General features: G+C 59.0%; 35 protein-coding genes and 2 pseudogenes (1 of these 37 running past the window's edge). 17 read left to right on the top strand and 20 right to left on the bottom strand.

Going from position 1 to position 57,671, the window contains the following annotated elements; translation table 11 throughout:
- Window positions 1-150 (top strand): annotated as a pseudogene (locus MUU54_RS20355) (dihydrodipicolinate synthase family protein); the annotation flags it as partial.
- A gap of 345 nt (window positions 151-495) precedes the next feature.
- Here the strand turns inward: MUU54_RS20355 and MUU54_RS20360 are convergent.
- Both MUU54_RS20360 and MUU54_RS20365 read right to left on the bottom strand, forming a co-directional pair.
- On the bottom strand, window positions 496-2,058 hold the full coding sequence (locus MUU54_RS20360; protein WP_247245796.1) for a hydantoinase/oxoprolinase N-terminal domain-containing protein: 1,563 nt from the start codon (window positions 2,056-2,058) through the stop codon (window positions 496-498).
- On the bottom strand, window positions 2,055-3,134 hold the full coding sequence (locus tag MUU54_RS20365) for an S-methyl thiohydantoin desulfurase family protein (RefSeq protein WP_247245797.1): 1,080 nt from the start codon (window positions 3,132-3,134) through the stop codon (window positions 2,055-2,057). Before MUU54_RS20365 ends, MUU54_RS20360 begins: the two co-directional genes overlap by 4 nt.
- Before the next feature lie 198 nt (window positions 3,135-3,332).
- Between MUU54_RS20365 and MUU54_RS20370 the strand changes: the two genes are divergently transcribed.
- The 6 genes from MUU54_RS20370 (at window position 3,333) to MUU54_RS20395 (ending at window position 10,365) form a co-directional block, all read left to right on the top strand.
- Window positions 3,333-4,223, top strand: a complete 891-nt coding sequence (locus tag MUU54_RS20370) for an AroM family protein (RefSeq protein WP_247245798.1) — start codon at window positions 3,333-3,335, stop codon at window positions 4,221-4,223.
- A 186-nt stretch (window positions 4,224-4,409) separates the two neighbouring features.
- Complete coding sequence (locus MUU54_RS20375) at window positions 4,410-5,090, top strand: AroM family protein (RefSeq protein WP_247245843.1); 681 nt, start codon at window positions 4,410-4,412, stop codon at window positions 5,088-5,090.
- 36 nt (window positions 5,091-5,126) lie between these two features.
- Complete coding sequence (locus tag MUU54_RS20380) at window positions 5,127-6,716, top strand: ABC transporter substrate-binding protein (protein WP_247245799.1); 1,590 nt, start codon at window positions 5,127-5,129, stop codon at window positions 6,714-6,716.
- Between the two features lie 78 nt (window positions 6,717-6,794).
- Window positions 6,795-7,802 (top strand): ABC transporter permease, encoded by a 1,008-nt coding sequence (locus MUU54_RS20385; protein WP_247245800.1) that lies wholly within the window; start codon window positions 6,795-6,797, stop codon window positions 7,800-7,802.
- Window positions 7,802-8,716, top strand: a complete 915-nt coding sequence (locus MUU54_RS20390) for an ABC transporter permease (protein WP_247245801.1) — start codon at window positions 7,802-7,804, stop codon at window positions 8,714-8,716. The genes MUU54_RS20385 and MUU54_RS20390 overlap by 1 nt, the downstream gene beginning before the upstream one ends.
- Window positions 8,713-10,365: an ABC transporter ATP-binding protein gene (locus tag MUU54_RS20395; protein ID WP_247245802.1), complete on the top strand. Its 1,653-nt coding sequence runs from the start codon at window positions 8,713-8,715 to the stop codon at window positions 10,363-10,365. Before MUU54_RS20390 ends, MUU54_RS20395 begins: the two co-directional genes overlap by 4 nt.
- 353 nt (window positions 10,366-10,718) lie before the next feature.
- Here the strand turns inward: MUU54_RS20395 and MUU54_RS20400 are convergent.
- The 5 genes and pseudogenes from MUU54_RS20400 to MUU54_RS20420 all read right to left on the bottom strand — a co-directional run.
- A pseudogene (locus MUU54_RS20400) lies at window positions 10,719-10,886 on the bottom strand (helix-turn-helix domain-containing protein); the annotation flags it as partial.
- Between the two features lie 337 nt (window positions 10,887-11,223).
- Complete coding sequence (locus tag MUU54_RS20405) at window positions 11,224-11,745, bottom strand: winged helix DNA-binding protein (protein ID WP_247245803.1); 522 nt, start codon at window positions 11,743-11,745, stop codon at window positions 11,224-11,226.
- Between the two features lie 56 nt (window positions 11,746-11,801).
- Complete coding sequence (locus MUU54_RS20410) at window positions 11,802-12,791, bottom strand: TRAP transporter substrate-binding protein (protein ID WP_247245804.1); 990 nt, start codon at window positions 12,789-12,791, stop codon at window positions 11,802-11,804.
- A gap of 19 nt (window positions 12,792-12,810) precedes the next feature.
- Window positions 12,811-14,127, bottom strand: coding sequence for a TRAP transporter large permease (locus MUU54_RS20415; RefSeq protein ID WP_247245805.1), 1,317 nt, complete (start codon window positions 14,125-14,127; stop codon window positions 12,811-12,813).
- 2 nt (window positions 14,128-14,129) lie between these two features.
- A complete protein-coding gene (locus tag MUU54_RS20420; protein ID WP_247245806.1) occupies window positions 14,130-14,714 on the bottom strand; it encodes a TRAP transporter small permease in 585 nt (194 codons plus the stop codon).
- 198 nt (window positions 14,715-14,912) lie between these two features.
- On the opposite strand from MUU54_RS20420, the gene MUU54_RS20425 reads away from it, so the two are divergent.
- The gene (locus MUU54_RS20425; RefSeq protein WP_247245807.1) at window positions 14,913-18,521 is read left to right on the top strand and encodes a hydantoinase B/oxoprolinase family protein; all 3,609 of its coding nucleotides are present in this window, start codon (window positions 14,913-14,915) and stop codon (window positions 18,519-18,521) included.
- Window positions 18,522-18,783: 262 nt separating this feature from the next.
- Here MUU54_RS20425 and MUU54_RS20430 read toward each other — a convergent pair whose 3' ends face one another.
- From MUU54_RS20430 to MUU54_RS20440, 3 genes are read right to left on the bottom strand one after another with little or no spacing between them, the layout of a single operon-like run.
- Window positions 18,784-19,710 carry an amino acid ABC transporter substrate-binding protein gene (locus MUU54_RS20430; protein ID WP_247245808.1) on the bottom strand — a complete coding sequence of 309 codons (927 nt, stop codon included), beginning with the start codon at window positions 19,708-19,710 and terminating at the stop codon, window positions 18,784-18,786.
- Between the two features lie 11 nt (window positions 19,711-19,721).
- Complete coding sequence (locus MUU54_RS20435; protein ID WP_247245809.1) at window positions 19,722-20,597, bottom strand: amino acid ABC transporter substrate-binding protein; 876 nt, start codon at window positions 20,595-20,597, stop codon at window positions 19,722-19,724.
- A gap of 38 nt (window positions 20,598-20,635) precedes the next feature.
- Window positions 20,636-22,849, bottom strand: coding sequence for a putative bifunctional diguanylate cyclase/phosphodiesterase (locus MUU54_RS20440; protein WP_247245810.1), 2,214 nt, complete (start codon window positions 22,847-22,849; stop codon window positions 20,636-20,638).
- Between the two features lie 283 nt (window positions 22,850-23,132).
- On the opposite strand from MUU54_RS20440, the gene MUU54_RS20445 reads away from it, so the two are divergent.
- The 4 genes from MUU54_RS20445 to MUU54_RS20460 all read left to right on the top strand — a co-directional run bounded on the left by MUU54_RS20445 (window position 23,133) and on the right by MUU54_RS20460 (window position 28,006).
- Window positions 23,133-23,942 (top strand): metallophosphoesterase, encoded by an 810-nt coding sequence (locus MUU54_RS20445; protein WP_247245811.1) that lies wholly within the window; start codon window positions 23,133-23,135, stop codon window positions 23,940-23,942.
- A gap of 696 nt (window positions 23,943-24,638) precedes the next feature.
- On the top strand, window positions 24,639-25,301 hold the full coding sequence (locus tag MUU54_RS20450) for a DUF6030 family protein (RefSeq protein WP_247245812.1): 663 nt from the start codon (window positions 24,639-24,641) through the stop codon (window positions 25,299-25,301).
- A gap of 603 nt (window positions 25,302-25,904) precedes the next feature.
- Entirely contained in the window at window positions 25,905-26,645 is a 741-nt protein-coding gene (locus MUU54_RS20455) for a winged helix-turn-helix transcriptional regulator (protein ID WP_247245813.1), read from the top strand.
- Window positions 26,642-28,006 (top strand): amidohydrolase family protein, encoded by a 1,365-nt coding sequence (locus MUU54_RS20460; RefSeq protein WP_247245814.1) that lies wholly within the window; start codon window positions 26,642-26,644, stop codon window positions 28,004-28,006. Before MUU54_RS20455 ends, MUU54_RS20460 begins: the two co-directional genes overlap by 4 nt.
- 196 nt (window positions 28,007-28,202) lie before the next feature.
- On the opposite strand, the gene MUU54_RS20465 is transcribed toward MUU54_RS20460, so the two are convergent.
- The 10 genes from MUU54_RS20465 to MUU54_RS20510 all read right to left on the bottom strand — a co-directional run bounded on the left by MUU54_RS20465 (window position 28,203) and on the right by MUU54_RS20510 (window position 37,729).
- A complete protein-coding gene (locus tag MUU54_RS20465; protein WP_247245815.1) occupies window positions 28,203-29,414 on the bottom strand; it encodes an MmgE/PrpD family protein in 1,212 nt (403 codons plus the stop codon).
- Window positions 29,415-29,416: 2 nt separating this feature from the next.
- Window positions 29,417-30,484, bottom strand: coding sequence for an ornithine cyclodeaminase (locus MUU54_RS20470; RefSeq protein WP_247245816.1), 1,068 nt, complete (start codon window positions 30,482-30,484; stop codon window positions 29,417-29,419).
- A 228-nt stretch (window positions 30,485-30,712) separates the two neighbouring features.
- Window positions 30,713-31,582 carry a carbon-nitrogen hydrolase family protein gene (locus MUU54_RS20475; protein ID WP_247245817.1) on the bottom strand — a complete coding sequence of 290 codons (870 nt, stop codon included), beginning with the start codon at window positions 31,580-31,582 and terminating at the stop codon, window positions 30,713-30,715.
- Entirely contained in the window at window positions 31,579-32,229 is a 651-nt protein-coding gene (locus MUU54_RS20480; RefSeq protein WP_247245818.1) for an RraA family protein, read from the bottom strand. Before MUU54_RS20480 ends, MUU54_RS20475 begins: the two co-directional genes overlap by 4 nt.
- 22 nt (window positions 32,230-32,251) lie before the next feature.
- The gene (locus tag MUU54_RS20485) at window positions 32,252-33,118 is read right to left on the bottom strand and encodes a TauD/TfdA dioxygenase family protein (RefSeq protein WP_247245819.1); all 867 of its coding nucleotides are present in this window, start codon (window positions 33,116-33,118) and stop codon (window positions 32,252-32,254) included.
- Window positions 33,119-33,225: 107 nt separating this feature from the next.
- Window positions 33,226-34,311: an ABC transporter ATP-binding protein gene (locus MUU54_RS20490; protein WP_247245820.1), complete on the bottom strand. Its 1,086-nt coding sequence runs from the start codon at window positions 34,309-34,311 to the stop codon at window positions 33,226-33,228.
- Window positions 34,308-35,111: an ABC transporter permease gene (locus tag MUU54_RS20495; RefSeq protein WP_247245821.1), complete on the bottom strand. Its 804-nt coding sequence runs from the start codon at window positions 35,109-35,111 to the stop codon at window positions 34,308-34,310. The genes MUU54_RS20490 and MUU54_RS20495 overlap by 4 nt, the downstream gene beginning before the upstream one ends.
- 9 nt (window positions 35,112-35,120) lie before the next feature.
- On the bottom strand, window positions 35,121-36,005 hold the full coding sequence (locus tag MUU54_RS20500) for an ABC transporter permease (protein WP_247245822.1): 885 nt from the start codon (window positions 36,003-36,005) through the stop codon (window positions 35,121-35,123).
- 7 nt (window positions 36,006-36,012) lie between these two features.
- A complete protein-coding gene (locus MUU54_RS20505; protein WP_247245823.1) occupies window positions 36,013-37,056 on the bottom strand; it encodes an extracellular solute-binding protein in 1,044 nt (347 codons plus the stop codon).
- 451 nt (window positions 37,057-37,507) lie between these two features.
- Window positions 37,508-37,729 carry a helix-turn-helix domain-containing protein gene (locus MUU54_RS20510; RefSeq protein ID WP_247245824.1) on the bottom strand — a complete coding sequence of 74 codons (222 nt, stop codon included), beginning with the start codon at window positions 37,727-37,729 and terminating at the stop codon, window positions 37,508-37,510.
- Between the two features lie 91 nt (window positions 37,730-37,820).
- Here MUU54_RS20510 and MUU54_RS20515 point away from each other — a divergent pair, with 91 nt between their 5' ends.
- The 5 genes from MUU54_RS20515 to MUU54_RS20535 all read left to right on the top strand — a co-directional run.
- Window positions 37,821-38,729, top strand: coding sequence for a LysR family transcriptional regulator (locus MUU54_RS20515; RefSeq protein WP_247245825.1), 909 nt, complete (start codon window positions 37,821-37,823; stop codon window positions 38,727-38,729).
- A 52-nt stretch (window positions 38,730-38,781) separates the two neighbouring features.
- A complete protein-coding gene (locus MUU54_RS20520; RefSeq protein ID WP_247245826.1) occupies window positions 38,782-39,033 on the top strand; it encodes a Y4lK-related protein in 252 nt (83 codons plus the stop codon).
- A gap of 438 nt (window positions 39,034-39,471) precedes the next feature.
- Complete coding sequence (locus tag MUU54_RS20525) at window positions 39,472-40,137, top strand: helix-turn-helix transcriptional regulator (RefSeq protein ID WP_247245827.1); 666 nt, start codon at window positions 39,472-39,474, stop codon at window positions 40,135-40,137.
- Between the two features lie 484 nt (window positions 40,138-40,621).
- On the top strand, window positions 40,622-56,182 hold the full coding sequence (locus MUU54_RS20530; RefSeq protein WP_247245828.1) for a carbohydrate-binding protein: 15,561 nt from the start codon (window positions 40,622-40,624) through the stop codon (window positions 56,180-56,182).
- 77 nt (window positions 56,183-56,259) lie between these two features.
- Window positions 56,260-57,671, top strand: the 5' portion of a protein-coding gene (locus MUU54_RS20535) for a type I secretion system permease/ATPase (protein ID WP_247245829.1). Its footprint extends 316 nt past the window's final position; only the first 1,412 of its 1,728 coding nucleotides appear in the window; its start codon is at window positions 56,260-56,262; its stop codon lies off the right edge, out of view.

The following is a 57,671-nucleotide window of genomic DNA, read 5'->3' on the forward strand; positions in this document are numbered from 1 at the left end:
GCCGTACGTAAGCATGTCCTGAAGCGCCGCGGCATCATCACTTCGGATGCGCAGCGCAAGCCGGGACTGGCGCTTTCCGAGACTGCCCGCGCCGAAGTAGATTACCTGCTCGAGCGGCTGGCCCGGCGCGACAAGCGGTCAGCGCTATGACGATGCCGGAAGTGTCCCCTAGAAGGCGCCCGCCTGTCTGCCCGCAGATCGTGGATCCGCCCGCTATCCAATTAGGTCGAAACGGCTACCTCGGCGACGAATGCGGTGATCGGCTTCGCTGAAGAAAAGCTCCGTGCGTTCGTAGCCTTTGCGTAGGCCTATTGCGCGCTGGCGCCAATCCTGGGACTTGTATCCAGATGGCTGTAGGGCACGTCGATCGCAGCACACACAGATGGCAAAGGTTGTGCACGCACGGTATTAACCCGCCAAGGGCGTTGGCGGGATTGCCAGCAGCTCATGGTCAAAGAAGCACAAGGGCTTGGCTGATCGTACCCTGCGGGTGCGTCAGGACGCGCGCCTTTGCACAGGTCTCATAGAAGCGATGTCTCCGACCACGCGCACTCGAACACGCCGCGCATCACCCGGCAGATAAGCGATCGGGATATCCTCGGTATCGAGGGTGACGATCGAACCGGGATCTGCACCGGCTTCCTCCGCGCGCTGGCGAGCGAGACGGTCTGCCTCGGCAATTGCGTTGTCGCGAGACATGTCGGAGAAGACTTGGTCAACCTCGCCTGAGATCTGTGCCATCGCAGCCCCGAGCGCGTTGGCAACGCCGGCATGTTCGACGCGCAGCACTTCACTTGCACCCTTCAGCTCTTCGGGGATCAGGAACGCGCCTCCGCCGACAGCAATCAGCTGAACGCCATCCGCCGACGTCTTCATTCTGTCCACACCGTCTTCTACCATGACCTGGATGCGCTTCAAGAGATCGGCGACGAGATCCTTGTCGAGATGTTTCACGCGGTCGCGGTCCCCGATCTCGACCAGGCCGGCTGCAACGGCAACATCTGTTGTGGTCAAGGTGTCTCCGCCGAAGACGAGGGCCTTCTCCGTGATGCGGTAGCCGACTGAACGTGGGCCAATCTTGCGGGTTTGCGGATCAATGATGGTGCCTCCACCCAACGCCATCGGCAACAGGTCTGGCATTCGGAAAAGTGTCCGCACGCCCCCCACTTCAACGACGTTGTTGGCTTCGCGTGGAAAACCGCCAACCAGACAGCCGATGTCTGAGGTGGTGCCGCCGACATCGATGACCATGGCCTCTTTGAGACCTGTCAGGAAGGCTGCACCGCGCATGGAATTGGTCGGTCCAGAGGCAAAGCTGTAGACGGGATTGGCCGCGGCCACGTCTGCCAGCACAACCGTGCCGTCATTCTGGGTCAAGTAGAACGGCGCGTTGATACCAGCTCGCAAGAGAGCTTCCTTGAAAGCGCCGATGGTCGTTTGGCCGAGGCTCTGCAGCGCCGCATTGAGGAGCGTTACGTTTTCGCGTTCTAGAAGACCTATGCGGCCGAGCGTATGCGAGAGCGTGATGCGCGCGCTCGGGATGATCGAACGGACGATCTCGGCAGCTTCGACTTCGCATTCTGCCGTCAGCGGCGAAAAGAGCGCAGTGATGCCAACAGTGTCAATACCCGCGTCGCGGATCTTCATTGCGGCATCGCGGATCTCATCGCGAGCAAGCGGCACCAGTTCGCGGCCGTCATATTCATGGCCGCCTCGGACCATGAATGAAAGCGGGTTCACTTGCGTGCGCAAATCTTCTGGCCAGTCGACCATTGGCGGCAGCGAAGCACCGGCAGGCATGGCGATTCGAATTGCCGCGACCCGCTGCAATCGGGCACGCTCGACCACCGCATTTGTGAAATGGGTGGTCCCGATCATCACAGCGTCGACTGGGCTTGCACCCGATGTCTGGTCCTTCACGACATGCGTGATGGCGTTTACAACCCCCTGCATCACGTCTGAGGTGGTGGGAAACTTGATGCCCGAGACAACGTCTTCGCCATCAATCAGGACGGCATCTGTGTTCGTACCGCCTACGTCAATTCCGATCCGCTTCATGCTGCAAACACCGATTTGAAATCCAAGTCATATCCGAAGGCGCGAGGTCCGACATGCTCCAGCCCCTTCGGCGTCGTCAAAACGCCAGGCGCGGGCAGGGCGACGACGGTCACGCGCTGGCCGTAGCGCACGGTTTCCGTTCCGATAGCCTCCCCCGAGACGCTGTCGAGCAGACAGATCAAGTCCGGCGTCATGGCAATTGCTTCACCATTGCGGAAAGCAACGGCCCACTCGTTTTGGAAGGCAAGCTCGACCTTGGTGCCGCGGTCGTCATCCAAGCCTTCGACATAGGCGGCGCCCCGCAGGAAGCCGCCGGTCGTGGTCCGGTCGACATCGGTGATCTTGCCCTTAAAAAGAACCTTCCCACCTTCATGTTTGAGTACCGCTTCAACAGGATCGGCGTGGGCTGTTCGGGCTTCGAGCACAGCGCGGCCGAGACTGATCGCCTTGGTGACCGTGTTCAGCACACCCCATTCCTTGACTTCCTTGCCGGTGCGAGGCGCCTTGCAGGTGGCAGAGGTCGATCCGACTTCGGTGCAGATCTTTCGCGAAATCCGCTCCATCCATTTCCAGGAGGCAGCTTTGGCGACGATCGCCTCGTTGTCGCGGCAGTCAACCAGGGTCAGCGGATACATCGGAAGGTCGCCGATGGCAAAGCTCGTCATTTGAGCTTCGGGATATGCGCGACCCATGGCATCAGCATCTACAACTGGAATGTCTAGCATGGCGGCCGCGAGAAAGGGTGAGAGCGCGTTGCCGCCCCCGATCTCGACGCTCATGACGGCCCTGAACTTGCGCCCCGTATAGCCTTCCATCAGCTCCATGGCGCGTGCAAGGTGGGCTGGATCGACGAGACGTTCTTGACCGACGAGTGGGGCGCCCATCTTGGAGACGACGGCGATGGCATCGTTGTCGTCGAGTGCCATTGGATCGATCAGCTTGACACGCTTGCCGTCCTTGTAGAGCTTTTTCAGGTTGAGCTGCGCCAGATAGGGGCTTCCACCGCCACCGGTTCCGAGGATCCAGGCCCCCACTGCGAGAGGATCAATTTCGCTCTCATCGAAATCACGGATCATGTTTACCTCCGAAGAATGTGGTAGAAACTATCCATGGGCTGTGACCTCTGCCTATAGGGGACTGCCCCTATGTTAGCCTTGCCTTGTTTTTGGGCATCGCTAGAAAGGGTGCTGCAAGACATTCGAAAGGACGTTGACCTGAACGCGAATTCCCTCCCCCTGAGCGACGCGACCATCGCACTCCAGCGGTACAAGGTGATGTTCTTAAGCGTTGGACAGTCCCCACGCGCTGATATCATCGACGAGATGCTCGATAGCCTGGATCTGCCAATCCAGGCCATGGAGATTGGAGCACTAGATGGACTCTCGCAGGCGCAAGTCCATGATTTGCGTGTGCGGCCTGGCGAACTCAGCATCATCACGCGCATGGCCGATGGCAGCGACGTTGTTGTATCCAAGCCGCGGATCGCCGAACGCATGGCCGAGATCGCCGCTGGCTTTCAGCCTGGCCAGTACGATCTTGTCGTCATTCTCTCGACTGGGCTGTTTCGAGATTTCGAGAGCACCTGCCCAACCGTAAACGCTCAGCGTGCGATGGAATCGACGGTGATTTCGCTTGCTGCGGCAGGATCGCGCGTTGGTCTCATTCAGCCGCTCGTACAGCAGGTCGATGAACTCGATATTCCTGCGCTTTCATCCTACAGGATTACGGCAAGCCACGCTGCCGACGGGGACAAGGCACTGCTTGCGAGTGCCATTCTCGATCTGGCCGACTGCGAGATCATCGTGCTCAATTCTGTGAGCTTTACGGAATCAGACCGCCAGATGGTCGCCAAGGCGAGCGGCAAGCCTGTCATCCTCGCGCGCCGCATCATCGCCAGCGCCATTCGCCTTCTGCTGCATGGTACGCATCCCGCGACGGCGCCGGGGGTCGCGCCCGAATTTTCGGAGAAGCTTCAGCGCTTAACCCCGCGCGAACGTCAGGTTCTTTCTCTTGTGGCGGAAGGGCTGTCGAACAAAGCGATCGCACGCCAGCTCGGCATCAGCCCGAAGACGGTGGAGATTCACCGTTCCAATGTCATGAGCAAGATGGAAGTCAGCACGTCCAACACGCTTATTCGCATGGTTGTGGCAGCTGGCCATCCGTAGATATTCTCGGCCGCTGACGAAATTTTTATCACGCGCGGTCGGTCATTGACGAAATTTGCCTCTCAAGGCGGCATCTTTTTGTGACAGATTCTGATCGAACTAGGGGCATTACCCTATAGAGGACGCGCGGTCGCGAACGGTAGGCTCTCATCAGTAACGTGAGCCAGCAGGGAACGACAGACGGTGATGGTATCCCCCTTCAAGATCGCATTTGTCACTATTGGACAGGCTCCGCGTGTCGACTTGGTGCCGGAAATGATGTTCGACATCACGCTTGGCTTGCCGGAAGGAAAGATTGATTACAGAGAGTTCGGTGTTCTCGATGGGATGAACGCCGATGAGCTCGACAGAATGCGCGCCGTTGAGGGCGAGCATTCCTTCGCGACCCGTCTTGCCAACGGCGAGGAAATCGTCACTTCGAAATCACGCACCGAAGAAAAGCTAAATGCTCTTTTGCAGCGTATCGACGCAGAGGGCTTTGACCTGATCGTTCTTCTGTGCACGGGCACGAAGATCGCGCCCCTGGAAAAGACGCTCGTGGTCGAGGCTCAGCGCATTGTTGATTCCACGGTCGAGGCGCTGGCGGCATCCGCAAGCCGCCTAGGAGTGATCCTGCCGCTGGAACGCCAGATCAGCGACTTTCACGAGCGACACGTGTTTACGGGCAGGCCGAGCCTCGTTGCCGCTTCACCCTATACTGGCGAAGACATGGCCGTCGCCGCTGCAGGCCTCAAGACCTGCGATCTAATCGTCATGCACTGCATGGGCTATTCGAAAGCGATGCTCGACACTGTCCGCAATCAGGTCAGTGCCCCCGTTCTTCTGTCGCGTCGCCTTGTAGCCGGCGTCGTTCGCCAGATGATCTGACCAAACATGCTGTATCACAAAAAGAGAGGGAACCTGATGTTCGGTAGTATTTGCAAGAAAATCGTGTTGGCGGGGCTGGTGGCCTCATCGGCTCTTGTTGTCCCCGCTCAGGCATTCGAGCGCACAGATGCCGGCAATGTCATCGTCTTCGGCGGCCGCCAGGCGATCCCAGTCCTGGATCCACACATCCGTTACGACTGGTCAACCCGAATGATCCAGCAGGGCGTCTATGATGCCTTGGTGAAATACGAGGGTGATCCGGCAGAAGTAAAGCCTTGGCTTGCCGAGCGCTGGGAGACCAGTGACGACGGCAAAACGTGGACCTTCCATCTGGTCGAAAACGCAAAGTTCCACAACGGTGATCCGGTGACGGCCGAAGCCGTAAGGTATTCCTTCGAGCGCGGCCTGAAGCTCAACAAAGGCGTGGCTTGGATGCTGAAGGACTTCCTCTCTCCGGAAGGCATCACTGTCGTCGATGACTACACGGTGAAGTTCGAGCTTAAGGCGCCTTATGCTCCCTTCCTGTCTTTCCTGCCCTGGTGGTTCGTAGTGAATCCACAACAGGTCAAAGCCAATGAGGTCGACGGGGACTACGGCCAGAAGTGGCTGACCGACCATGCGGCCGGCTCTGGCCCATTCAAGCTGGGGCGTTGGGAGCCGAACGTCCTTTATGAAGTCATTTCAGTCGAAGACTATTGGAAAGGATGGCCACAGGGGGACAATCGTCCTGCCGGTGTGATCTACCGTATGATCCGTGAACCGGCCGCACAAAAGGCCGCGCTTCAGCGCGGCGAAGCAGATATCGTCGAAGGCCTCACATCAGATGACTATGTCCAGATCGCGAGGGTGCCGAACATCGTCATCGAAGACCACAAGGGGATGACCACCTTCGGGATCAAGTTCAACACCCAAAAGGGTCCGACAGCCGACATCAACCTGCGCAAGGCAATCGCGTATGCGATGGACTATGATGCCATGATTGGCATTTATAATGGAGCCGCCTCGCTGGAGACCAGCCCACTCCCCGACGCGATGAAGGGCCATATCGAGGTCGAAGGTATTCCCCGGCAGGATCTAGCGACGGCAAAGGAGTACCTTGCGAAGTCCGCCTATCCGGATGGAGGTATCACACTCGACTATGTCCATGTCGCCGGACTCGAAGAAGCGCGTCGCATCGGTCTCGTCCTACTCGACAATCTCAAGGCGCTGAACATCGATGTCAACATAAAGCCGGAACAGTGGCCCAACATGGTGGCAGCCGGCGCGAGTGTGGATACCGCACCGAACATGACGTCGATTTTTGCCACCCCGATCTCAACCGATCCTGATGCCGTTGCCTATCAATACCACAAGAACAGCTGGGGTCAGTATTACGGCATCGCCTACTACGACAATCCCGACGTCTCCAGGATGATCGACGAAGCACGTGCGGCCACCGACTGGGAAACGCGCGCCGAGCTCTATGCCAAGATTCAGAAGCAGATTGTAGCGGATCAACCGGAAGTCTTCGGCATGTTGCAGAACCGTCGCTGGGCACGCCAGGATTACCTGCAGGGCTTTACCTTCAGCCCTGTACGCTTTACCGGCGAGGTTGACCTCTATCCGCTCTGGATCAAGGAGAACTGATCCTTTCGAGACCGTGCGCGTGAACAGTGAAGAAGGAGGCGGCGCTGCCGCCTCCTTCTCTAACTCCCTGGAATGAAGATGCTGTCCTTTACCCTGCGAAAGCTCCTGACGGTGGCTGGGACGATGCTCGGCATCGCAGTCCTGACCTTTGTTATTACCAATATCGCGCCGGGCGATCCTGCACGTCTCGTTGCCGGCCCAAATGCAACCGAAGACATGGTTGACACTATCCGCGTCGAATACGGGCTCGATCGCCCGATGATCGAGCAGTTCGGTATCTACATGAAGGATTTAATCACAGGCGATTTTGGCACTTCAATCGTTACGACTCGACCTGTGCTCGATGAGCTCCTCCGTTACGCTCCGGCAACGATCGAGTTGGTTGTCGTCGCCATGATACTGGGCGTCGCGCTGGGCGTTCCGCTGGGAATGCTATCAGCGGTCTACAAGGATGGTCCGATCGACCACGTAACCCGCATCCTGTCTATTTCGGGCGTGGCGCTGCCAGCCTTCTGGTTCGGCATTTTGATGCAACTGTATTTCTCGGTTGATCTCGGCTGGCTCCCGGTTTCCGGCCGCCTGCCGCTCGTCACGCGGCCTCCGGACATGGTGACGGGCTCGCTTTTGCTCGACGCGCTGATTGCAGGCAACTTGGAAACCTTCAGAACTGCGCTGTCGCACATCATTTTGCCTGCGGTGGTGCTGAGCTTCCCGTGCCTTGCGTCTATCTTGCGGGTTAACCGCTCCGAGATGATCGAAGTGCTGCAGTCGGACTATATCACCGCAGCCCGGGCACATGGAATTTCCGCTGGCCGCATCATCGCAGTCTATTCCCTGAAAAACGCGTTGTTGCCGACGCTTGCCATGATTGGCCTGCGCTTCGGCTGGATGCTTGGCTCGACGGTCCTTGTAGAGACTGTTTTTGACTGGCCGGGCATCGGCCTCTATGCCGTCTCCTCCGCCCTTGCCTCCGATTTCAAGCCTGTTATTGGCGTGACGCTGCTGATCGGCTTCCTCTTCATCATCGCAAATACGCTTGTCGACCTAGCTTATGCCTGGATCGATCCACGTCTCCGGAGGGCCTGATGAGCAAGCTTGATCAAACGGCGACGATCCCCGCGTCCTTTAGCGAGCGCCATGCAGGTCGGATCCGCCAGATGCGACTCTATGGTCACATGTTCCGCGGTAGTTTCTCCTCCATGCTGGGGCTGACGCTTGTGGGGATCTTCCTGATCCTGGCCGCTGTTGGTCCCTGGATCGTACCCTTTCCGGAGGATACCCTGGGTGCTGTCCATATGGGATCACGCCTCTTGCCGCCAAGCACGGAGCACTGGTTCGGAACTGACGAGATGGGCGCTGACATCTTTTCGCGCGTCATCGTCGGTGCGCGCACATCTTTGTGGATCGGCATCGTTATCACGGGCCTTGGTGCTCTGATTGGCGTGCCGCTCGGCATTATCGCTGGTTACAAAGGCGGCTTCGTTCGCGCCTGCATTATGCGGCTGACAGAGCTCTTTCTGGCAGTGCCGGGTCTTGCTCTGGCGTTGGCGATTGTCGCATCGCTTGGCCCCGGCCTCACCAACTGCATGGTTGCGCTCGCCATTGTCTGGTGGCCTGGTTACGTGCGCCTCGTCGAAGCCAAGACCCTCGCCGTCAAAGAAGAGCTTTTTGTCGAGTCCGCCCGCTCAATTGGCGCAAAGACGCCATGGATCCTGTGGCACCACATTTTGCCGAACTGCATGTCACCGATCATCGTCAAGATGAGCATGGACATGGGCATGGCGATACTGGCGGCCGCAGGGCTGGGCTTCATTGGTCTGGGCGCGCCGCCGCCGGCCCCCGAATGGGGGGCCATGGTTTCCGTCGCACGCTCGTACATGCCCGATTGGTGGTGGTACTCCTTCTTCCCCGGAGCTGCGATCTTCTTGACCGTTCTTGGATTCAATCTGTTGGGCGATGGTTTGCGAGACATTCTTGATCCTCGGAGCCGCGCGCGATGAACAGCACCCTCCTCGACATCAACGCCTACAGCCTGGGCATCGGCACTTTTGATGGACCGATCCACGTGCTGAAGGACATTAACATCACCGTCAAACGCGGCGAAACGCTCGGCATTGTTGGCGAAAGCGGTTCAGGAAAGACGGTTCTGGTTCGGTCGGTTATGGGAATCGGCCCGAGCAATTCGAGGGTGCAGGCCGGTCACATCACCTTTGACGGCCAGGATATCACCCGCATGAACGATAAGGGGTGGGCTAAAATCCGCGGCATCCGGATTTCGATGATTTTCCAGGATCCGATGACGTACCTGAACCCGCTTTTTTCGATCGGGCGTCAGATCTCTGATGTGATTGCCGCCCATGAGCGGGCGGCAGGGCAGGGTATTTCATCCAAGGCGATGCGTCGCAGCCGTACGCAAGAGCTGCTCGAACAGGTTGGCCTGCCCGCTCCCGCACAACTTTTCGACCAGTATCCGCATCAGCTGTCTGGGGGGATGCGCCAGCGTGTGCTCATTGCGATGGCGCTTGCGGGCAAGCCAGATCTTCTGATCGCCGATGAGCCAACCACCGCACTCGACGTGACGGTCCAGGCTCAGGTTCTTGACCTCATCAAGTCGCTGGTGAAGAAGCTCAATCTCACGGTCATCATGATCAGCCATGACATAGGGGCGATTGCAACTGTCGCCTCGAAATGTGCTGTCATGTATAAGGGTGAAATTGTCGAACAGGGTGATACGGCAGCTGTCCTCAGCAACCCCCAACATGACTATACCCGCCAGCTTTTGGCTGCCGTGCCCGATATCGAGGTCACGCCTGCCAGATTGTTGGCCAAGCAAGCTGTGCAGGATGTGATACCCGCGCCGCAGAAGCTTCTCGAGGCTGTGAACCTGCGAAAGGTCTACAAGACGCAGGCGGGTGGTGAATTCGCGGCCGTCGACAATATCAGCCTTTCTGTCAATGTCGGCGAGATCTTCGGCGTGGTCGGAGAAAGTGGCTCGGGCAAGTCCACGCTGGCGCGCATGCTGCTGCGGCTGATCGAGCCGACGAGCGGCGACATCTTCTTTGAAGGACAAGACATCTCGAGGCTGAGGGGTGAGCCACTGCGCCAGATACGCCAGCACATGCAGTTCGTGTTCCAGAACCCGCATTCGGCGCTCAATGGCCGCCACACGATTGGTGATGCGATAGGGGAGCCGTTGCGAATCCAAACGACTATGAGCCGACGCGATATCGACGTCCGCACAGAGGCGCTTCTCGATATCGTGCAACTGCCGAAGAGCTTCAGGTATCGCTATCCGCATGAACTGTCGGGGGGGCAAAAGCAGCGTGTCTGCATTGCGCGAGCCATCGCGCTCAATCCCCGGCTGCTGATCCTTGATGAGCCTACCTCGGCCCTGGACATCTCGGTCCAGGCGCAGGTCCTCAACTTCCTTCAGCAGGTCCGCAAGGAATTGAACCTGACCTACGTCTTCATTTCGCACGACCTCGCGGTCATCCGCCAGATCTGTGACCGAACGATCGTGATGAAGCGGGGCAAAATCGTAGAGCAGGGGGATACTGAGCAGATCTTCCTGCACCCGGCCGAGGAGTACACGCGTGCGTTGATCGAGAGTGGCCGGGTTACCTCGCGTGCAGCTAGGTTGCGGGCTTAGCGCTCGATCCTCTGCCGCGCGAAGCTAAGATTAGCTTCGACTGAAGGAGATTGCTGTGGTCAAGAAGCGTCAAGAAAACTCGAGGGGTACACAGAACCGGACAGAGTTGCCGAACCGGTTTTGGATCAGGTCGCCGGCGGTGCATCCCTACGTGTAATCCACCGACGGGCATGGACCAGAACCAGGCTGTACGCACGAAGTATGACGAATATTGCCCAAGTCGTTCCGGCGCGAGAATCTTTGGATAGGGAGATGGACAAGAGGGTCGTTGATACATCAAGATTGCAGGGCCTATCCTGCGTGAGTCGCCCGACAATGCGCCCGTCCCACCAGACGTTTAAGAACCCTGACCGTCATTTTCTAAGTTCACTAGGAGCCAGAACGTCGATCGAACAGCCGAGCGTTTGCAGAACCTGTAACACTTTTGCTATCTGGGCTGTCGGCTTGCCAGCTTCGAGGTCGACAATGAACCGGAGGCCAACACCGGCAGGCTCATCTTGTCGCAAGTTTTGCTCCTTGCGTGAACTTAAAGGTCGGTTTGTCCGGCCGTTTCATCGGCGAGGTGGTCAGGCGACAGTTGTAAAAAGCGATCCAATCCAGCGCACTCGGGCTTGCCTCGTGCGATGGCCAACCGCCCGGAAAGGCATAAGCCGGTCTGCCGATTTGCGCTCGACGAGCCCCCATTTGCTGCGGCCCGCGAGTCGGCGTGACGTTTCGCGCGGATCACCTGAACCGGTTCTATGAATAGGGGATCCGGCAGCAAGCTTGAAGCTGTATTAAAGGTCGATTTGCCGAATCTCCTCAGGACTTGGCCGGTTCAGGCGACCTATTCGCCAAGGTTTTCAGCAGGACAGAGGGTCACAGCGATGCAGCGGCTCTCGCCGCGTGATCATAGTGGCCGGAGAGAGCACGTAGACGCGACGCAATGCCGGACAGGGTTTCTGGAGACACTTCGGTCGCGAGCACGGACGGCACGAGGAGGTTTTCTCGCATCGCCTTGTAGCGTACGCAGGCATCTGCACCCGCACTCGTCACCATAACCAGTTTTTCCTTGCCGCGCCGGCCCGACTTAATGAGCTTCATGCGTTCCAGCTTCTTAAGAGCATAGGTTACGACATGGGTATCTTCGATGTTCAGCACGAGACAGATGTCGGCGAGCGTTTTTGGCTTGTTGCGGCTGTTTATGTTGTGCAGCACGAGGATATCGACCGGTGACAGGTCCGGAATACCAGCGGCGGCCATGCATCGAACCATCCATCGGTTGAATGCGTGGTTCAGCATGATCAACCCGAATTCGATCTCTGAAAGTGCCGGCAGCGCGCCGCTTGCGAGATGGCCAGAGGAGACGATGGGTCCGAGTTCATCCTTCTTTGCGGACATGTTGTTTGCCTTCCGAGCAAAAAGCGCCGCCGAAAATTAGGCGGCGCTTTTCTTCTTTACATCTTCTTATAGGCGTCGATGATTGCCTTGCCTTCGTCTCCGGCCTTGGACAGCCAATCTTCGGTGAGTTGGGCACCGACTTCGGTCAGTCCGCTTTTGAGCTCCTCGCTAGGCGCAAGAACCTGCATGCCGTTCTGCTTGAGGGTCTCCATGTAGGCGGCCGTCTTCTCGGCAGCGAGTGCCCAGCCACGCTCCTCGGCTTCGGCAGCTGCCGTGGTGACAGCCTCCCGCACGGCCGGATCCAGCGCCTCGAAGGCTTCCTTGTTGACGAATACGACATTCTTCGGGATCCACGCCTGGGTGTCGTAGTAATGCGTCAGAGACTCCCAGATCTTGGAGTCGACACCGGTGGCGCTCGATGTCATCAGGCCGTCAACCACGCCGGTCGCGAGAGCCTGGGGTAGTTCCGCCGCCTGCACCGTCACGGGCTGCGCGCCGACCAGCTCCGCAATACGCGACGTGCCGACGTTATAAGCCCGCCACTTAAGGCCCTTCAGGTCGGCAACGCTGTTGACGTCCTTCTTGGTGTAGATGCCCTGCGGCGGCCATGGCGTCGTGTAGAGGAGCTTCAGGCCCTGCTCATCGAGCGCCTTTTCCACCGTCGGCTTGGATGCCTCCCACAGCTTTTTCGACTCCTCGAAGCTGGTGGCGAGGAACGGCACCACATCGATGCCGAACACCGGGTTCTCGTTTTCGTGCAGCGAGATCAGGACCTCACCTGCCTGTGCTTGCCCCGTCTGCACCGCGCGCTTGATTTCAGGCGCCTTGAACAGTGTGGCACCCGGATGAACGGTGATCTTCAGCGCCCCATCCGTCGCGGCCTCTACATCGGAAGCAAACTGCATCAGGTTTTCGGTGTGGTAGTTCGCCGGCGGATAGGCGGACGGCAGAACCCAGGCTGTCTGAGCAAGAGCTGCGCCTGCTCCAAGCGCAAGCGCTGCTGCAGTCATGCCCCAGCGGGCAATTGGTCGCATGTAAAAGTTCATTGTCATTCCCCTTTTTGCGTTACCCCGGAAATGCCATTTTCGGCAGAACCATCACGATGTCCGGGAAGACCGTGATGATGGCGACGGTCGCCACAAGCAGTAAGAAGAAAGGCAGGGCTGCGCGGGCAACCGTCAGGCTGTCGCGACCGCTCATGGTCTGCAGCACGAAAAGGTTGAAGCCGACCGGCGGCGTGATCTGCGCCATCTCGACCATCAGCACCAGAAATACCCCGAACCAGATCAGATCGAAGCCTGCCTGCTGGATCATCGGCAGCACCACGACCGTCGTCAGAACGATCATCGACAATCCGTCGACGGCGCAACCGAGCAGGATGTACATCACCGTCAGCACTGCAATGAGCGCGTAGGGACTGAGGCCGAAGCCTTCTACCCAGCTCGCCAGTGCGGCCGGTATGCCGGTGTAGCCCATGGCGATGGACATATATCCGGCTCCTGTGAGGATCAGCATGATCATCGCCGTCATCCGCGTCGCGCCCATGACACTTTCCTTGAAGCTCTTCCAGGTAAGCGCTCGTTGCCAGGCGGCAATCACCAAAGAGCCGAGAACGCCCCATGCTGCGCATTCGGTGGCCGTTGCCCAGCCGAGAAGCAGGGCAGAGAACACTGTAGCGATCAGGAGCGCCAGCGGGATGAGGTTGAGGCTCTCCTTCAGCTTGTTCGCCAGACTCGTCTTTGGCGCCGGCTGCGGGCTCTTATCCGGGTTCATCAATGACCAGACGACGATGGCCGCCATGTAGAGCACCATGACAATGGCAGCCGGAATAAGGCCAGCGATGAACATCTGGATGATCGAGACGTTCGCTGCCACCGCGTAGACGATCATGGTGATCGACGGCGGAACAAGGAAGCCGAGGGTGCCGGCGCCGGCCAGCGAACCGAGGCTGATCATGTCGTCATAGCCGCGCTTCTTGAGCTCCGGCAGCGTGATCTTGGCAACCATGGCCGTTGTTGCCGCGGACGAGCCGGAGACTGCGCCGAACAGGCCGCAGCCGAGGACGTTCACGTGGACGAGGCGGCCTGGAAGCCAGTTCAACCAGGGCGATAGGCCTCGGAACATCTCGTCCGACAAGCGGGTGCGAAAAAGAATCTCGCCCATCCAGACGAAAAGCGGAAGGGCCGAAAGGCTCCAGGAAGCCGAGCCGCTCCAGGCATTTGTGGCGAGTGCTGCCCCAATCTGGATGCCGGCCGGTGCGAATTGCATGGCCACGAAGCCGCAGACGAGCAGCGCGATCCCGATCCATACCCCACCGACAAGGAGGAAAAGGAGGGCTCCGAGGATCAGGCCCGAAACTTCGATCAGAGATAGCGCGTCCATCGTCAGACCCCGCTTTCCATGACACGCTGGACGATCTCGTCCGGGCTTTCCACTTTCGGCTTTTGATAGCGGGGTACTCCTCCGAACAGGAGGTGGAGAAGTTCATCGACGAAGGCGATGGCGAGGATGGCAAGGCCCGCTGACATGCCGATCTGCGGGATCCAAAGCGGCACCGCGATCACGCCCATGGAAACGTCGTTGAACTTCCACGAGACCCAGGTCATGTCGATTGCATACCAGGCAAAATAGATGACGGCGACGGCACCGATTGTGGTGCAGGCGATCTCAATCAGCCTGCGAAGTGTGCCGCTGAACCGATCGATCAACAGGCCCATCCGGATAAGTTCTGCCGAACGAAATGTATGAGCGAGCGCGAGGAAGGCAGTCGCTGCCATGCACCAGGACGCGAAGTCGTCACCGGCCGGTACGTCGATCCCAAGGGGACGGCCTGCCGACAGCGACAGCATGATGACAAAGATCATGATGAGGAAAACGCCGGCCAGCCAACCGGCGCCAAGATAGAGCCCATCCAGCAGCTTTCGCAGCCGTTCAGGGAAAAGACTGTGACGAGGATCAATGGAGGACACAGGTGGTCCTCCCGCAGGTCATACGGCATTCAGACATCGTCGGCTCCCCTCGGTTGCCGTGGCCGGGCGACGCTCTGACGGCTTCTTTGCCCGTTGTGCAGGCATCATGCAGCAGTGCCAGTTTTACTGTCAACTAATCATTGACGTTTTATCGATGAAATGTATTCGTTACTGAAAAGCAAGTAACCGAGGGCGATCATGAGCAGCGAAAGATGGGACTTCTGGATTGATCGCGGCGGCACATTTACCGACATCGTCGGCCGCAAGCCGGACGGTTCGCTCATTGCGCACAAGCTCCTGTCAGAAAATCCGGAAGCCTATCGCGATGCTGCTGTACAGGGCATTCGTGAGCTCCTTCAATTGAAGGATGGCGAGCCGGTCCGAGCCGGCGTGATTGGCGCGGTCAAGATGGGTACCACGGTCGCCACCAACGCTCTCCTCGAGCGCAAAGGCGAACGAACGCTGCTCGTGACGACGCGCGGGTTCCGCGATGCACTCGCAATAGGCTACCAGGCCCGTGCTGATATCTTCGCCAAGAAGATCGTCAAGCCGGAGCTTCTTTACAGCGCCGTGGTGGAAGTCGATGAGCGCGTTCGTGCAGACGGTCAGGTCGAGGCAGCTCCAGTCGAAGACGTCGTCCGGCGGGATCTGCAGGGGCAGTTCCATGCCGGCTACCGCGCCGTCGCCATCGTCTTCATGCATGCCTACCGCTATCCGGAGCACGAGCAGCAAGCCGCGAGGATTGCCCGCGAAATCGGCTTTACCCAAGTCTCCGTCAGTCACGAGGTGTCGCCGCTAATCAAGCTGGTCGGGCGCGGCGATACCACGGTCGTGGATGCCTATCTTTCGCCGATCCTGCGCCGCTATGTCGAGCAGGTGGGCTCTGAGCTTGGTGCCGATGCCGAAGATGGTGCACGGCTGATGTTCATGCAATCCTCTGGAGGGCTGACAGCCGCACACCTCTTCCAGGGCAAGGACGCGATCCTTTCTGGACCGGCCGGCGGGGTCGTTGGCGCGGTGGAAACATCTAGGCTCGCCGGCTTTGATCGGATGATCGGCTTCGACATGGGCGGCACCTCGACGGATGTTTCGCATTATGATGGTGAGCTTGAGCGCTCGTTCGAAACGGAAGTCGCGGGCGTGCGCATGCGCGCCCCGATGATGTCGATTCATACGGTAGCGGCCGGCGGTGGCTCCATCCTGCACTTCGAGAACGGCCGCTTTCGTGTCGGTCCGGATTCTGCCGGCGCCAATCCTGGGCCAAAGGCTTACCGCCGCGGCGGTCCGTTGACGGTAACGGACGCCAATGTGATGCTCGGCAAGCTCTCGCCGGAGCTCTTTCCGCGGATCTTTGGCCCCGACCGAAACGAACCGCTGGATGCCGATGCGGTGCGCCTGGGCTTCGAGGACATGGCAGCGGTCATTGGCGATGGTCGCACACCGGAGGAGGTCGCTGACGGCTTCCTCGCCATCGCCGTCGAAAACATGGCGAACGCTGTCAAGAAGATCAGCGTCCAGCGCGGCTATGACGTCACCAACTACGTCCTCACCTGTTTTGGCGGTGCTGGCGGGCAGCATGCCTGCCTCACGGCGGATGCGCTTGGCATCACCACCGTGATGATCCACCCCTTCTCCGGCATCTTGTCTGCTTATGGAATGGGCCTTGCAGACATCCGCGCCACACGCCAGAAAACCGTATCCCTTCCACTTGGTGAAGCACTCCTTGCGCTACCGACCGTCCGTGACGAGCTGACGGCGAGCGTCCTGCAGGAAATGTCTGCTCAAGGGGTGAGCGAAGTCGGTACCGATGTCATCCATCGAGCCCATCTGCGCTATCAGGGGACCGACACAACCCTTCCCGTCTCCTTGTCTTCCGCTTCGGAAATGGTGAAGGCCTTCGAGGTGCTTCATCGCAAGCAATTCGGCTTCATCTTCGACAACCGCGAAATTATCTTCGAATCTTTCGAGGTCGAGGCCATCGGCGGCGGAGCGGAATCGGGGGAACCCGTACATGAAGTTGACGCGGCTGCACCCGTCGCAGCCGAGGATACCCGTTTCTTCTCCGGCGGTGAATGGCGCCAGGCGCCGGTCTACCGCCGCGCGGACATCCGGCCTGGCGCCAGGGCCGCAGGTCCATGTCTCATCGTCGAGCCGCACCAGACGATTGTGGTTGAAGACGGCTGGGGCTTCGAGATCACCGCGCTCGACCATGTCGTCCTGAAGCGGATCAAGGTGCTTTCGCGCAGCAAGGCGGTTGGCACCGAAGCAGATCCGGTGCTGCTCGAGGTCTTCAACAACCTCTTCATGTCGATTGCCGAGCAGATGGGCGTGACGCTGCAAAACACTGCCTCTTCGGTCAATATCAAGGAGCGACTGGACTTCTCTTGCGCCGTCTTCGATGAGACAGGTGCTCTTGTCGCCAATGCCCCGCACATGCCGGTGCATCTTGGCTCCATGGATCGCTCTGTGGAATCGATCATCGCCCAGAACAAGGGCAGGATCCGGCCGGGTGACGTCTTCGCCCTGAACGCACCTTATAATGGCGGCACCCACCTTCCAGACATCACGGTCGTGACCCCCGTTTTCGATGAAGAAGGAGGGAGCATCCTCTTCTATGTCGCGTCCCGCGGACATCATGCCGATGTGGGTGGCACGGCCCCGGGCTCGATGACGCCGCTCGCGACTACGGTGGACGAGGAAGGTGTCCTGTTCGACAACGTCCTTTTGGTCGACCGCGGCCGCTTCGACGAGGAGGGAATTACCCGCCTCTTGTCCGACCACCCTTATCCCGCCCGCAACGTTGCGCAGAATGTCGGCGACCTGCGTGCGCAGATCGCCGCCAATGAGAAGGGCGTGCACGAGATGCGCAAGATGATTGTGCAGTTCGGGCTTCCCGTCGTGCAGGCCTACATGGGCCATGTGCAGGACAATGCGGAGGAAAGCGTGCGTCGCGTTGTCGAGAAGCTGGAGGATTCGGAATTCTCCTACGACACCGACCAGGGAAGCACCATCAAGGTGAAGATCTCGGTGGACAAGGCAAAGCGGGAGGCGACCGTAGACTTTACCGGCACGAGCCCGCAGAGGCCGAACAACTTCAACGCGCCTGAGCCTGTCACCCGCGCCGCGGTGCTCTACGTTTTCCGCGTCATGGTGGAGAGTTCGATCCCAATGAATGCCGGCTGCCTGCGGCCTATCCGTATCATCGTGCCAGACGGCTCGATGCTAAAGCCGCAATATCCAGCCGCCGTTGTCGCCGGCAATGTCGAAACGAGCCAGCACGTGACGAATGCGCTTTTTGGCGCGCTCGGCGCCATGGCTGCGAGCCAAGGCACGATGAATAACCTTACCTTCGGCAACGCGACATACCAGTATTACGAGACCCTCTGCTCCGGCTCCCCCGCAGGCGTCTTCAACGACGGCACGGGGTTTGATGGCACCGATGCAGTCCATGTCCACATGACCAATTCCCGTCTTACTGATCCGGAAATTCTGGAGACGCGCTACCCGGTGCTGCTTGAGGATTTCCACATCTGCGAAAACTCCGGCGGCAAGGGAAAGTGGTCGGCTGGCAACGGCACGAAGCGGACCATCCGGTTCCTGGAGAAGATGGACTGCGCCATCTTGTCGTCGCACCGGACGATCCGGCCGCACGGCCTCCAAGGCGGCGAGGCGGGAGAGCTCGGCCAGACGATTGTCCGGCGCCTGAATGGCGATCTTGAAGACCTTGGCGGTTGCGGTCAAACGATTCTGGAGTCAGGCGAAGCGGTGAGCGTCGTCACACCAACCGGCGGCGGATACGGGCGATGAGAACCAGCACTCTCGATAGTTGGCGTAGGTTGCGATCCTAGCAAAGCATTCCGCAGGCATTTGAACGGATCAGAGATGAACACCTCTGAACCTCCGTTCAATCCGCTGGATGCGAGGGGAAGCGAGGTACCGTTGCTGGTGGATAAGTATGGGCTACTGGCTCAGGCGGTCCGGTATGGCGACCGAGAGGGCCTTTTAGACTATTCGGAACATCACCGGACTCTAAGCGGACATCCTTGGCATCATCATAGAGTAAGATTTTTTATCGGTTGGGTTCTTCGGCGGGGCTAGCCAGTGCGGCCCTGAGCTGCTCGCTCATGGGAAGCTGAAGGCTCCTGTTGTAACCAGGAATGATGCCCTCGAACCAGCGTTGATAGATACCTGCCATTTCGGGATCAGCGTAGACTTTGGTGAGGGCGTCGTTGACTGCCGTCCTGAATCCTTCATCGCTGAGCCGCACCATGAACCCATAAGGCTGTGGCTGGGCCACCAACTCCTCAGACAGAACAAAATCATCTGGTCGTTCGCTGCCGGCGATCATCGCACTTAAGAGCACATCATCCATGGCAAATGCGGAAGCTTGGCCGTTACTCACCATATCAAAAGCGGCCTGTAAACCGTCAGCGGGGAGCACGGAAAGGTTCAGCTTTAGCTCGCGGTTCACATCGCTAATCTGGCTGATATTAATGGTTCCGAGCGCGACGCTCACGGTGCGCCCACGCAAGTCCTCGAGCCGCTTAAAACCATGCTTGGCAAGGGCGACAAAGCGCGTTGCCGCATAAAAGTGGCTATAGGTGAAGGCCGCGCTTTTGCGTCGGTCTTCTGTATTCGTGCTAGCGTTACACTCAATGTCGATGACACCGTCATTGAGGAGCTGGATGCGGTTGCGTGGCGTACGGTAAATATACTCGATTTGGAGCTGCTTCAGCCCAAGGTCGTCCCGCAGAACCTCGACCATACGGTGACAAATTTCGATCGAGTAGCCGACGATCTCACCTTCATCGGTGCGGTAGGAGAAGGGAGGGGTGTCGCCATAGCCGATGCGGATGGTGGCGGACTCCCGGAGTCGTTCCAAGGTCGATGCAGGCGCCTGCGCCACGGCCGGCCTCGAGGTGACGAAGGCTGCCACAACAAGTGCCACGGAGACGGCCAGAAGGCAGTTGAACCTTTGGAAGAATGAGAGCAACATCTCCGCGATCCTCATTGATCTAAGCCCTGTGGGTTACGAAAGACCTCGTGAAGCTGTGGTGAGACGGGAAGATTGAGATTCCTGCCGTCCGGCGGGATCGGCGACATAAACCACCTGTTATAGATGTCTAGCACATCGCCGCGGACGTAGAGGTCATGCAAGGTGCTATTGACGACCTCACGGAAGGCAGTGTCGCCCTTTGGCATCAAGATCCCGTAGGGTTCAGGCGGCCCGAGCGTTTCCAGCGAGATCTGGTACATCAACGGATCTGCCGATGTGGCGACAAGAGCTGCAAGCAAGATGCCATCCATTACGAAAGCGGAAGCCTTGCCGCTTTCCACCAAGGCGAAAGCGTCGCTATGGGTCTTGGCTAGCATCACCGAGATGTTGAGATTGCGCTCTCGATTGAGTGCTTGCAGCTGCTCGATATTGACTGTTCCGGTCGTCGATGCGACCGAACGACCGGCCAGCGAGTTGAGGTCTGTCAAGCCGTCCCGCTTCTTTGACACGAACCGGGTGGCGGTGATGAAATGGGGGTAGGAGAAGTCGACCTGCTGACGTCGCTCGGCCGTGTTGGTTGTCGTGGTGCATTCCAGGTCTGCCTTGCCACTCTTGATGAGGACGAAACGCGTCGCGGCGGTTGCCGGCGTGTATTCGATGGTCAGTTCATCGAGTCCAAGATGGCGCTTGATCCCGTCCGCGATTCTTTCGCAGAGTTCGGTTGAATAGCCGATGATGCGTCCGTCAGGACCCCGGTATGAGAAGGGAACTGCGTCTTCGCGATGCCCTATGGTGATTGTCTTGCGCTCAGCAATCTTATCAAGCGTTCCCTCCCATGCGGAAGCCTTGCCAGATCCGATACCGCTGGCAGCCAAAAACGCTGCCAAGATAGTGATCGATCGTATTCCAACAACGATGTGACGCATTAGCGAGTTCCGTTTGCAGTCTGCAGGGGATGGCCTGGAGGCGAACTGACGAGGACGAGTGGAAGCGGACGTGGGCGGCCATAGTTAAACCCTTGGGCAAAGCCGCAGCCTAACCGGACAAGCTCAAGGTGTTGTGCGAGGCTCTCCACGCCTTCGGCAGTGACGCAGAGATCCAGCATTGCCGCGCTCTCGACCATGCCTTGGACTATCGCCTGTTTGCGCCAGTCATTCTGGATGTCACGAACGAAGCGTCGGTCGATCTTTATCCTGTCAACTGGCAACTCCAACAGGTTGGCGAGCGTCGAATGGCCGGTACCGAAGTCGTCGAGAGAGATACCCACACCAAGCGCCTTGAGGTGGTGTACTGCTTGGTTGATCTGAGGGTCAGAAAGCGATTGACTCTCCGTCAGCTCGATTTCAATGCGAGCGGGGGCGAGTGTGTTCTCCTGCAGCTCCTCTTTGAGGAAGTCGATGAAGTTCGCCTGGTGCAGCTGGTGGGCCGAGACGTTGATTGACACGTATAGGTCGGAGGGCAGCGAGGCTGCATCGCGACAGGCACGTTCAAAGACCCACCGGCCGATGCGGATGATTTGGCCGGTTTCTTCGGCCATGGGAATGAAATCAGCGGGGCCGACAAGGCCAAGACCGGGATGGTTCCAGCGGATCAGAGCTTCGAAGCCAACCACACCTTCGTCCTTGCATCGGACGATCGGCTGATAATGCAGTTCAAGCTCGTCTTGTTCGATGGCCTTTTCAATATCCCGTTCCAGGGCATAGCGGTTGGCCCCGGCCATGACCATGCCGTCCTTGTAGAAGCGATAGGTTCCTTTTCCAGCTGCTTTTGCATCATAAAGCGCCACATCTGCCAATCTCAGAAGGTCGCTTTCGGAAATTTCGCTGTCTATTTTGGCGATGCCAATGGACGCTCCGATGCGCACATCATGGCCAAGGATTGTGAAGGGGGTGGAAAGTGCCTCGATCAGTGCCTTCGAGAGCCTGCTTGCCTCGGGCAAAGAGCCGGTCTTGATGGGTTGGATGATGGCGAACTCGTCGCCACCTAATCGGGCGACAAAGTCCTCCGTTTCAAGAAGCAAGGAGATCCGTTCTGCGACCGAAACCAGGAGCGCGTCGCCAACGGCATGGCCGAAGCTGTCATTGGCTGCCTTGAACTTGTCGAGATCGATGAGAAGCAGATTAAATCTTTGTCCCTGCGCGGTACTGGCGACGACGGATTGCTTGAGCCTTTTGTTGAAGTAGGCCCGATTGGGCAGACCGGTGAGCGCATCGTGATGCGCAAGATGCTCGAGCTGTTTGCTGGTTTCCTTCATCTGGCGAAGGGATTCTCGCTCCACCACTGCGGCTCTGAGAGTTTCAATTGCCGTCGCGAGGCGCCCGATTTCATCGCGGCGTTTTTGGAACGGGACGGTTCCACTTGTGTCGCCATGGGCAATGCGCGTCAAAGACGCCATGAGCCAGGGCAGGGGGCGGAGCGCCTTTCGCAATAGGAGCGCGACTGCCCCTGCCGTGACAATCAAGATTGCGACCAAGGCGCCGATGGTCCGCCAGAGCAGCTGCCGCTGCGTTTCGAGAAGCTCCTCGGCCTGGCCGATGCTGGTAACGATTAATCCCTGAACATCTCCATCGGCCTTGGTGACGGGGAGGGCGGCAACATAATGCCGCTCTTCTCCGATAGAGGCGAAGCCTTGATAGATCCCGCTCCAAAGTTCGGGCTCCTCGTCAAAACGGATCAAGTCACCTGTCTCGTTGGTTCTCGCTGTCGCAAGACTGATGCGCTCACCGGCGGGGGAGTTTCCGAAAAGCCAGATCTCGTGTCTGGTTTGAGCTGCGGCGAGAGCCAGCACGTCTGATGGAATAAAGCCGGTCTCGAGAACAGACTGATCGTCGCCGATCGGACGCTCGCTGATGATGCGTTGTATCTGGCCCAGCGGATCAGTCTCGACCGCCACGAAAGTATAGATAGAGCGGATGGTCGAGGTCGCAATTTGAGCATTCATTGCAGCCTGACGGCGCCATTGCTCGTGGGCGTCGCGCTGCAGCATGAACCAACCGGCGGAGGCTCCGATACAATACGCAAGGACGATAGCGAGCATGAGGAAGGCAGCGGTCTTGCCAAAAAGGGATTGATGCCAGGGAAGCGGTACAGAAGACGCCTCCTTTGCCTCCATCTCCTCGTCGCCCTCGAAAGCTGTCATCTTGAAGCCCTTGTTGCTGATCAGGAGCTTATTGAGGGGGCCTTAATGTACCGTTTCAAGAGAAATGAAATATTGCGGAAAAGAGACCGGATTTGAACTGCCGCGGAAGGTGAACCTTTTCTAAAGCTCAACTAACCGAACAAGACGTCCCAGGGGATGCTCGGAAAGACAAAGCAGTGGCCACAAGGGTTGGCAACCTTTTGATACCAAGATCGATGTGATAAAGCCCCGGCGGTTGGCAGATACCGTGGAAAGATGGCTCAAGCTTGCCACAAGATGGAAAATGCGCAAATTCATAAAGAAGCTCTTCGGCGAAGCAGGCACCTTGGAGGTTCGACGGCGCAGGCTTGAGTTCCCAGGCAACTCCACACGCTATCCCATCTATGCAATCGGTGACGTCCACGGCTGCCTTGATGAACTAAAGTGGGCGGAGGAGGCGATTGCACGTGACATTCGGAAAAACGAACGACCAGGCCTGGTCGTGTTGCTCGGCGACTATGTTGACCGAGGGCCCTTCTCGGCTCAGGTGCTAGAGCATCTGTGTCGACCAAGCGAGCTTGGCTTGAAGCGCGTTCCTCTATGCGGCAATCATGATGATCTGTTTGCGAAGTTTTTGGAAGATCCCAACCAGTACTGGGATTGGGTCATGCTGGGGGGCGAGCAAACTCTGATGTCGTATGGGATCGACATCCACCATCTCGCACTTCGGCAAAGACGTAAGCGGTCCAAGCTGAAGGAAGTGCTGGATGAGGCGATCCCGGACTCTCACCGTGGTTTTCTCCGTGATCTTCCTGTTTCGTTGAAGATCGATTCCACCTTGTTCGTTCATGCCGGCATTCAGCCCGGAATTACAATCGACCAGCAGACTGACGAGGATCTGATGTGGATCCGTGAGCCCTTTCTCTCAAAAGGCCCCGGCCTTGCGTCCCTGCTCGTCGTCCATGGCCATACAGCCCGTCCGCTTCCTGACATCGGCGTCAATCGGATTGGCATCGATACCGGTGCCTTTACCACTGGAAAGCTCTGTGTCCTCAAGCTAGACGGAGAGAGAAGCGAGATCCTGCCTCAGCTGCGCCCTAACAAGGGGTGGTAGCGATCTTGCTGCCTGCAACGAGGGCCTCGCACAAAGGCCTGGCTCGCTCGTTCGTTGGCCGAATGCACGCCACCACTCATGAAAGCCTTTCGAGGCAAAGCCCCTAGGAACCGTCCCCTTCGTATCAGGACCGGCAGTTGCGTACGTGCCAATGGCTAGAAGATGAGCGGATGGCACACCCGCACCAGTTCCGCAGCTGGCGGCTTGCGATAAGTAATCAACAAGTCCTCGCACTCAAGCTGATTGTAGACGGTAACATCTGTGCGATAGACGGTCTGCGCGGCGGGTCTTTGAGGCCATTCCACCATGTCAGCAGCGTTCGAGTGCGTGGCGGCAAGTGAACATAGGAGTGCGGCTGCAGCAGCAATGTGGATTGGTCGCATCTGGTCCTCGTTGGTCAACCTCAGTCATGTCGGCACCACATGGCGCACAGCAACAAGCTAGCGCGATTTCGGTTGAAAACAAGTTGATATAGTCGATGAACCCACTTCTACCGATGCTGAACTTTAGGACAAGTCCATGCGTCAGGGTCCTTCTGCAGCTGCAGCGGGATCAAGGGGAACTAAGACACACCGTCGTCTTGAGAAAATGGATCCACATGATTAGATGGCGCACGCCTTCATGGGGGAGTAGGCCTTTGCCGATGTTCATACGAAGGAGGCGCATGTCGGTCCTCAGCGCCAACAGGATCGCATCATGCGGGAAAAGCAGTTGAACAAGCGACCCCGGACTGGTGGAGCCTTCACCTTCATCGCGGTGTTCTCGGCGATGTGCCTGAGTATCGTTGCCGCATTGCTATTCGCAAATGATGGGCGGCGGTTCGGTGAGCTTCTTGATGTCCTAGGCATGGATCGACAGTCACGTCAGAATGAGCAAGCTGCGTCACGCGATCCGGCATTGAAGGCGCTTACCCCTGCGCGGCCTCCCTTGTTGGAGCGAACGACGCGAACCCAAAGGCCGCATCCAGATTTCGATGAGGCAGATTGTCGAAGCCTAGCTTTACTGTCGCAAACCTCCGTTCCGGAGTTCCGGTCTTATGTCAACGGTGGATGGGAGTGCAGCTATCTTCTTGAGTTTCCAGAGACAGGGCTCTCCTCGTCCGTATTCATCCAAGTTCGAGGCGATGTTTATGGTGCCTGGAGCAATTTTCGCATCAAGCTCAATTTTGGCAGCCATCTGTCGCGGCAAAACCTTGCATCGGTCACCGTAGGTTTGGTTGATCGACTTGCTGGGTTGGGCGTGTCCAACAAAGATGCCCTTCAGCAGGCCCTGGCAAGGCAAAGGGGTTCACCACCTCCCTGGAGGGGGTGGCAATGCGATATTGGCAAGAGCCCATCGATGAACGGCGTTTTCACTTGATGGGAAGCGTGAACAGCAGCGCTGGCAGTGCCGCCAATCCAGTCGGCGCACCAGTGACTTCCCCACCTAAGGAGACCGGCTCCTTTTTTGAAAGAGCTGGAAATGCCGTCGTCGGGCAGGTGAAGACCAAGAGATGGATAGGCGCTTGCTCCCTCCATTTCAGAAGGCCTTGCTACCGCTGCTGTGGCTTAAACGCATGCCTTACAGTTTGCGCTCGCCCCCAATAACTGTTGCCTCCATTGGAACGTACTAACACTTTTGCGAGTAGAATTTCCTCCGATCCTCAGCGATCCTGCCAGAGCAGGTAAGGGGAGATTGTCCGAGCTTGTCTTGGCAGTTTTGAGGAGTGGACCACGATCGGATTAGGGATTTTGCTGCAGTGTGCGCACCGACCTTCTCGGGTCGCTGGTCTGCATTGCGGGCACCCACTCAACATGACTGGCATCCGCGTTCAGTGTTCCGAATGAAGTAGGTCATCATCGGGAGATAACCGCCGTCTTGTCTTGCAGAGGCGCGCATGGGAGCGACGGCCACGGCCTGACGATGCCCTCGGCAATGACCCAGACAAGATCAAGTGCGCGCTTTGCTGTGGAGGCATATCCATTGAAGGGACTTATTGCGCTTTGCTCTGCCGATACCGATTTTTTCCTTCTGTTTGCCCATATCCTGGAAAGCGCAGGTTATCGGATTACGCTCGCAAAGACGCTGGACGACCTCAACTCCTTCGAGAGCACAAGCGACGTAGCAGGGTTCCTCCTTGATGCCCGCGGGTCCTTTCCGGCGGTAGAGGCTTGTCAGATCATCAAGAACAAGTCTGCCTTATCTCAGGGTGCGATCATTGCCATCCTGGCTGGGCAAACACCACCGCAGTATCTGGATCTAATTTCTGCGGGCGTCGACGAAACGTTCGTGCGCCCGTTCGCGCCTGGGAAGCTGCTCGAATATCTCCATCGCCAAGTGTCACACAACAGAGAGCTCGCCCGCCGACCCGGGACGCTGAGGCACTCCGGCGTCGTTGTCGACCTGGATCAGCGCACAGTCACCCGCAATGGTGCTCCGATCCACCTTGCTCCAACAGAATTCTCCTTGCTGGTCCACTTGATGACGAAGCCGGGCAGGATCTGCAGCCGCGTCGAGTTGCTTGATGCAGCCTGGCCAGACCGGCGGTTCGTGGAGGCTCCGACACTTAATGTGCACATCAACCGCCTGCGGAAAGCATTGAACCGTTTTGGAGAGCCGGACCTCATTCGGACGGTTCGTTATGTTGGATATGCGTTTGGTAGCGCGAGGAGCGAAGGAGCCACACCTGAGGCTGCGCCGGCGAAGGAGAAGAAAGGTCCATGAGCATGACCCTCGACTTTCTGATTAAAGGCGGATCCGTCATCACTGGTGATGGGAAGACGCATTTAGAGAAGGCCGTTATCGGCCTTTCGCGAGGCGAGCTCGTGGTTATTGCGCCCGGAGATCCCGAGCCGGGATTATCCGCGGGGCATGTAATCGATGCCACGCACTGCCTCGTATTTCCTGGTATCATCAATGCCCACGCTCATAACTGTGTCATGGGCCCGTCGATGCCAAGCGGCTCTGCGGCCCCCTCCCAATCTGAGGTCAACTGGCAGCGCAACAGGCATTTGCTGGCGGGGACGACTACGCTTCTCAACGTATGCGGCCTAGCCTTGCCAGAGGAATTGCGGATCGGCGACACGCATCCGCTCGATATCCAGGTGTCGACAGCGCATAGCCCCGCCAATATCCGTTCCGCTCTTTCTGTTGATGGCAAGGGATTGCATCAACGACATTTGCAGATGACTGTTGAAACAGCCCTGTTGGCAGGTGCGAAGGCACTGGGAGAAGTGGGCGGCGGGCAGACACTCGGCGGCGGCGCGCAGGAATACAAGTTTATCCCGCAAGCGGTGAGACGTCACACAGGCCGCGACATCCACCCGCGTATTGCCCGGCGCCTGCGGGATGCAGTGGTAGGACGTTATCTGCGGCCGGAGGATGGAGCAAACGACGAACAGCTGCAGGACGAGCTCGTGGCTTGTGGGCTGGCGGATATACTCGACCCAGCCGCAGCGCGAAACCTGATCCTCGCGTCCGTCATGCCCTCCGTCGAACTCGCACTGGCAGGATTTGAAGAAATCGCTCGCTGTGCTGAGAGGACAGGCTATCCCGCGATCTTCCACAACTCGACACCTTCGGTGAAGACTCTTCTAGGCGTTGCCGAGCGATACCCGAAGGCGACGTTGATTGCCGGCCACTCCAACCACCCAATGTTTCAGCCAAGGGAGGCGGTCGATTACGCGGTTGCGCTGAAACGGCGCAATGTCATCATCGACGTCTCTACGCTGGACTGCACTACGACGCGCTGGCGAAACGACCCGGCTAACCTCGATGCGCTTGTGGAAGCTGGTTGTGTCAATACCATCTCAACCGATTTCGCCGGAGGACATTGGGATACAATCCCGGAGGCCCTTCATCGCATCATCCGCAAAAGGCAGATGGACCCTGCGGCGGCGATCGCGCTTGCCACAGGCAACGTCGCCCGAACTTTCCCACAGCTTGCCGGTGACCGCGGTTTCATTGAGAATGGTAAGCGGGCCGATCTTGTTATTGCTGATCATGCCAACTGTGCCCGCATTCGACACGTCCTCATCAAGGGAAAGCTGGTTGTCAGCGATGGGGTCGTCTTGTCTGATGGCTGACGGCGTTGCCGCGTAGAAACAGGTATTCGGTGTGCGAACGCAACCAAGCATCAGGGGCGGGGCTCTGGAAGGGGCCTGTTCAGTTGAAGCTGAAGTGACTGGTGATCTCCTCGCCGCAGACATTCGAATGCCTCGAGAAGCTGCGCCTGTCGCTGTTTTCCGAGTTGCCGCCTCGTGGACTTGGTGAACTTGGTGATCAGGTCCTTCCAACCCATGGGATGCCTGCATCGCCTCGGGGCGAGACCACGCCTGAGGAAATCGGGCCTGCATCGGTCTCGATGATGACCTGAGCAAGGGTCTCTGCGGGAAACCTCCGATCGATCTGCGGGTCCGCTTCAAGGGTGATCCTGGTGGCAAAAGAGGCGACTTCAGCATCGACAAGCAGGCTGTCATCGACCGGCGAAAGCGCCTGAACACCTCTGCAGACGGCTGCAGCCACGCAAAACGGCAGGCTGTACTGGATTTCGACGAGATTTGACGGGGTGTAGCTGTTCTGAAGACGCGTTGCCCACCCAAAGGTCCGAACACGGACGGCGCGGATCTCTGCTGTTTGTAGCGCAACGCTCTGCATCAGCGTGATGACCGCATCGATTGCAGGATGAATGTAGCGGCAGCAGGAATAAGGCTTGAAATAGACCCCGAGAAGGTCCCATCGCTCACCAAGTCCGTCCAGGATGGTGGAAGGATCGTAGAAATCCGGGTGATCAAGCAGATCGCCTGGCCCTGTGAACCCTGCAGTGGCGAGGTCTAGTGCTGTCAAGCCGGTGACGACGCTCCATGGGATGCCTTCCTTGGCATGGTTGCCTGTTTGTCTCGAATAGCCTGAACTTCCGTTTGGCTGCTGGTTGGGAGACCAGCAGCCGGCGATCGCCATTGCGGATGCCGTGGTGGAAGCGTCACATCCCCTGATCGATGCGGCGGCGGCAACAGCGCCAAAGGCCGTCCAGCGCCCACTTTGGTGCGTGCTGATATTCAACGGGTTCTGAGCCGCCGCGATGCGCACACTCATCTCATAACCGGCAATCACTGCTGCGATCAGTGACTCTGGCGAAGGTGCTCGGCCATCACCCCCCTGGGTCAAGGCTGCGGGAATGACAGCTGCGCCCGGGTGGCCGCGGGCTTTTCTATGGCCATCGTCGAAATCAAGCGCTGACATGGCAGCGGAATTCGAAAAGGCTGCTCCGATCGGGTTCAGGCGAAGGTTAGAAAACCAGACCGGCGATGCGCCGTTGGAGAACATACCCGCAGCAACGGATCGAGAAGCGCGAGCGGCAAGGGTATCGTGACCGGTCACCGCTGCGGTGACAGCGTCTACGATGCAGCATGATGCCCTATCCCGCACCTCTTGCGGCGCCGCCAGAAAGGTCCCGGAGGTGATATGTTTGGCAAGTTGCTCTACTACCTCCATGGCTACACTCCGGGCGCAAGCATGGCTTGATTGTTCTCGTTCAAGAGCAATGTCTCGTAGACGTAGGCACCGACGTAGAGATCCAGCATGGGAAGGCCGACGCAGGTAATGTGCGTGGGTGCGCCAACAGGGCGTTTGCCCTTGAATGTCCCCAGGTTTTCGATCCCGAGCAGCGGACCCATGTGTTCGAGTGTCGTCCCACGGCGCGAGAAGTAGAGGGCAAGGCTCTGTGAGTTTCGCCGCGAAACCATCTCGATACTGTCGCACAGCACCAGTCCCTGCCGTATCGCCTGTTGCAGATAACCCCCCGGCGTTTCGTCTCCCCCCAGATGCAGGACTAGTGCATCTCTGACGTTCGTTGCTTCGAAGACGGGTGATTTGGCATTGGTTGCCGTGATGATCAGATCCGACTGCGCCAGTGCTTCGGCTCCGTCTGCCGCGGTTAGCTCGAAGGAGATCCGTGGTCGCAATCGCGCAACCAGATCTGCAGCCGACGTTCTGGTGCGGCTTTGCACGGTGAGCGCGTTGACTAGATGGGCGCCCCAGTCTTCGATCGCGAGTATGATCCGCTCGGCGATGGGGCCAGCACCAAACAGGAAGATCGAAATCCGCTCGCGGCCTTGAAAGAAACGGTCAATGACGAATGTTGCGTAGCTTGCCGTGCGCGCTGCCGAAATGTCCGTCGCATCCATGGCGCAGAGCGGTGTCATGGTGAGCTTGTCCAACAGCAGGATTGTAGAGGACGAGCGGGCCAGCCCGATCCGACGGTTAAGCGCATTGGCGCCAACGATCTTGACGCCACCATAGGTCTTGTTGACGCTTGACAGACAGGAGAGCTTCCAGCCAAGGCGCTCCGGAAGTTGCGATGTCCGCTTCAGCGTTTTCAGTTCTGGGAGTTCATCGGCCGATATGCTGATCGTCGATTTCAATCCGTAAGCCGTTCCCGCCGCAATGTCGTCAAAGGCTCGGCGGGCGACCCGGTGAAGTCGCGCCCCGTCTAGCAAGCCATCGCATGCCGCGATCTCGTTCCTGTCGTACCATTTGAAGGAGTTCGTGTGTTCGACAGCCATCTTCTGCCCTCCGTCTTGTGGAGGAATTGTCCATGCTGCCTAGGAGTCTGAAAAGACAATATTGGATAAACGAAAGGTGGTCGTGTGCCCTGTGTTCACATTCGCTGATCGTGGAGTGCTGGCATCTCAGTCTACAGAGCGGCCACGGAGGACGTCGCCGCCCAGCGACCGAGGGCGTCCTTCTCCCTTTCAGGCGAAGGGGCGCCGCCGGCCGCAAGAAGTTCAGGATCATGCATGAACGTGCGACGTTTTCAGGCCATGGCAGAGCCGACAGCCGGGAAAATCCTCCCGATGGGCAGTCATGGGAATGATGTTGCGGACGTCTCGCAGGCGTTGCGGATCGATATGGGACGTCACGATGCCTACGCCATCAGAGGCACGCGCGACGACTTGTCCCCAGGGATCGCAGATCATCGAATTTCCGTAGTAGCTTCTCGTTTCGCCATTGGCGGCAGCGTAAGAGCCCCATTGCCCGCAGGCGATAAAGTAGGCCTGGAATTCGATGGCTCTGGCACGGCACAACACCTCCCAATGATCCTTGCCAGTCTGCAAAGTGAATGCCGCCGGCAGGACGATGACATCGACCCTTTGCGAGGCGAGGGCGTCAAACAGTCGCGAGAACCTAAGATCATAGCAGATGGCGCATCCGATCCTCAGTCCATGCGCTTCATAGACGAACAGATCTTCTCCGCGGGCGACGGTCGCCGATTCCCGGTAAGCCTTGCCGTCTGGCGCCGTGATATCGAACAGATGGATCTTCCGGTAACGGCCAACCTCGCGGCCGGAGTCATCGAAGATAACGCTGGTGTTGAAGACGTGCCTCTCCCCAGGGATGCGTTCCAATAGGCTCCCACCATGGATCCAGACGCGGTGTTGCCCTGCAATTTCCTGCAACATTCGATAAGCCTTGCCGCCCGGCATGCTGTCGGCGGCGTCGACCTTTTGATGTGCAGTGCCGCCGGCCCAATCAAAATGTTCGGGCAGGACCAACAGGTCGGGGCGATCTCTGTCGATTGCCTGCAACAGGAGCCGTTCTGCCTGCTCGAGATTGCCGGCGACATCTGGCTGAGAGTTCATCTGGATGAGCGAGACTTTCATGACTGTTCCTCTGTCGCAAAGTCGAAGATTGACCGCCCCTTGGCGAGGTGGGGCCGTAAGGCAGCGGAGCGCTGTTGGCGGGCGAGTGCCTGCTTGGCGAGGACGCGCATATGGGAGGCCGGCGCGGCGAAGATCCCGGACGGATCGGCGAGGACGGCATAACCGGGAAGAATGGCAGCGCCGCCGCAGGCCACTGGCAGATTGATCGACCCGCCGATCCGATACGTGCGATTTGTCGTCTTTGCCGAGACGCCGCGGCACCAGACCGGCAGGCCCACGGCCTTGATCTCGTCGACGTCCGTGCAGGGGCCGTCGACAATGATCGCGGCCGCACCCTTTGCCTTGGCAGCGGTTGCAACACCGCCACCCACGCAGGCGATGTCATCCTGATCGACGCGTGAGATAACGAGAACGTCTCCTGGAACGATGAGATCGACCGCCTTGTAGATCACCGTGCCGTCGCGGCCTGGTGCTGCAACTGTCAGCGCTCGCCCTGCAATTTTTGCAGGAAAAACGGGTCGCACGGTCGGCGCCAGGAAACCCAGATGCTCGATGTGGCCGATCGTGGCTGTTTCGACGTCCTGAAGCAGGTTGCAAAGATCCTCCGGGAGGGCCGGTGAGCCCTCCCCAAATCTGTAGATTTCCATGAAGTTTACAGCCTTCGCGCTATCAGACCGGACGTTCGCCGGATGTCGTGGTCCGGTGCATGATTCTCGTGAAGCTCGGGTCAAACGAGTCGCGACGATGCATCGTGCAGCGGTTGTCCCACATCATGATGTCGCCCTTGTCCCACTTCTGGACAAAGATCTCGCTGTTTTCGGTGGTGTGCTTCCAGAGCTGTTCGAGAAGGTCGTGGCTTTCGTCGAGTGGCATGCCGACGATCCAGGCACCTTCGATGGTTCCGCCCAGGTAGAGGGCCTTGCGCAAGGTTTCGGGATGGGTACGCACCAGCGGATGAACTATACCTTCCCATTCCCGGAAATCTTCGCTGCGGGGTTCGCTCTTACCCAGGCGGAGTTTTCCCGTCTTGTCGTAGACGCGCTGGAAGAAAATCTGTCGCCCGTCGACTGCCTTGCTAAGCTCCTCCGGCAAGGTTTCATAGGCGAGATAGGTAGACAGAAAATTGGTGTCACCACCGCTCGGGGGGACTTCGACAGCATGAAGAATGGCGCCTGCCGGTGGCTTCTCGTAAAACCAGGTGTCGGTGTGCCAGGTGGCCTCACTGTTGCCCATTGCCCCGGTCGGCTTGCCATCCTTGACCGTATTGGCGATGACCAGGATCTCCTTGTGACGGGGATGGCCACCCTCCTGAAGCTGCTTTGGATGGATCACGAAGTCGCCGAAGTGGCGCGAAAACGTAATTTGCTGCTCGTCCGTGACCGAAGCGTGGCGGAAGCGGAGAACGCCGTATTGCAGCCAGTACTTGCGCACCTGCGCGATGTCATTTTCGTCGTAGGCGTCGAAATCGAAACCGACGACGTCTGCGCATACATTGTTGCCGTCCTGGACGATGGATACTCTATTCTTGTTGAGCATGATCTGCCCTCTCTTTGCGTGTTTGTTGACATCCGCAGCCTAGAAAAGCCGGGCCTTTGTCTTCCAATCGGGAGATGCTGCGATTGATTGCTTCCGGGCAACAATCGCTACCGCGGCAGCAGCTGAACTGCCTCACGCTCGATCGAGAGGAACACTGTTTGGTTTGAGGTGAGTCCGGGCAATCGGGTGGAACGGACCAATGACTTCAAGACAGTTCCGTCCTGCAAAGTGACAAAGCAGTCGAAATAAGCACCGAGATTGACCATCCGGGTCAGCGTGCCTGCGAGGCGATTGGCGGACGTCGATGCGTCAGATTCCACCATTGTCAGCCGAACAGCCTCCGGCCGAATGCAGCAGTATTGGGGCGGGTCGGCGAGCGTGTCGTCCGGTGTCTTTGCTCTCAGCGATAGGCCTGTTGCAACCGACACAACCCAATCTTTTCCGCTTCGCTGGACCTCCTGGATCGGCAGGAGGTTTGATTTGCCGATGAAGTCGGCAACAAAACTGGAGCGAGGATGATCGTAGATGTCAGCCGGTCGCCCGCATTGGGCGACAACACCGTTCTGCATCACCACGATGCGGTCCGACATCGCCATTGCCTCGTCCTGATCATGGGTGACGTAGACAAATGTCATCGCCAGCTGCTCCTGGATGTCCTTGAGCTCGACCCGCATGGCTTCGCGCAGTTTCAGATCGAGATTGGAAAGCGGCTCGTCGAGAAGAAGGAGCGATGGCTCTGGCGCGATGGCGCGTGCCAGTGCGGCGCGCTGTTGCTGGCCGCCTGAGAGCTCCTTCGGGTAACGCTCCCCATATCCGTCGAGATGGACGCGACGCAGCGCGTGCTTGACCGCGTCCCGGATCTCTCCGATCGGACGCTTCTTCATCTTAAGGCCGAAGGCGACGTTCTCCTCGACGGTCATATGGGGAAAAAGAGCGTAGTTCTGGAATACCATGCCAATCCCTCTTTTCTCAGGAGGGACGCCATTTTGGCTCTTTCCGCGGATACGGATGTCTCCGCTCGAGGGGTGGGCGAATCCGGCAATCATATTGAGTGTGGTGGTCTTGCCGCATCCGGAAGGTCCAAGAATGCTGACGAATTCGCCTGCCGGTATCGCCAGGTTGACCTCGTTGACAGCGCGGTGGCTTCCATAGGCTTTGGTGACGGAGATCATTTCGATGTCGTTGGAGCTCATTTGCTTCCTCCGTGAATCTGCGTGGAGAAGCCGCCGATCTTTTCGAAGACGAGGATGGCGGTGAGGATAAAGGCAAGCGATGCCACGTTAACCGCGGCCAGAACGGGGTCGAGGCTATATTCCATGTGATTGATCACGGTGATTGGGAGCGTCGTCTCGCCAGGCCGCACGAGAAACACGGACAAGGGGATGTTGTTGAAGGACAAGATGAAGGCGAAGGTCATCCCGGAGAACAGGCCGGGCTTGATGATCGGCAGAAGAATGAAGCGGATGCGCTGGGCGGCGGTTGCGCCAAGGATGCGGCCGGCCTGATCCAGCCTCTTGTCGAAATTATACATCGCCCCTGCAATCATGCGCAAAACGAAGGGGAGTGTGAGGATGATGTGCGCCATGACGAGGCCCGGCGTGCCGAGAAGCGAATAGAACCCGGAGGAGGACAAGAACAGGACGATCGCCACACCCTTGACGATCTGCGGCACCGCCAGTGGCGATACCAAAAAGGCCATGATCGTCTCGTGGCCTGGGCACTTCTGGTAGGCGACGGCATAGGCCGCCAGGAAGCCAAGCAGGCCGCTCAGAGCCGTGACGATGGCCGCGAGCTTGATGCTGAGCAAGAACGGATCAAGCCAGCGGCTGGCGGTGAGCGCCGTAAACCACTGAAACGTCCACTCCGACGGGTTGAAGGTGATCGTTGTTGTGGGGCTGACGGACGCTGCAAGGACCACCAGAATGGGGAGGGCAATGAAGGCGAGGATCAGGAACAACGAAAGCTGGAAAGCGAAAGATAAAAGTCGGTCCATTGTCGCACCTCAAACATGAAGCTTCCGCTGGAGGCGCGCTTCTGCGCGCGTGCCAGCAAGGGTCATGGTCAGCATCAGGATCAGAAGCAGCACTGCCATGACGGCAGCCAAGGGCCAATCGATGTAAAAAAGGACCTGCTCGTAGACCATGGTCGCCAGAACCTTGAAGCCGGCGCCGCCGAGGAGCGCAGGGGTCGCATAGGCGCTGGCCGACATCGTGAAGGCGATCAGCAGTGAGCTGACAATACCTGGGACCGACAGCGGCAGGATAATGCGACGGATGATCGACAAGCGTGATGCGCCGAGGATTTGTGCTGCGCGCTCGAGATTAGGATCGATGCCCTGAATGCTCGTCAGCAAGGAGAGGATACCGAAGGGCAGCACGACATGGGTCAAACCGATCACCACGCCCAACAGGTTTTTCGACAGCGGTAGGGGCTCTGAGATCATGCCGGACCAGATCAGAATTGAGTTGATTGCCCCGTGATCTTCCAGGATGACCAGCCAGCCATAGGTCCGCAGCACCACGCCCGCCAGCTCTGGCGCAATGGCAAGGGCGAAGACGACGGTGCGCCATCGTGAGGTCGATCGGGCGAGGTAGTACGCGACGGGGTAGGCCATGACGGTCACGCAAATCGCGACCAATCCAGACATCAAAGCCGTCCGCCACAGGCCGGCCAGCATTAAGTCGTCGCTGAAAAACCGCTGGTAGTTGTCAAGCGTCAACAGTGCGCCGTCGGCACCGCGAAAGCTCAGCGCGATCATCATCCCCATGGGGATAGCGAAGATGAAGATCAGCATGATCGAGGGCGGCGCAAGCGGCAGGAATTGGCCGAAGCGGATGGGAAGTCGTGTCGGCTGAGGCGTGATGGAGAGTGTATCCGTTGATGTCATCCGAAAATCACCTAGCCTGCGTGACGACTTCGCGCTCCCAGCGGGCACCCCATTGGGGCAGCCGCTGCGAAAGTGCACTCAAGTCTGGGAGCAAAAGGGCGTTCAGATCTGTTTCGGTGGTGATTTGACGCGCTCGGACCTCGTCCGGAACATCGATATCGGGGCGGGCGCTGCCAACCTTATAGCCTGTCACCCAGGCTTCCTGGCTTGTCTTCTCCAGCCAGAAGTTCACGAACTCGAGCGCGGCCTCTTTGTTTTCAGAGCCGATTGGTACGTTCAAGGTGGCGATCAAGGGGACTGTGCCCTCCTTCGGGCGCACGTAGTCGACCGGAAGCCCGCTCTCCATCAGCAGCTGAGCCCTGCCGTTCCAGAACGGCATCGCCCAGGCGCGGCCATCCTTGATGTAATTTTCCATCACGGCGGAGGACTGCTCAAAGCCTAAGGAACCCTTTGCCAATGCTGCGACAGCTTCAAAACCTGGATCGACCTCGTCGAGAAGATCGCCACCATTGGTGACTGACATGACGGAGATCAGATAGGCGGCCATCACGTTCTGGAACGTCGGCAGCATCACCTTTCCGGAAAGCCTCTCGTCGAGAAGATCCGACCACGAAGAAAGGCCTTCGGGTAGCTTGTCTTTGCGCCAAACCAGCGAAAGATACTGCAACTCATGCACTGCGCCACATTCGCCGGCAATGGCGCGCAGTTGCGGGTTCAGCGAGGAGATGTTTGGAACGGCAGCTGCGGTCAGTGGTTGAAGGAGGCCCTCGCGGCAGCCGTCGAGTGATTGAGATGCCGTCATGACGACCACGTCGAAGCCTGGACGACCGCCGGTCGCCTTAGTCTTTGCGTAATCCTGAGATGCGGATCCAACTGCGTCGTAGGTGACGTTGACGCCGAATTTCTTCTCGAACGGTTCAATTATACGTTCTCGGATGATCTCCTCGTAGGGGCCACCATAACTGTTGACGATGAGGTTCTTCGAAATGGCGTCAGGCGCCCATGCGGCGATGAATCCGACTGCGAGCGCACACTGTCTGGACGTCTTCATGCTCATTTCCTCCATCGTTGCATTCACGGCAACACTGGAGGATCTCGGTCAAATCTAACCAATATCCATCGAGGTCGATTGATCGCACTCAGCGATGAATCCTCGGCGGGGAGCTATGCACGCAGATCTTATGGCAGTTCTACTTGCAAGCCTTCCACTGGGACAAGACGAGGCACAGGAAGTCTCCGACGGCTGTTTGCTAACGGCGAGCATCGAAGCGAAAAAGGCAGACCCTCTGCACTTGTTCGTTGTGTATCTGGGTCCGCGCAGTCGGGAAGGCGCCACTAGCCTTCGATCCGGCGAAGACAGGTATGATGTTGAAGATCCTGCGCGTAGCGGATCAGCGCACTTGAGCACCCAGTAGCGGACGGATGAAACATGGATTTCACTGCTTTTGGTATCGCGTATCGGTAAGAGATGAAGTTGCCTTCAATGGCGAACGACAACCAACTCAAGTAGGAGCAGGGGTTGTTCGAAGCAGGTCCAGTGGGTCCATCTCCATCGCCTGCGCAAGGCGCTCCACAACGTCGATGGTGGGACTATAGACCTCCCTTTCGAGCGAACTGATATAGGTTCGGTCTATGCCAGCACGATGCGCAACCTCTTCCTGCGACAAGCCTTTAGCTTGCCGAGCAATTCGAAGATTACGTGCGAAGGTCTGGCGGATCTCCATATCAGGTATGATCCGCATTGAAGAGTATTCATCGACGGAGTATACTCTACAAACTGGAGCGCGTGTTCTAGCTTAGCAGGAGCAGCTCATCATGGAACTTCGCCAGCTTTCCTACTTCGTGGCAGTGGCCGAGGAGCTGCACTTCGGCAGGGCGGCAGCGCGGATGTGCATTGCCCAGCCGGCGCTGAGCACGCAGGTCCAGGCGCTGGAGAAGCATCTGGGGGTGCAGCTGCTTCATCGCACGACCCGGAAGGTGGAGCTGACACGGGCAGGGGAAGTCTTCTACGACCGCTGCATCAGGATCCTCGGTGATATCAGCCTTTCGACCGAGCTGGCGCGCTCTGCTGACGGCAAGGGATCGCGGGAGATCCGGATCGGCACGATCTATCCGGCGACCATCGGTGTCCTGCCGTCATTCCTGTCGCGCATTGCAAGGAAGTGCCCGGGTATCCGCATCCACACCGCCAGCGGCTCCACCGGTGGCATCATTCGCAGCATAGAAGCAGGACAGCTCAACCTCGGCTTCATCCGGCCGGTGGAAAACATCGGCTCGCTGAGGTTCTTCTCCATCTCGCATGAGCGCTATCTTCTGGCAGTCCAGAAGGACAGCCCGCTTGCAGCCATGGAGGATGTCGGGATCGAGGATCTGCGTGACCAGAAGATTATCTCCTTCTCCCGCTCCAACCTGTCTTACACGGAGCGTTATTTTGCTGAGAAGTTCGAAGAGCATGATCTGACAGGTCGTGTCGCCTATAGCTGTGATGACACCTTCTCCATGGTCTCACTTGTTTCGGCAGGTCTTGGCGTCGGCTTTGTCCCGGAATGGACACGGGATCTTCCCAACCGCAGCATCGAACTGAAGAAGGTGAGGGGAGTGGACTTGAAGATCGGGTTAGGCGTGGCCTGGAACAAGGAAGATCCGACTGCTGGGCGCGATGACATCATCGACATTGCAAGATCCCTGGCACGGCCGGCGGGCCGGGGCCTGCGTGCTGCCTGATGCTGCGGGCGAATGATTGGCGTCAGAGACAACCAAAGATACGGAGGTGCCTATGGTGATAATGACTGAAAAGCAGATCCCTGACTTCGTCAGCGATATCGTGGCGACCGGCTGCGACATCCGGGCGGTGGCCGATTTCTACGTCATTGCCGACGCCGATCTGCCGGACGATGTCTATGAGGCTGTCGAGCCGGAGCTGATGCGGATTTCCGAGACCTATGGCGAGCGCGACCACCTGAAGGCGCAGATTACCAACTACCTGTATTCGATAGGCAGATGTTATCCGCCTCCGGTGGTGCAGTAGCAACAATCGCTTTCTTCAGGATAGCTGGGCGGGGGCTCGCGACGACTGCTGCGTTGCTGCGAAGAGCACTCTCTACTTCGGGATGGAAGATCCTCAACCGGTTGATGGCTCAACGGGTGCGATTGCCTCGCAAGCGAAAGAGAGCATGACGACAGCATGCGCTACCCTAACCAAGGTGGACGGCCTTCACCTTCGTCATCAAGGCGATATCAACCGCACCGTCTGGATATCTACGCAGGCTAGTCGCTGATCGGGCGACGGCGCGATCGATGTCCTCGACAAGCGCGCGGAGCCCGCTTTTGCCACGAAGAACGTAGATCTTGATCCTACGGATGTGGGAAATCATAGCCGGAAGTTAAGGTTAAATTAAGCCGAAGCTGGATTTGGACGGCCTAATATATATCTTGCTTGCATACACGTCGGGGTGGTGGGGCAAGTATGCAAGACGCGAAGGTATCGATTGTCAGCGACAGCGCAATACTAACTGCCGCGCTGGAACAGTCTATCAGAACTACCTTCGGCAGTGTCCGCCGGGTATCGTCTGTCTTGGAACTCCTGCGTACCCCGGATTGGCAACTCGCAATTTCGGTTCTGGATGCAGCGGATCCAAAGGCTGTGACGCAGCATCTCCTGTCGGTTCCAAACAAGGACGACCTTGCCCGCATTGTTTTGCTAATGCGGGCTAACCAAACGGTTTGCGACTTTCGAGACCTGCTCCCGTTTGTGGGAGCGCTGATGCCAAACGGAACCTCCCTTGATGAAATCAATCTTGCTGCGCAACTCGTGCGACCTGGGTTCAGTCTGCTTCCTTCTAACGTCTTCTCGCTGCTGAACAGCGCGCCTCAACCGGCGCCAGAGCCCGTACCCCTAATCCTGAAGCTCCTGACCGAGCGAGAACTGGACGTCCTGCAGCTTTTGGCAGAAGGATGCAGCAACAAGACAATCGCGCGGCGGTTAGATGTCAGCGACAGCACCATCCGGGTGCACGTGCGCGCGATCCTCAAAAAGCTCAAGATGCAGAACCGAACGCAGGCTGCGCTCTTAGCCATCAGCAGCCGAGCCGACGGCCATGCCGGATTAAGCAGTGTGGTCGCTGTGGACTGAGACCTCCTGCCGGCAGCATGCCATACGCGAGATTTATAAAAACGCAAAAAATGGTTGAAGCGCAAACGAAACGACCCGTCGTTTAGCGCGATATCGGTGCGCTCTGCGCCTAGGCTGCTGAACGCAACGTCCTATGGCTGCAACGCCATGGACTGACGCTCAGATGTAAGCTGCTTGTTCCAAGAGACAAGCGTGCAAGCGGAGTATCAACAGGAAAACAACACCAACTTCTGTTGGCCTGCGCAGGGTCAAGCTAGCTCATTGTGCTTAGAACCCTGCGAACGGCCTAAACAATAAGGGCAAAGACGTCGCGAAAAAGGGCCAAGATATGTCAGGGCATAGGCCTCGCCCTAAACGCCTAGGCCATAATCGTCTCGTTAACCCTTTTTTAAGCAGTTGTGCATTGAGGCCCCGCCGCAAGAATGGCCCCGGGCAGCAATGACGCTGCGACGTCGCGGGACGCGCACTATCCATGGAGGGTCAGATGGACACGAAGGACTATACCGACAAACGCAAGCAGTCCGTGGTTGCCATGGTTTCGCCATTGGGCGTGGGAGCCAATGAACTCTCCGCAGGAAAAAGCTTCAGCGTCGAAGTTCCGACGGATGATGTTCATCGATTTGCCCTCTCCTACGCTAACGGGCATAGTCAAAGCCACAGCGTAACCGTGACGATTGACGGGAAGGAACCCCAGCTCGTCGAACTGCAGCCGACCGGATCGTGGACGGCCTATTCGACTGCAGTCGTCTCGCTTGAGCTGAAGGCAGGCGCGCACATCCTGTCATTGACGTCTCTCAACAACGCGGGTGCGGAGATTGCCAGCCTGACGCATCTGGGGGCTGTCGGTGGCCGAACCCTCGGCTCCTACCTCACCTCTGGTGCTCTTGCGGGTCTGAACGTCGCGGCCGTCGGCGCTGTGGCGCTGACGCTGAGCCCGAGTGTTCAGAACGCCTCGGAGCAGCCGCGCAAGGATCCGAGCGAGGAACCGTCTTCGCCTGCGGCGCCTCGCCAGGGCGCGCAGCACCAGATCGCAGAGCCAATGCCCGTGCAGCCGTCCGCGGCCGCCGCGGCCGCCGCAGCCGACGAGGCCGAGCTCAGCTTGCCGGAAGAGGCGGAGGCTGCATTGACGACCGAAAGTATTCCGGAGGAGGAAGTAGGCGGAAAGCGACAGGTTCGCTTCCTCGCCGCGTCCGAGCCCGCCCTCTCGTCCCGTCCTGACACCTTTGTTGACCTGGTCGCATCAGAGCCGGAATTCGATGCAGTCGAGGCGCCCGATCAGTGGTCGCAACCGATGAGCCTGCGGGTAACGGCGCAGGAGGATCTCGCCCAGGCGCTGGATGTGTCATCGCAGGTCGACCCGGAAGAGCAAACTCTGGAGGATGACGCTCCAGCCAGCCCTGGATCTGCCGCTGAGCCTGCCGCGCCGGCGCAAACGACCCTGCGACTCGAGGCCGAAAGTGCCGTGCGCGGGAGTATCGAGGCCGGCTCGACGACGGGCGAGCCGGCAGTTGTCAGCCTTGACACGGCGGCAACCGGTGACGTCGCCAATGCCGATGCGGCAAGTGGCGATGCCTATCTTGATTTTTCCGGCGTCGGATCGAACCACGATATCGGTTCGGGGCAGTATGTCGAATGGACGTTCGAGGTGGCCGAGGATGGCTACTACGATCTTGCCTTTGGCTATGCCTTCTCCTCCAGCGACGCAACCAACCGCCCGATGCGCCTGGACGTCAACGGCGAGGTATGGGATCGCATCTTCGACTTCGCCAGCACTGGGGCTAACACGACATACAGCGAAGCGACGACACGCGTCCTGCTGGAGGCTGGCGCAAACACCGTCCGGCTGACGGCAAACGGTTTCAGCGGTCCTAATCTCGATTACCTGGAAGTTCGCCCGCCCCACGTCGGCAAGATTGTCATCCAGGCAGAGGATCTCCTCGCAGCGGCGGCCGGCAACGCGCCAACGACTGTCAATCGACAGATCACACTCGAGTATTTGGAAGGTAAGACGACGGCGGAGCAATTTCGCGTCGGTGCCGAAGGCGACGCGTATCTTGACTGGGCCGGTGGCACCGCATCGCAGAGCCTAATCCTGCCGGTGACGGCAGCAATCGCAGGAACATACCAGATCACAATCACCTATGCGAATGGCGGCGCCACAGCAAGGCCGCTTCAACTGCGCGGGCCCGACGGAGAGCTTATCGGATCGTTCAACTTCGCTCCGACGGCGGCACCAGGCGCCTATCCTGAATTCTACGACGACATCCTGGCACGGGTGCGAGCGACCGACGGAAGCGATGCAGGTACAGTGCCCGATCCGACCGGCTTCGAGGGCTGGCACGCGGAGACGCTGACTGTCAGCGTCGAGCTGCAGGCGGGGCAGAACAATTTCACTTTGGTTGGCCCTAACGGCCCCAATCTCGACAAGATCGAGTTCAACCTCGTTTCCCCCGCAGAGCCGGAGGAAACAAATACGGCTCCAATTGCCGACGATGGCAGTGCTTCGACGAATGAAGACAGCGCAATCGTCATTGACGTCGCCGACCTGATCGATGATGCCGATGCGGATTCGCTGACCGTTACGGCCAGTGTTCCAGCCGCACAGGGAAGCGTCGTCGTTTCCGGCACCCAAATCGTCTTCACGCCTGCGCCTCATTTTCACGGGCCGGCAAGCATCACCTATGCGGTATCCGACGGGACGGCTAGCGCCACCGCAACCGTCCTCGTGGATGTTGCGTCGGTCAACGATGCGCCGGCGCTAGCCGGCGACTTGGACGATCAGGATCTGCCGGCGTCTGGGGGCTCGATAGCGCTCGATGTGCTGACCTTCGTCGATGTCGATGGCGACGCCGTGACGCTGGGAGCGCGGCTTGCCGGAGGAGGGTCGCTTCCTGAAGGGATCGCGATCGTGAGCGGCGAACTGGTCGTCGCAGGAGACGTGCCGGCCGGCAACTACGAGATTGAGATCTTCGCAACAGACGGGGTTTTACAGTCGCAGCCGGTGACGCTCACGGTTGCCAAGGCTGCACCCGCTGTCGAGCCGGAGCCGTTTTCACCATACGTGCTGCAGGCCGAAGACGGCATCATCGTCGACCAGATCGACAACGTGGCATCACCTGCCAATGACACGCAGATTCGCGACGCCAGCAATCCAGAATCACCCGAGGACAAGGTCCTCGATGCCCGGGGCCTGCGTCCGGGTTCGACGGGAACGGGGTATGTTGATTTCGGTATCAACTCAGGCTCGGCAGGCGATTCCTTGACCTTGAATTTCGAGGTCGCTTCCGCCGGCACCTATACGCTCCACTTCCGTTATGCCAATGGCGGTGGGACGCCACGCCCGCTGAACCTGTCAGTCAATGGCGTGAACGAAGGCATACTCGGCTTTGCGCAGGCTCAGGGACAGACTGACCCGTGGAGCCACTGGATGCTTCAGACCGTGACCGTCGATCTCTCGGCCGGCGTAAACAGCGTGGTTCTGGCCATTGCGCCAAATGCTCTCAACGGACCGAACATTGACGCCGTGGCGATCACGCAACCAGGTGACACGCCCTCCTTCTTTGTCCCGGTCATCACCAGCTCTGCGACCGCCAATGTGCTGGAAAACACCACGTCGGTAGTGGACGTCGACGCAATCGATGGTGACGGCGCAGCACTCACCTATAGCTTGACCGGCAACGGCGCCGACGATTCTCTTTTCCAGATCGATCCCATGACCGGAGAACTGAGCTTCAAGGGAAGTCCTGACTTCGAGGCACCGGCCGGCAGTGACGCCGGTTACCAGGTGGAGGTTGCCGTTGGTGATGGTACCTCGACGGTCACGCAGACCATCACTGTCACGGTTGCGGATGTGAACGAAGCGCCGGAAGCGCTAGTCGTTACCGGAGATCTTAGCCTGACCGAGAATGCACAAGCCGGCACAGTCGTCGGCGCGGTTTCCGCAACAGATCCGGATGGGAATGAACTATCCTATAGCGTCAACGACGAGCGCTTCGTCGTGAACGCGGCCGGGCAGATCGTTATCGCAGATGGCGCCAGCTTCGACTTCGAAGCAGAGGCAGGCATCGAGCTGCAGGTCACCGCTTCCGACGGCACGCTGTCGACTGCCAAAACGGTCACGATTGCCGTTACGGACGTTGCCGAGCAGGTCGGTCCCCGCAATGTCGTCTTCGATGCAGCCACGCTCACCTCCTACAGCACGCAGGATCGGGGAGCAGGAGCGAGCGTCGCCGACGAAGGTGCCACGCTTCATCTGGACGGCAACCTGTGGAAGCGCGCGCCCATTGGAGGCGACCACGTCATCACCGCCGGCACCAAGCTTGTGGCCACGGTGATGATCGGCGATACCCTGCCGGAAATCCTCGCCATCGGATTTGACGACGACGATTCACCTTTCGAGATGTCAGACGGATCCGTTTACCAGATCGGCGGCAGCCAGAGCCAAGCGGGTTTTGTCGATCTGCGCAATGGCGCGGGTACGCCGGGACAGACGATCCAGGTGGTCATCGATCTGTCGGCTCACGCCGGCAAGACGATCAGCTCGCTGGTCTTCATTGCCGATGATGACTACACAAGCGATGGCGTCGGGTCGGTCAGCTTCAGCAATGTCCAGCTGATCGACGGTGATGCAGGCGATTTGAACAATGCGCCGGACGTTCTTGCAGGCGGCATTGCCGACGTGACCTTGCCGGAGCGTGGGCCTCTGGAGATCGATCTGCCCTTCATCGATCGGGACGGCGACAATCTGACCTATACGGTCACGGTCGTCGATGCGCTCGGAAATCCGGTGCCGGATTTCGCGGGCCTCCAGATCATCGAGGGAAGCCTGATCGGGCAGCTCGACGTCGCTCCCGGCGACTATGTGGTGACGGTGACGGCCAGCGACGGCCAGGCGCAAACCTCCGACAGCTTCCAGTTGACCGTCGAGGACGTCAATGACGCCCCTGTGGTCGATGCGGACGCCGCCTTCGAACCTTTCTTCGGCAGAGTGGGGCTGGAGATTGAGGGGATTGACCTCAGCCTCTTCGCAGACGCCTTTTCCGATGCCGACAATGATCAACTGGTGTTTTCCGTTGAAGGCTTGCCTGCGGGGCTGAGCCTCAACGAAGAGGGTGTGATCGTCGGTACGCCGCGCGAAGCTGGGAGCATCATCACCATTGTTGCCACCGACCCTCACGGGGCACGCGCGGAATTGCAGCTGCCTTTCGTCATCGAGGGGCCGACCGTCGGCGACGTGATCACGGTCGAAGCGGAAGCCTTCACGGGGCTCGGAGAGGCGAGCGGCTTCTATGCCGCTGCGGCGCCGGGTGCTTCGGGTAATCAGGCGATCCGGACGAATCCAAGCCAGGCAGGCAGCGTCTCCACCAACCTTTCGCAGAACGGTATTGTCGAAGGCTGGTACCAGGTGACGATCACCGTCTACGACGAGACCGACGGGACGGCGCGCTTCTCCTTGAATATTGGGGAAACCATACTTGCGGAGAACCTGGCGTTCGACGAGGCAGGAACCTTTGACAATCCGTCCCTTCCGCGCGGCAATGCGGGGCAAGCAGGCAACCTTAAAACCATTACGTTCAATACCGCCGTGTTCGTCCATGCCGAGGCTGTCGCGCAGATCACCGGCCAGTCCGACGCTGGCGAATATCTGAGGATCGATAAGTTGACCTTCACGCGAGTGGAGGCACCGGAGATCGCACCCTCGGCCATCTCGCTCGATCTGGACCTCGTGGCCGAGAATGCCGCAGGCGCTGTGATTGGCACCCTTTCGGCTACGGATCCAGACGGAGACGCCTCGACACTGGTTTATTCGACCAACGATGCGCGCTTCGTCATTGAAGGGGACCAGATAAGGCTTGCCGATGGAGTGAGCCTTGATCATGAGGCTGGTGAGACCATCGCTGTCGCGGTCACGGTCACTGATGCACAGGGGCTGCAGACCACGACGGATCTGACGATCACCGTCGGCGACGTGAATGAGGCGCCGTCGACGGCGGATGGTGCCGCGCTTGCCGATGTGAGCTTCGCTAGCGGAACGGGTGGCAGCGTCGACCTCGCCAGCCTCGCCTTCAGCGATCCGGACGAAGACGCGGAACTGACGGTGGTTGCGCAGCTTGGGGACGGCAGCGCGCTGCCCGAAGGCTTCTCTCTGGTGAATGGCCAGTTGCAGGTTGCCGACACGGTCGCGGTCGGCGTCTACGAGATCGAAGTCTTTGCCTCCGACGGCGAACTAGACTCGGAATCCGTCTCTTTCACCGTCACCGTCGAGGAGCCGGGAAGCGAACCAGAGGAGCCGTTCACGCTCCTAATCCAGGCGGAATCCGGCGCTGTTACAAGCTTCGATACCGATAGCAACAATACCGACACCTCAATTCGCGATGCCGACAATCCAGAGTCGGGCAGCAATGTGAGCTTGGTCGACGGTCTTCGCCCAGGCTTCACCGGAACGGGGTATCTCGACTACGGCGACACTGCAGGCGATCGGGCGGCCTACACCTTCGAGGTGCCGGCAGCCGGCGCTTACGAGATCAAGGTGCGCTACGCGACCAACTCGGCTCGTCCGCTTGATCTGGTGGTTAATGGTGCAGCGCCAGTGCAGATGGCTTTCGTTGCCACGGGGACAAACACCCAAGGTCCGACCGAGGGTTTCAACAACTGGGGCTTCGAGACGATTACGGTAGAGCTCCAGGCCGGCAGCAATACGATCCACTTCGCAATTCCGACCGGTGCGACGACCGGCCCGAACCTCGACTCGTTCGAGGTGACACGTATCTTGAACGCTGGTGATACCTCGGCGGACGAGGATGGCAACCTCTTCCTGTCTGGGCCTGATGGTGTCTTGACCGGCGCCAACAAAGAATCGATCAACTTCAACATCGCGGGACGCGACGCCGACATCGTTAAAGTTGAGGTCAGTTTCGATGGCGGTGAAACCCGCGTTACTGTCCTCCCCGACGCTGATGGCGACTTCGTCGTCGATGGGTCCAGCCTAGCTGCCGGCGAGTACGAGGCAACGGTTTACGTCATCGACGAGGCCGGCAACGAGGCCTCGACTTCGATGTCAATCGAGGTCGGCGGCGAGGTCGTGCCGCCGTTCATGCTGGAGATCGAAGGCGAAACCTTCATACCGGTGGATACCACCGGCACGGGTAACCAGATCACACAGCCACGCACGCCGGACAACCAAGAGCCCAACCAGCCTCTGGACCGAGATGCGAATGGCGATGGTCTCTGGGATGGTTTCTCAGGCTCCGGCTACTTGGACATGGGCGCCCAGATCGGCGACGCTGCCTCGTTCGCCTTCGACGCGCCGGCAGGGGGCACCTACACCTTCACCTTCCGCTACAGCAACGGCGGCGGCGCACCAAACGGCGATCGGCCTATGACGCTGAGCGTCGACGGCGCCGTCGTGGCAACCGTGCCGTTCCCAGGAACGGGCGTTAACGGCTGGGATGTTTGGGCGGAAACAACAGTTGAGATCGAACTGGACGCAGGCCAGCAGACGGTTACGCTATCCAACACCGTGGCCAATGGTCCCAACATTGACAAGGTGACCATCAGCAGGGAAGGCAGCGAGCCGGTCGACGCCCGAGATCAGATTCGCTTTGAAGAGATCATCAAGATCAACTTTGAACCGGCGCCTAGCACGGGGCAGTTTGCACCGCCAGCGGGATACCAGACGCCGTCAGGCTATGTCGCCGACACCGGCGCCGGCTATGGAGATCGCGGCAACGGCTTCACCTATGGCTGGGTGGATGTGGAAGACGGCGCAGTCACGCATGATCCGCTCGCTCAGCCCGGCGGCTCCATGCGCTACAAGGATGACGTTTCCGAGGCCAGCAACCTCCAGAAAACCTATGCCCATTTCGAATATCCGGGAGCATCGGCCGCGACCAATGAACGCGCGTGGGAAATGGCGCTGGAGGACGGCACCTATCAGCTGACGATGTCCATCGGGGATACGGGCGGTGCTTATGACAGTGATTACGTCATCAATGTCGAGGGCCAGTCCTTCATGCCCGGCTTCACGCCGGCCAATCTCGAGGGCCAGTCACCGACAGGGAGCGCCTATAACAGCGCGCAGGATGGCGAGGGCTTCCGCTCCACGCTCGTCACGGGCATTGTCACCGTCACGGATGGCCGACTGACGATCGACTCGATCGGAGGCTACAACACCGAGATTCAGTATCTGGAGATCGAGAAAATTCCCGATCTGACGCCTGAAGATGGTCGAACTGCTGATCTCGACTTCTCACTGTTTGCCGCACCCATGGCAGATTCGCTGGATGGCCAGGTGCCGATCAGCATCGGTGAAGATGGCTCGCTTCCGACCGGAATCGATCCGAGCTCAAGCTTTGTCGTTGCCGTTCAGCTGCAGGCGGACGGCAATCGCGGCCCCAACATCGCCCATGTGGAAAATATCAAGCTCGTCGAGACGTTGACCGGTGTGGAGGTTGAGATCGACGTACAGATCAGCGGCGGGGCCGACTCGCTCACCATTCGCCCGCTTGAGCAACTGAAGGAAAACACGAGCTACACCCTTAGGGTGCAGGACGTGATGGACTTGGGAAGCATCACAGACGCGAATGGCGCCCTGCGCCAGTTCCAGGATCTGACCACGACATTCGTAACCGGCGAGGCGCAAGAAGACGTGCCGCGGGAGGTGGCGTTCAGTACGCAGACGCTGCTCGACGGGTTCGCCGACGGCGCAGGCGGCTATACCGCGATTGAGTTTGGGCCGGACGGCAAGCTTTATGTCGCAACCATCACCGGCGAAATCCATCGCTGGGACGTCAATGCCGACGGCACCATCAACAAGGCTTCGCAGGAGACCTTGATCCTCGACTATCTGGACGCAGGCAATGGCGAGCGCCGCGGCATCGTCGGCTTCGTCTTCGATCCCGAAGACCCGAGCACGATCTGGATTACCGACAACGCCCCGATCCCGCGCGAGTCGAAGGCCTTCGACACACCGGAATTCTCTGGGCGCGTGAGCAAGATCACCCTCGGAGATGGCGGTTCCTTTACCGGTGTCGATGCCGAAACCTATATTTGGGGCCTTCCGCGCTCGGGCGGCGATCACCTGACGAACAGCCTGGAATTCCGCGCCAACCCGAACGCTGGCGAGGTCGGCGAGCCGGATTATCTGCTGTACCTTAGCCAGGGCTCCAACTCTGCAGCCGGTGCCCCCGATGCCGCGTGGGGCAGCCGTCCGGAGCGTCTGCTCAATGCTGCCATTCTCGAGATTGATCGAAGCCGTGATGCTCCTGACGGCGGGTTCGACGTGCGAACCGAACCGGTGGACCTCGATGACGCTCCGACGACGTCTTTTCCGGCAAGCCAGTTCAATGACGACGGCACTTACCCGGGTTCATACAACCCGTTTGCGGCCGACGCCGTACTGAAGATCTACGCCACAGGGGTGCGCAACGCCTATGACCTGGTATGGCATTCGAACGGCCATCTCTACGTGCCCACAAACGGGACCGCCTCGGGCGGGAAGACGCCGCAGGACCCGACGCAGCCGGGTCTCGACACCGTCATCAGCAACTCGCCCAAGCAGTACGACTACTTCTTCAACGTGGAGGAAGGGAAATATTACGGCCATCCCAACGTCTTGCGGGACGAGTACGTCCTGAACGGCGGTAATCCCACCTCTGGTCTTGATCCCAACGAAGTTGTCGGCGGAAACGACGGCAATCGCAACACCGATGGATATGAAAGCGGTGTGCAGACCGACGAGAACTATGACCTCGATGGCGTCTATAACCTTGGTTACAACCGCTCGCCAAATGGTGCGATCGAATATACCGGCAATGCCTTCGGTTCAAACCTTAAGGGCGCGATCCTCTTTGCGCAGTTCTCGACCGGCGACAATGTCCGCATGATCCGTGTGGATGCCGAGGGCAACATCATCGGTGACGATGTGCTGCGTCGGCCCGATGGTTCTGTGATTGACGATTACATCGATCCGCTCGACATCATCCAGAACCCGGTCACGGGACAGCTTTACCTCATGACGCTCAACCGTGGCACCGGGGCGAGCCAGCTCATCCTGCTCACGCCCGCACCCGGCGGCGTTACTGCAGACCTAACCGCAGACGAAGGCGGCAATCTGGCACTCGTTGCCCTTGATGTCAGCGATCCCCTTGCTGCCGTCTTCCAGGTCAACGGCCTCGACAGCGACATTACGGCGATCCGGGTCTCGTTCAATGGTGGCCCGGAGACGACCATCACCCTCGACGGTCAGAACCGCTTCACTGTCGACCTTGACGGTCTCACCGGTCCGGTCACCGCCCGCATCAGGGTAACTGACGATGCTCTTAACGAGGCAGCCGCGACAGTACAATTCACGCCCGGGGAAGAGCCGACCACACCCCAATACGTGACGCTCGTGACCATTCAGGCTGAGGATCGCACGCCAGGCGACGGTACGTCTGTCACGGTCCCAACGGGAAGCAATGCCCAAATCCAGATCCGCGACGCTTCCAACCGCGAGACCGGTTCCGGCGCGAATGGTGAAGGCTATGTGGATGCTTTGCGCCCGGGAGCCTACGGTATAGATGGAAACACCGAGAACCTTGACGGTACGCCGGGCGGTTACGCCGATTTCGGTTCCACCAATGCCGACTACCTGACCTTCACCTTCTCGGCGGAGAGCGCCGGCAACGCGATTTTGAAGTTTCGGTATTCCAACGGCGCAACAGCTGACCGGCCTCTTCAGCTCGAGGTCAATGGTTCCATCGTCAAGGTACAGCCCTTCGCACCCACGGCCACCGGACCGGACGTCGATGGCTGGACACTTTGGTCGGAGGTCGAGATCCCGGTCTCGCTTGCCGCTGGCCAGAACACCGTCACCTTGCGCTCAGTCAGTGCCACCGGCCCCAATATCGATCAACTGGTGGTTCTGGTTCCAGCCGAGGAAGAAACGGTTCCCAATGATGGCGAAGTGGTCGTCGATGGGTTCACCTATGTCCGCTACGAGGCGGAGCACGCGGAGCTTGGCGGTGGACCGGCGGTCGTTTCAGAAGATCGCGACCAGTCAGGTGACTTCGTCGACTTCATCGGGCCGGACAGCGAAACCATTACCTGGACGGTGGAGGTCGGTGCGGCGGGAAGCTACGGCGTCGATATCCTCTATGCGTTAGGAGCAGGCAAGCTCGCCCGACCGATGACCGTCTCGGTCAACGGACAGGTCATCGAGACGCTGCCGTTTGCGGCAAACAGCAATACCGCGGAAACAATCTGGGGAGCCCAGTCGGCAAGCCTCCAGCTTTCCGCCGGGGTGAACACGATCACGCTGACGGCGCCGGGTGGTGTCGGCCCCAATGTCGACCAACTCCTCATCACGAAGGAGCCGGTCGCCATTTTCGAACCCGACTATGCCGACATAGCCGGCAGCGGACGCATCGAACTGGAAGCGCAGGACGGCTCGGCGCAAACGATCAACGGCAGCACCGTGGAGTTCTTCTTTACGGTCGATGCGGACGGCGTCTACAAGCTTGACACGGCCGCCAATGCCAATGCGGCTGATGGCCAGGGTCTCACATGGTTCCTCAACGGCGTTGAAGTGGATGAAAGCGCCTTCCCCGGAACCGGCGCCGCCGGCGAACAGTCGGTTTATCTCGAACTAGAAGCCGGAACGCAGTACCGGATACGGATCGCGTCGGATGCACCTGGTGCCAGTGCGCTCGACTATCTCGACATCAGTCCTGCTCCCGGTAATGCCAACGCCGATATCGCAGTTCAGAGCCTTGATCCTGCTTACTTCGAAAACCGTCTGCACTTCAGCTACCTGGAGAACCCGGACGCTGTCGATCCTGATGCCCCTGACCGGGATTTCAAGGACACAGGCACCGTGCGGATCAGCAATACCGGCACAGAACCCTTGAGCGTCATCGACTATGAGATTGATGGCCCCTTCACCCTTGCCGACCCCTCAATTTTTGAGGGACTGGTGCTGACACCGGGACAGACGATAGACGTCACCGTTCAGTTCAATCGCGCCGCCTACACGCCGCCGACATCGAATATTGACGGCACATCGACGGTCTTCACCGGTAAGCTTCAGGTGATCACCAACGATGCAGACGATCCGGTGACGACCATTGATCTTGCGGGCTTCTGGCAAGCTCGTGACGAGGGCGGGCAGGAGCCAAACGTCAACGAGGTTTGGAAGATCTTCGGCTTCGGCAACGTCATAGAAGGGCTCCGTCTGACGGGTGGCGGCGAAAATTCGGTTCTATCCACCAATGACGTGTTCGCCAAAACCGACGAGACCGAGGTGCTCTCGCCTTACTGGAAACTAGCTGACGGCGTCTCCGAAGCCAAAATCACCCACATCGCTGCCTTCCACGGCACCGGTGGGGCCACGCTTCACATCCATAATCCCGGCAACAAGGGCCAGAATGTCCAGCTTTGGAACCACGAGGGTGTGGACAACCAGCGTCTCTTGCCCAATGCCGGCAACGACACGAGCTTCGCCACGACCACGATCGGCAATGGCCGCATTCCTGACAACTGGCTCGGTAACGAGGTCTTCGGCATCTCTGTGGCGGGTCTTTCGACCGATCCCCGGCTCAACCCCCGCGGCGACGTCCTCGTCGAGGGTGCCCAGCAGGGACATACGGTGAAGATGTTCCAGGCTCTGGATGCCGACGGAAACGTCATTCCCAACGTCTATCTCGGTATCATGGACTACACCGGTATCAACTATGACTATAACGACAACATGTTCGTCATAGAGGGCGTCGAGCCTGTCGGGTTTGGCCAAGACCTGCGGGTCGCTGGCCTGGATGATGCGGCCGCGGATGATCGCCTCGTCTTCACCAATATCGATCAGCCGGCTAACGCCCAACAAGCCTTCCGCAACGAAGCCACCTTCACCATCAACAACGACGGGTTCGCGCCTCTCAACATCAGCAGCGTGATCCTCGCAGATCCGGAAAATTTCCAGATTGTCGGAAGCGTTCCATCCACTATCGCGGCTGGCGCAAGCGCACAGATCACGGTGCGCTTCATCGGCACGCACTCAGGCACTTCTTCCGGTGCGGATCTGTTCAAGTCGACCCTGACCATTACCTCGGACGACTTTTCAGACGGGGTCAAGGTCATCCAGCTGGCGGGCTTGGCGCAGGAGTTTTCGGAGAACAATTCCGAACCGACGGTCGCCCAGATTGTTGAAGCCTTTGGCTACAGCACCGATATGGCACAGGGCGAACTTGCGGGGGGCGGCGTCGTCGAGACCATCGGAGACGAGGTCTTGCTGCCCTATCTCCAGCGGTTGGACAACGCTCGTCCCGTCGAGGTGATCCAGATCGCCGCCTTCCTCAATCAGGGCAATGTGGCGCGTTTGGGCTTCCATGGGCTCAACTCCTCGACGGTCACCAACCTCTTTGCCAATGACGACCAGCAGGGACAGACGGTTCTGCCCGATCAACTGGTTTCGGGAGGCGGAGCGGGAGCTACGGTGGCGCGCGGCACGATCAACCAGAACGGTCCGTTCGGCATCTACATCTCGGTCGATGGCCGGCCCACCTATTCTTCCTGGAGTGATCCGGAGGCCAACAAGATTGACCCCAATTTCGGTCATCTCGTCGGCGACAGCCAGGGTCACCTGATCCGATACTTCCAGGCGCTCGACGCCGACGGCAATGTCATCGAAGGGACCTATATCGGTATCCAGGATTACCCAGGCGCCGGCAATTACGACTACAACGACCACATGTTCGTCATCAAGAACGTCAAGCCGTACGAACTGGCGGCGGCGAATGACGCCAATGGCGACGATATCAACGATGCACTGCAACTGGACGGCGACAACGACGGGACGGTCAACTTCTTCGACCCGAACGCGACGCCGCAAGAGCCCGAAGAACCGGAAGAGCCAGGCGGCGAGAACCGCGGCGACTACGTATTCGGTGTCAACTTCGGAGGCGGCGCCATCGCCAATGATCCGGTCCTTGGTGTCGCACTGGCAGCACAGAACGATCCGCGCGTCACCATCGCCGGCAGTGTCAACCCTGGCGCGGGCGCCGATGATCAAGGTAACCCGAACGGCGCGAATGCAACCTCCGGATCAGCCTTTAAGACTTATGAAGACGGATCCAACTGGACGGCGACCATCCAGGTGCCGAACGGCACCTATGTGGTGGTTCTTCATACTCAGGAGACCTACTGGAATGCGACCGGGATGCGCCAGTTCGACGCCTTCATCAACGGCCAGCAGGTCATCAACAATCTTGATCCCTTTGCAGCCGCCGGCGGCGATGATCCAATCGCGGTTGAAGCCGTCGTCACCGTGACCAACGGCCAGATCAGCATCAATATGGTCGCCGATATAGACAATGCGGCACTGAACGCCGTGACGATCTATGAGTATGTCGCACCGGGTAGCGCCCAGCAGCCCTTTTCGGGAACGCCATTCCTGGTCGATGCGGACGGCATCACGATCGATGCCAGCAACTACGACAATGGTGGCCAGGGCGTGGCCTACAACGACCAGGCGGGCCTTGAGGGCGGCAACAATGGTGGACGTGCGGGCAGCGATGTCGAGCAGACGTCCAATGGTGACATCGGCTGGATCCAAAGCGGCGAATGGCTGGAATATACAGTCAGCGTCGAAACCGCCGGTGCCTACAACCTTGCCCTCATGCTTGCCAATGGTGGCGGCGCAGGCCGCTCAGCGACGGTCTCCTTCTATCGGGAAGGGGAAGACACACCCTACGTCACTAAGGTGATCGACAACCCACAAACGGCAAGCTGGAGCACGTTCGCATCCCGCTCGAATGGTTCGGTCGGCCTTGAAGCGGGCGAGCAGGTGATGCGCGTCACCTTCTCCGGCGGTAGCCAGGACTACCGGTCCGTCAGCCTGACCCCTGTTGCTCCTGCGCAAACCCCTTATGGGGGGGCAGCGCCGTTCTTCACCAATGGTGTGCTCACGGTGGACGCCTCGAACTTCGATGAAGGCGGACAGGGGGTTGCCTATAACGACAATCCTGGCCTTGACGGGGGTGCTGCGGCGACAAGCTTCCGCCCTGGACGTGCCGTGGAGCTTGTCGGATCCGGTCTTGATATCGGCCACGTCAAGCCGGGTGAATGGGTGGAGTACACGATCAACGTGCCGACGGCAGGCGTTTACTCCTTCTCGGCCAACGCCAAGACACCGGTCACGGGTGCAAGCATTGCCGTTTCGCTCAATGGGACCACGCCTCTTGGCACGGTCTCCCTTGCGGACGGGCACGCAGGTGGAGCGAACTTCTCCAGCGCCGCTTTTGCGCAAAGCGAGGCCATCCAAGTTTCGCTTTCTGCCGGTGTCCAAACCCTGAGACTGACTTTTGACGGCCCCTTGGCCAGCAACGGCTATGTCCTTGATCTGGCCTCCTTCACACTGACCGCCTCACCGCAACAGCAACCGAGAGGAGGCGTTGCCCCTGTTCTCGACGGGGATGGGCTAACCGTGGAGGCTCTCGATTACGACGAGGGTGGTCAGGGTGTTGCTTATAACGATGCGGACGGGCTGCAGGGGGGAAGTAACGGCGGTCGGGCCGGATCCTCGGTCGAGGTTACCAGCGGTGGCAATGTCGGCTGGATCGGCAACGGCGAATGGCTGGAATACACGGTCAATGTGGAGGAGGCAGGCCCATATGAGCTCAGCCTGTCCATGGCGCTGGGCGAGGCCGGAGGGCCAGGCCGCTCTGTCGTGGTGTCCTTTGCCAATGGTGCCGATGTCGAGGAGGTGACGGTTGCAACGCCGCGAACTGGCACCTGGTCGAACTTCCAGGACACCGACCCTGTCGTTGTCGATCTTGAAGCGGGCGCCACGGTTGTGCGCCTGACGTTCGCCGGAGGCGCGCAGGACATCTCTTCCTTCACACTGACACCAGCGTCCTCAACTGGCGCTGCCGCCATGCTTGCGTTGGAAGAGGACCCGACTGGTCTTCTCCCCTCAACGGAGATGGCCGAAGACTTGGCGGACATGTCGGGCTCACACGCAGACGACGAGGATCCTGGCATGGGCCATGTCTTCGGCTTCGATCTGATTGCCTGACGAGGAAAGGTGCGGCGGTGTCCAACTGCCGCACCCCTAAGGCGTAACAGTTCGTCAGAGTTAAGAGTGAGAAGAACATGTTTTCCAATCCCGTCAGACCATCCGTTTCAGGCGCTATACGGACGTGCCGCTCGGCCTTTGTGGGCATCTTCATCGTCAGCGCAGTGCTCAACGTGCTGATGCTGACGGGTCCCATCTTCATGCTTCAGGTCTATGACCGCGTCTTGGCGAGCGGCAGCGTTCCCACGCTTCTCGTTCTCTCGGCGATCACGATCGGCCTCTATGGCCTCAGCGGCATCCTGGACATCCTGAGGTCAAAGGCGCTGCTGAGGGTCAGCATGCGCGTCTATACGAGTCTTACAAACCCGGTTTTGCGGGCCAACATCCGGCTGCCCGTGATGCTGGGGGGCAAGAGCGCAGGTCTCCACCCGAACCGCGATCTCGACACCATACGACGATTTCTCGGTTCACCTGGGCCGTCATCAATCTTCGATTTGCCTTTCATGCCCTTTTACTTCCTGTTGATCTTCGTGATGCACAGCGCCCTTGGCTTTCTGGCGCTTGCCGGTGGAGCCGTGATCTTCCTGCTGGTGGTCTTCAACGAGTATTCGTCGCGGACGACCACGAAGGAGGTCGGCCAAACGACCGCGGCCCAGTCGAAGGTCATGGAGACGGCCCGCAGGAATGCCGAGGTGGTTGGAGCCATGGGGATGACGGGCCGGCTGTCGCAGCGATATGGTGAGCTCGTCACACCCTATTTTTATGCGCAGCAGCAGGCCACCGACCGCAGCAACTTCTATTCCTCGACCATCAAGCTCCTGCGGATGATGCTGCAGTCGGCGATGCTTGGGCTAGGGGCCTATCTTGCGATCCGGCAGGAGATCTCCGGCGGCGTGATGATCGCCTCGTCTATTATCATGGCGCGTGCCCTGTCGCCGATCGAACAGGCTGTCTCACACTGGCCCTCCTTCGTGGCGAGCCGGCAGGCGATGGGAAGGCTCAATCAGGTTCTGTTGCAATGCGACGTCGATCGTGGCCTCCAGGGACTTCCGCTTCCCAAAGGCGATCTGTCGATCGAGGAGATGGCCACCAGCGCTCCGGCAGAGCCTGTAGTGCTGTTGCAAGACGTGGCTTTGACGCTGAAGGCTGGCGACGGGCTCGGTGTCATCGGTGGCTCCGGCTCGGGCAAGACGAGCTTTGCACGGGCACTAGTTGGCGTCTGGCCGGTGCTAAAGGGAGCGATCCGGCTGGATGGCTCAACCATTGATCAATGGACGGAAGACGAGCGCGGACGTTTTATTGGTTACCTACCTCAAGACGTGGAGCTTTTCGATGGTACGGTCGCTGATAACATCGCCCGATTTGATAAAGATGCGGATGTCGTATCCATCGTCGCTGCGGCCAAACTTGCAGGTGTCCACAATCTGGTAGCGGGTCTTCCTGACGGCTACAATACGATGATCGGCGACGGTGGCGCCAGATTGTCTGC

Origin of the sequence: Pseudorhizobium tarimense, from assembly GCF_022968135.1 — a bacterium.
Taxonomy (GTDB): Bacteria; Pseudomonadota; Alphaproteobacteria; order Rhizobiales; family Rhizobiaceae; genus Neorhizobium; species Neorhizobium tarimense.

Bases quoted from the DNA above. Each gene is read 5' to 3' on its own strand.
- MUU54_RS20410 (WP_247245804.1), bottom strand. From the start codon at position 12,791: ATGAACTTTTACATGCGACCAATTGCCCGCTGGGGCATGACTGCAGCA.
- MUU54_RS20470 (WP_247245816.1), bottom strand. From the start codon at position 30,484: ATGGCTGTCGAACACACGAACTCCTTCAAATGGTACGACAGGAACGAG.
- MUU54_RS20445 (WP_247245811.1), top strand. From the start codon at position 23,133: ATGCGCAAATTCATAAAGAAGCTCTTCGGCGAAGCAGGCACCTTGGAG.
- MUU54_RS20500 (WP_247245822.1), bottom strand. From the start codon at position 36,005: ATGACATCAACGGATACACTCTCCATCACGCCTCAGCCGACACGACTT.
- MUU54_RS20485 (WP_247245819.1), bottom strand. From the start codon at position 33,118: ATGCTCAACAAGAATAGAGTATCCATCGTCCAGGACGGCAACAATGTA.
- MUU54_RS20385 (WP_247245800.1), top strand. From the start codon at position 6,795: ATGCTGTCCTTTACCCTGCGAAAGCTCCTGACGGTGGCTGGGACGATG.
- MUU54_RS20390 (WP_247245801.1), top strand. From the start codon at position 7,802: ATGAGCAAGCTTGATCAAACGGCGACGATCCCCGCGTCCTTTAGCGAG.
- MUU54_RS20530 (WP_247245828.1), top strand. From the start codon at position 40,622: ATGGACACGAAGGACTATACCGACAAACGCAAGCAGTCCGTGGTTGCC.
- MUU54_RS20510 (WP_247245824.1), bottom strand. From the start codon at position 37,729: ATGGAGATCCGCCAGACCTTCGCACGTAATCTTCGAATTGCTCGGCAA.
- MUU54_RS20480 (WP_247245818.1), bottom strand. From the start codon at position 32,229: ATGGAAATCTACAGATTTGGGGAGGGCTCACCGGCCCTCCCGGAGGAT.
- MUU54_RS20415 (WP_247245805.1), bottom strand. From the start codon at position 14,127: ATGGACGCGCTATCTCTGATCGAAGTTTCGGGCCTGATCCTCGGAGCC.
- MUU54_RS20395 (WP_247245802.1), top strand. From the start codon at position 8,713: ATGAACAGCACCCTCCTCGACATCAACGCCTACAGCCTGGGCATCGGC.
- MUU54_RS20495 (WP_247245821.1), bottom strand. From the start codon at position 35,111: ATGGACCGACTTTTATCTTTCGCTTTCCAGCTTTCGTTGTTCCTGATC.
- MUU54_RS20450 (WP_247245812.1), top strand. From the start codon at position 24,639: ATGCGGGAAAAGCAGTTGAACAAGCGACCCCGGACTGGTGGAGCCTTC.
- MUU54_RS20370 (WP_247245798.1), top strand. From the start codon at position 3,333: ATGTTCTTAAGCGTTGGACAGTCCCCACGCGCTGATATCATCGACGAG.
- MUU54_RS20505 (WP_247245823.1), bottom strand. From the start codon at position 37,056: ATGAAGACGTCCAGACAGTGTGCGCTCGCAGTCGGATTCATCGCCGCA.
- MUU54_RS20365 (WP_247245797.1), bottom strand. From the start codon at position 3,134: ATGATCCGTGATTTCGATGAGAGCGAAATTGATCCTCTCGCAGTGGGG.
- MUU54_RS20430 (WP_247245808.1), bottom strand. From the start codon at position 19,710: ATGTTGCTCTCATTCTTCCAAAGGTTCAACTGCCTTCTGGCCGTCTCC.
- MUU54_RS20465 (WP_247245815.1), bottom strand. From the start codon at position 29,414: ATGGAGGTAGTAGAGCAACTTGCCAAACATATCACCTCCGGGACCTTT.
- MUU54_RS20515 (WP_247245825.1), top strand. From the start codon at position 37,821: ATGGAACTTCGCCAGCTTTCCTACTTCGTGGCAGTGGCCGAGGAGCTG.
- MUU54_RS20375 (WP_247245843.1), top strand. From the start codon at position 4,410: ATGGTATCCCCCTTCAAGATCGCATTTGTCACTATTGGACAGGCTCCG.
- MUU54_RS20520 (WP_247245826.1), top strand. From the start codon at position 38,782: ATGGTGATAATGACTGAAAAGCAGATCCCTGACTTCGTCAGCGATATC.
- MUU54_RS20440 (WP_247245810.1), bottom strand. From the start codon at position 22,849: ATGACAGCTTTCGAGGGCGACGAGGAGATGGAGGCAAAGGAGGCGTCT.
- MUU54_RS20405 (WP_247245803.1), bottom strand. From the start codon at position 11,745: ATGTCCGCAAAGAAGGATGAACTCGGACCCATCGTCTCCTCTGGCCAT.
- MUU54_RS20360 (WP_247245796.1), bottom strand. From the start codon at position 2,058: ATGAAGCGGATCGGAATTGACGTAGGCGGTACGAACACAGATGCCGTC.
- MUU54_RS20380 (WP_247245799.1), top strand. From the start codon at position 5,127: ATGTTCGGTAGTATTTGCAAGAAAATCGTGTTGGCGGGGCTGGTGGCC.
- MUU54_RS20525 (WP_247245827.1), top strand. From the start codon at position 39,472: ATGCAAGACGCGAAGGTATCGATTGTCAGCGACAGCGCAATACTAACT.
- MUU54_RS20460 (WP_247245814.1), top strand. From the start codon at position 26,642: ATGAGCATGACCCTCGACTTTCTGATTAAAGGCGGATCCGTCATCACT.
- MUU54_RS20490 (WP_247245820.1), bottom strand. From the start codon at position 34,311: ATGAGCTCCAACGACATCGAAATGATCTCCGTCACCAAAGCCTATGGA.
- MUU54_RS20475 (WP_247245817.1), bottom strand. From the start codon at position 31,582: ATGAAAGTCTCGCTCATCCAGATGAACTCTCAGCCAGATGTCGCCGGC.
- MUU54_RS20425 (WP_247245807.1), top strand. From the start codon at position 14,913: ATGAGCAGCGAAAGATGGGACTTCTGGATTGATCGCGGCGGCACATTT.